The following is a 55,173-nucleotide window of genomic DNA, read 5'->3' as shown; positions in this document are numbered from 1 at the left end:
GTACGCCAAGACGCTGCTGGAGCAGCTGGCCTGGTGGGCCGGTGCACTGCGCTCGGCCCGCGAGGCCGCGCCCTACCCGGCATGACCTGGGACGACGCCGCACAGGCAACCCCGACGGCTTAGAATCGCGGCGTTTGTCCCGCCGCAGCCGAAGACCCGTACGGAGTTCTCGTTCATGCACGACCCACACGACCCCTACGTCCGCGTCCGCGGCGCCCGCGAGCACAACCTCAAGGGCGTGGACGTCGACATCCCGCGGGACGTGTTGACCGTGTTCACAGGGGTCTCCGGGTCGGGGAAGTCCTCGCTCGCCTTCGGCACCATCTACGCCGAGGCCCAGCGCCGCTACTTCGAGTCCGTCGCCCCGTACGCGCGCCGTCTGATCCACCAGGTCGGCGCGCCGAAGGTCGGCGAGATCACGGGACTGCCGCCCGCGGTCTCCCTGCAGCAGCGGCGCTCGGCTCCGACGTCCCGCTCGTCGGTCGGCACGGTCACCAACCTGTCGAACTCGCTGCGGATGCTGTTCTCCCGGGCCGGCGACCACCCGCCAGGCGCCGAGCGTCTCGACTCCGACGCCTTCTCCCCCAACACGGCAGCCGGCGCCTGCCCGGAGTGCCACGGCCTGGGCCGGGTCCACCGTACGACCGAGGAGTTGCTGGTCCCCGACCCGTCGCTGTCGATCCGCGAGGGCGCGATCGCCGCCTGGCCGGGCGCCTGGCAGGGCAAGAACCTCCGTGACATCCTCGACGCGCTCGGCCACGACGTGGACCGCCCGTGGCGTGAACTCGCCGCCGACCAGAGGGAATGGATCCTCTTCACCGACGAGCAGCCGGTCGTCACCGTGCACCCGGTACGGGACGCGGACCGCATCCAACGGCCCTACCAGGGCACGTACATGAGCGCCCGCCGCTACGTCATGAAGACCTTCTCCGACTCCAAGAGCGCCACGCTGCGGGCCAAGGCCGAACGCTTCCTGACCAGTGCGCCCTGCCCGGCGTGCGGCGGCAGCAGGCTGCGCCCTGAGGCGCTGGCGGTGACCTTCGCCGGCCGTACGATCGCGGAGCTGGCCGCGCTGCCGCTGACCGACCTCGCGGGCTGTCTGGTGGCGGGCGACGAGACCGCCCGCGTCCTCACCGAGGACCTCACCTCCCGTATCGCGCCGGTCCTCGAACTCGGCCTCGGCTACCTCAGCCTGGACCGCTCCACCCCCACCCTCTCGGCGGGCGAGCTGCAACGGCTGCGCCTGGCCACGCAGCTGCGCTCCGGGCTGTTCGGTGTCGTCTACGTCCTCGACGAGCCGTCCGCCGGCCTGCACCCGGCGGACACGGAGGCCCTGCTCACGGTCCTGGAGCGGCTGAAGTCGTCCGGCAACTCGGTGTTCGTGGTGGAGCACCATCTCGATGTCATGCGCGGCGCCAACTGGCTGGTGGACGTCGGCCCGCTCGCCGGCGAGCACGGCGGAGAGGTGCTGTACAGCGGGCCGGTGGCGGACCTGGCCTCGGTCCCGCAGTCCGCGACGGCCCGCTTCCTCTTCGACCGCTCCCCCTCCGCCGTACGCCAAGTGCGCACGGCCCGCGGCCAGTTGAAGGTCGGGCCCATCACCCGGCACAACCTGCGCGGGGTGACGGCCGAGTTCCCGCTCGGCGTGTTCACCGCCATCACGGGCGTGTCCGGGTCCGGCAAGTCGACGCTCATCGGTGAGATCACCGAGGACCTGACCGGCGTGCGACGTCTGGTCTCCGTCGACCAGAAGCCCATCGGCCGCACCCCGCGCTCCAACCTCGCCACCTACACGGGCCTCTTCGACGTCGTACGCAAGGTGTTCGCGGCCACCGAGGAGGCGCAGGCCCGCGGTTACGGCGTCGGCCGCTTCTCCTTCAACGTCGCCGGTGGGCGCTGCGAGACCTGCCAGGGCGAGGGGTTCGTCAGCGTCGAGCTGCTGTTCCTGCCGAGCACCTATGCGCCGTGTCCGGACTGCGGCGGGGACCGCTACAACCCCGAGACGCTGCAAGTGACCTACCGGGGCCGGAACATCGCGCAGGTGCTGGACCTGACGGTGGAGAGCGCGGCGGAGTTCTTCGCGGACACCCCGGCGGTGGCGCGCAGTCTCGCCACCCTGCTCGACGTGGGCCTCGGCTATCTGCGCCTGGGCCAGCCCGCGACCGAGCTCTCCGGCGGCGAGGCCCAGCGCATCAAGCTGGCCGGTGAGTTGCAGCGCGGCCGCCGCGGCCACACCCTCTACCTCCTCGACGAGCCGACCACCGGTCTGCACCCGGCGGACGTAGAGGTCCTGATGCGGCAGCTGCACGGTCTCGTCGACGCCGGTCACACGGTGATCGTCGTCGAGCACGACATGTCGGTCGTGGCCGGCGCGGACTGGGTGATCGACCTGGGGCCGGGCGGCGGGGACGCGGGCGGGCGGATCGTCGCGGCAGGGACGCCGACGGAGGTGGCTGGCGTCGCGGGGAGCGCTACGGCACCGTATCTGGGACGGGTGCTGCCACCGCGGCAGGCGTGAGCCCAGGCGCCGAAGCTGCCTCCGGCATCACAGGGATGCCAGCCAGGCGGCGGTGTCGTCGGGATGCGGGAAGCGGACGGTGTGGAGGGGCGCGAAGCGGGGATCGCTCGTGCGCCGTGCGATCTCGCTGCGGCGGCCCGCGTGCTGCGACCAGGCCCACCACACGGGGTGCTCTTTGCTGAGCCAGCCCGCCCAGGTTTCCCTGTTGCCGCCGAAGATGCGCTCGCGGGTGAGCGAGCGCCGGAGTGAGCGGCGCAGCACGCGCGGCAGCACGACCCGCTTGCCGTAGTCCAGCCACAGCACGGTGTCGGCCTGCTCCCAGAGCAGGTCACGGACCTCCGGATAGCCGATGGAGTCGATGATCCAGCGGGACTCGGCCAGAACCCGGGACACCGCCTCGCCCAGCTTGTCGTTGACTGCCCAGTCGGGTCCTGTGAAGTACAGCGCGTCCATCTCGTGATACGGCACGTCCAGCCGCTCGCTCACGGCCCGCGCCAGCGTGGACTTGCCCGCGCCTGTGACACCCACCACCAAGATCCGCTCCATACCGCGAAGCATATGGCGGCGCTCGACGCCGACCGCTCGGCGGACCGGACCTGTCTCTACGCGGTGGCGCTGAACTGGTACGAGCGCCTGCTCGGCACCGTGCCGGCCTTCTTCCCAACGACACGGAAGCCGTCTGGGAACTCGCGCAACACCTGTACGTCTACATCGAACACCGTCCCGGCCACCGGACGGCAACGAGTTCGCCTTCGGCGGCGCTCCAGCTGCGCGGTGAGCTCGTTGACCGGTCGGCTGAAGCAACTCTTCCTCGTGTGCGGCGGTCTTACTGGCCGTCGTACTCAGAGGCCCGGCCTCTGTCGACCCGTAGCGGTGAATCGACCGGAAAGGGCGCACTCCATGGTGCTGGATCCCAACTTCTGCCTTGATGTTCCACCGGGTTTCGACGACTCGGACGCTGAGAGCGGGGTGCATCCCATGGCGAGGAAGCTCTTCCCCGCCACAACTGCCGCGGAGGCCTTCAAGAAAGCCCACGAGTGGGTGCGGGATCAAAGCATCCACCTGGTGGACGTGTCGTGGGACTTCTTCCACGACGAGGAGGAGCCCTACTGCCTGAGCATCTATTTCACGTTCGACCTCGATCCCGAGGACAGCTGACAAAGACGCACCACTTGCCGGACGCGACCCGCGGTACCGCCATCCGCGCCGGCGCATCCACCGGGCCGGCCGGGGCGGTGACGCGCGTCAGTCGGTCGTGAGCAGGCCGGCGACCAGGTCGCGGGGCAGGCCGTGGGTGTCGTGGAGGTAGCGGTAGTCGTCCTCGCTCAGTGGGCCCTTGAACTCCGGGCGGGAAAGCACCCGTTGACCTCGTTCGAGGAGCTTGGTGAAGCGCAGTTCCTCCTCCAGGAGCAGCTCGCGGACCGTGCCGGGATCGTAGGACTGACGGAAGTGGTCCAGCGTGTGGCCGATGAGTTCCAGGGGGAGGTCGGTCAGGGTGCGTGAGCGGCCGTCGCGCCGGAGTGTGGTGAGCAGGCGGCGGATCAGGCGGCGTAGTACATAGCCGCGGCCGGTGTTGGACGGGCGTACGCCGTCGCCGATGACGACGATGCTCGAACGCAGGTGGTCGCAGACGAGGCGCATGGGCCGTTCGTCCAGGTCCCACAGCGGCGGAAGGAGTCGCATCCACGGTTCGAACACGTCGGTGTCGTAGACGGAACGCTGCCCCTGCAGGACGGTCACCAGCCGTTCCAGGCCCATGCCCGTGTCGATGCCCGGCCGCGGCAGGGGTTCGAGACTGCCGTCCTCGTGGCGGCGGTAGCGCATGTTCACGTGGTTCCAGATCTCCACCCAGCGGGGGTCGGTGGTGGGGGTGCCCTGGGGTGGGGTGCCGGGGCCGCCGGTCCAGAAGAAGATCTCCGAGTCGGGGCCGCAGGGGCCCACGGGCCCGTTGGACCACCAGTTCTCGTCCTCGGTCGGCTCCACGGGCAGCCCCAAATCCTGCCAGGTGCGCAGCGATTCGGTGTCGGGGCCGACCTGGCCGTCGCCGCCGAACACCGTGACGTGCAGCCGCTCCGGCGGGATGCCGAATCCGTCGCGCAGCAGCTCGTATCCCCAGCGCAGACTCTGTGAGTGGCCGTAGTCGCCGAGCGACCACGAGCCGAGCATCTCGAAGACCGTCAGATGGGTGGAGTCGCCGACCTCGTCGAGGTCGGTGGTGCGCAGGCAGCGCTGGACGTTGGTCAGGCGCCGCCCCTGGGGATGCGGGCGGCCCTGGAGGTAGGGCGTGAGGGGGTGCATGCCGGAGGTGGTGAACAGCACCGAGTCCGAGGGCGGCGGCAGGAGGGAGCTGCCGGTGATGGGCCGGTGCCCGCGCTGACGGTAGAAGTCGGTGAACGTCCGCACGGTCTCGTCGGTGCTCATCCGGGTGTTCATGTGCCTGCTCATGACGGTGTTCCTTCGGGTCGTGCGACCGGAACGAACCGCGGGAGCAACACCTGCGAGACCGCAGGCCGGCGAGGGCGGGTGAGCCACATCCCGGCGATCCGTTTCCGGCCGCCGGGGAAAGGTGGAGGGTCAGGCGTCGGCAGCCGGCGAGTTCGTCGCTCGCGCGGCCGCGGTGTGGCTGCAACAGGTCCTGACCTTCATGCATGCAACGCTAACAGGGGGCGCCGGGTCCGTCGCCGGGTTTTGCCTTCGGGGCAGGGCGTTAGGGTCGTATGTCATGCGACTGACAGTTCTCGGCGGCTGCGGCGCCTGGCCCACGGCCTTGCAGGCGTGCAGCGGCTATCTCGTCGAGCACGAGGGGTTCCGCCTGCTGGTCGATCCCGGCTACGCCACCCTGCCCCGCCTGCTGCACCACCACACCGTCGATGCGGTCGACGCCGTGCTGGTCAGCCATGGGCACCCCGACCACTGCGCCGACCTCAACCCCCTGCTCCGGGCCCGCGGGCTGAGCGAGGACCCTCCGCCGCCCCTGCCCGTGTACGCCCCGCACGGGGCCCTCGACGCGGTGCTGGCCCTCGACAAGCCGCGCATGCTCGCGTCGGCGTACCGACTGCACGAGTTCACCCCCGGCGACCGTTTCGCCGTGGGCCCGTTCACCGCCGACACCTGGCTGCTGCCGCACTTCGTGCCCAATGCCGGCATCCGGCTCAGCACCCCGGGCGGTGTGCTCGCCTACACCGGCGACACCGGTCCGAGCGCCGCCGTCGTGCGCCTCGCGGAGGGCGCCGACCTGTTCCTGTCGGAGGCCACCTACGTCCACGAGGTGCCAGCCGCCGATGCACCCTACCTGCTGACCGCACGCCTGGCCGGACAGTACGCCCGCCAGGCGGGCGCCGCCCGGCTGCTGCTCACCCACCTGTGGCCGGGCACGGATGCGAAGGCCGCACGGGAGGCGGCCGCGGAGCACTTCGAGCAGGCGGCCGACGTCGCCACCCCGGATCTCGTCATCGGGGTCACCGGGGCGTCCGACTGATCCGGGCGCCGCGGGACGGGCCGGGGCACCTACGCCACCAACGCGGCGTGGATCCAGTCGGCCTGAGCCGCTGCCCCCGGCTGCGCCGCGCGGGCCAGGGAGCGGCGGTCCGGGTGGCTGCCGGGCGCGAGGGCGTCCCGTACGTCGACCTCGGCCACCAGGCCTCGCGCCGACACCACCCGCCAGACCGACGCCAGCAGCGAGTCGTCGCCGATGAAGGCGGGCGCCGTGCTGGCCGTACCCCCGGCGATCCGGTAGCGCAGACGTACCGGCTGTACGGGGACGTCCGCGTCGAGGGCGGCCTGGAAGACGGCGCGGCGGAAGGTGCCCTGGGCGCGTCCGCACCAGGTGCTGCCCTCGGGGAAGACCCCGACGGCCTGTCCGTCGCGCAGCGCGTCCGCGATGCGGGCGACGGTTTCCGGCAGGGCGCGCAGCCGGTTGCGGTCGATGAACAGCGCGCCGCTCCGCGCCGTCAGCCGGCCGGCCACGGGCCAGTCCCTGATGTCGGACTTGGCGAGCATGCGGGCCGGGCGGACGGCGGCGAGCAGCGGGATGTCCAGCCAGGAGATGTGGTTGGCGACCAGGAGCAGTCCTCCGGTGGGCGCGGCGGTGCCGGTGACACGGACCTGGACCCCTGCGGCCCGCACGATCCACCGGCACCACCGCTTCACCAGCTCGGCGGGGATCCTCCCGCCGAGCGGCGACAGCACGACCCCGGCGAGCACCAGGGCCACGACTGCCGCCATCCGCAGCACGGCTCGCGGTACGGCCGTGGCGGACCCCCTCGCCTCTATGCACGCCCCGGGGGTGCAGGGCGCGCTGGGCTGCCAGACGCTCATCAGGCCGGCATGAGGGAGAGAAAGTGCCGCAGATAGCGCGAGTTGACCCGGCGCATCGACAGCAGGACATACAGGTCGGCGACCCCGAAGTCCGGGTCGTGGGCGGGCTGGCCGCACACCCAGGCGCCGAGGCGCAGGTAGCCGCGCAGCAGGGCCGGGAGTTCGGCGGAGGCGGCGGCCGGGGTCGCGGTGTCCGGGACCCAGGGCAGCAGCGGCCGTACCCGGTACTCCTCCGGGGCCAGGTACTTGCCCCGCGCCTTCTCCCAGGTGGCGGAGGCGAGCGCGCCGCCGTCGGCGAGGGGGACGGAGCAGCAGCCGGCCAGCCACTCGTGGCCGCGGTCCACCATGTAGCGGGCGATGCCTGCCCAGATGAGGCTGATGACGGCGCCGTCGCGGTGGTCGGGGTGGACGCAGGAGCGGCCGACCTCGACCAGGCCGGGGCGGATCCCGTCGAGCGCGGTCAGGTCGAACTCGCCCTCGGAGTACAGGCGTCCGGCGACCGCGGCGCGCTCCGGCGGCAGCAGCCGGTAGGTGCCGACGACCTGTCCGGTCGTCTCCTCCCGTACCAGCAGGTGGTCGCAGTACGCGTCGAAGGCGTCGATGTCGTGGCCGGGCTGCGGGGTGGCCAGCAGGGCCCCCATCTCGCCGGCGAAGACCTCGTAGCGCAGCCGCTGCGCGGCACGTACGTCGGCCTCGTCGCGGGCGAGGGACACGGTGTAGCGGGCGGGTGCGGCGGGCTTCGGGGGACGGTCCAGAGTGGTGACGCCGGTCATGGCTCTCTCCAGGTCGGCTGCCGGGGACGGCGGAGCGTGAGCAGACCGTTGGCGCGTGATCTGCCGCCCTTGTTCTTCCGATGCCGGCTGACCTTCGCGTGACAGGCGCAGAGAGAGCGGGTGTGGGCTTGTTGAACGGCTCGCCCCACGAAAGCGAGACGGGGCCGGGGAGCACCTCCCGACCCCGCCCGTCCGCACGATTTCGGCGAACGTTCACTGCAGCGCCCCGCAAGGGGAGCGGGGCTGCATCGACATGCGGCTCCGCCGTGGGGCGCGACAAGCCACGACGAACCCCGCAGCCCGAAAACAACAACTCCCCCAACGGCGCTACCGCGCCACCTTGCGAGTCGCCCGCAGCCACTCCTTGTTCATGCTCGTGATGGACACCAGCGGAATGCCCTTCGGGCAGGCGGTGGCGCACTCCCCGGTCAGCGTGCAGCCGCCGAAGCCCTCCTGGTCCATCTGCGCCACCATGTCCAGCACCCGCGTCTCACGCTCGGGCGCGCCCTGCGGCAGCACGTTCAGATGGTTGATCTTGGCGGAGGTGAACAGCATCGCCGCCCCGTTGGGGCAGGCCGCCACGCACGCCCCGCAGCCGATGCACTCGGCGTGCTCGAAGGCGAAGTCGGCGTCCGGCTTGGGTACGGGGGTGGCGTGGGCCTCGGGTGCGGAGCCGGTCGGGGCGGTGATGTAGCCGCCGGACTGGATGATCCGGTCGAACGCCGACCGGTCCACCACCAGGTCCTTGATCACCGGGAAGGCGGAGGCCCGCCAGGGCTCGATGTCGATCGTGTCGCCGTCCTGGAAGGACCGCATGTGCAACTGGCAGGTGGTGGTGCGCTCCGGGCCGTGCGCATCGCCGTTGATGACGAGCGAACACGCACCGCAGATGCCCTCGCGGCAGTCGTGGTCGAAGGCGACCGGGTCCTCGCCCTTGAGGATGAGCTCCTCGTTGAGGGTGTCGAGCATCTCCAGGAAGGACATGTCGGAGGAGATGCCGTCCACCTCGTATGTGGACATGGCGCCTTCGGCGTCGGCGTTCTGCTGCCGCCAGACGCGCAGGGTGAGCTTCATGCGTAGCTCCGCTGAGTGGGGTGGACGTACTCGAAGACCAGGTCTTCCTTGTGCAGGGTCGGGGCCTCGCCGGTGCCGGTGAACTCCCAGGCGGCCGCGTAGGCGAACTCGTCGTCCTTGCGGGCGGCTTCACCGTCCGGGGTCTGGGACTCCTCGCGGAAGTGGCCGCCGCAGGACTCCGCCCGGTGCAGTGCGTCCAGGCACATCAGCTCGGCGAGCTCGAGGTAGTCGACGATGCGGTTGGCCTTCTCCAGCGACTGGTTGAACTCCTCGCCGGTGCCGGGCACCTTGATGCGCCGCCAGAACTCCTCACGGATCTGCGGGATGCGCTCCAGCGCCTTGCGCAGACCGGAGTCCGTACGGGCCATGCCGCAGAACTCCCACATGAGTTCGCCGACTTCGCGGTGGAAGGAGTCGGGGGTGCGGTCGCCGTCCACGGACAGCAGGAGGTTGAGGCGGTCCTGGGTCTCCGCCAGCACCTCCTGGACCACCGGGTGCTGGACGGTGACCGGTTCGTGGTGCGGGTTGCGGGCGAGGTAGTCGTTGATGGTCGCCGGCAGCACGAAGTAGCCGTCGGCCAGGCCCTGCATCAGGGCGGAGGCGCCGAGGCGGTTCGCGCCGTGGTCGGAGAAGTTGGCCTCGCCGATCGCGAACAGGCCCGGGACGGTGGTCTGCAGGTCGTAGTCGACCCACAGTCCGCCCATCGTGTAGTGCACGGCGGGGTAGATCCGCATCGGGACGGTGTACGGGTCCTCGGCGGTGATCCGCGCGTACATGTCGAAGAGGTTGCCGTACTTCTCCTCGACCGCCTTGCGCCCCATCCGCTTGATGGCGTCGGCGAAGTCCAGATAGACGCCCTGCCCGCCGGGGCCCACTCCCCTGCCCTCGTCGCAGACGTTCTTCGCGGCGCGGGAGGCGATGTCGCGCGGGACCAGGTTGCCGAAGGAGGGGTAGATGCGCTCCAGGTAGTAGTCGCGCTCGTCCTCGGGGATCTCGTTCGGCGGCCGGTCGTCGCCCTTGGCCCTGGGCACCCAGATCCGGCCGTCGTTGCGCAGCGACTCGCTCATCAGGGTGAGCTTGGACTGGTGGTCGCCGGTGCGCGGGATGCAGGTCGGATGGATCTGGGTGAAGCAGGGGTTGGCGAAGTAGGCGCCGCGCCGGTGGGCCCGCCAGATGGCGGTGGCGTTGGAGTTCATGGCGTTCGTCGACAGATAGAAGACGTTGCCGTAGCCGCCGCTCGCCAGGACGACGGCGTCCGCGAAGTACGTGTCGATGCGGCCCGTGATCAGGTCCCGCGCCACGATGCCGCGCGCCTTCCCGTCGATGACGATCAGGTCGAGCATCTCGGTACGCGGGTGCATCTCGATGTTGCCCGCGGCGATCTGCCGGCTCAGCGCCTGGTACGCGCCGAGCAGCAGCTGCTGGCCCGTCTGTCCACGGGCGTAGAAGGTCCGCGAGACCTGTACGCCGCCGAAGGAGCGGGTGTCGAGCAGGCCGCCGTACTCACGGGCGAAGGGCACGCCCTGGGCCACGCACTGGTCGATGATCTCCACCGAGATCTGCGCGAGCCGGTGCACGTTCGACTCCCGGGCGCGGAAGTCGCCGCCCTTGACGGTGTCGTAGAACAGGCGGTGGATGGAGTCGCCGTCGTTGCGGTAGTTCTTGGCGGCGTTGATGCCGCCCTGCGCGGCGATGGAGTGGGCGCGGCGCGGGGAGTCCTGATAGCAGAACTGGACGACGTGGTAGCCCTGTTCGGCGAGGGTGGCGCCGGCGGAGCCGCCCGCGAGACCGGTGCCCACCACGATCACCGTGTGCTTGCGCCGGTTGGCCGGGTTGACCAGCTTGGCCTCGAAACGGCGCTTGTCCCAGCGCTCGTTGATCGGTCCGGCGGGCGCCTTGGAGTCGACGACCGGCTCACCCGTCGTGTAATCCACGTACTCAGCGGTCATGTTCAGCTCACCACTCCGGTCATGACGCCCACGGGTACGGCGATGAAACCGGCCGTGAGCAGCAGTGCGAGGACGTTGGCGACGGTCTTCAGCGCGCGGTCGCGGCTGCGGCTGCCGACGCCGAGGGTCTGGGCGGCGCTCCAGAAGCCGTGCCGGATGTGCAGGCCGAGGGCGAGCATCGCGACGATGTAGATGACGTTGCCGTACCAGGTGGAGAAGGTGTCCACGACGTTCTGGTACGGGTGGCCCTCCTGGAAGCCGCCCGAGTGCACGGTGCCGGTGGTCAGGTCCAGGATGTGCCACACGATGAACAGGCCGAGGATGATCCCGCCCCACCGCATGGTCCGCGTCGCATAGCTCGCTTTGGCCCTCTTGTGGACGTACTTGCTGGGCCGTGCCTTGATGTCGCGGCGGCTGAGCTGGTACGCGGAGACGGCGTGTGCGACGACGGCGACGATCAGCACGACGCGGACCAGCCACAGCGTCCACTCGTAGTGCATGAACGGCTCGCCCACGGTGCGCAGCCAGTGCGCGTAGTGGTTGAACTCGCCGGCGCCGAAGAAGATCTTCAGGTTGCCGATCACATGGGCGACCAGGTACAGCAGCATGATCATGCCGCTGACGGCCATCACCGTCTTCTTGCCGACGGAGCTGTCCCACACCGTGCGCGCCATCGACGGCCGTCGGTCCGTCCGCGTTGCCAGAGCCATGACTCAAGACGCTAGAGCCGAAGGTCCCGATCGGTCCAAGACATGGTCCGGCTTGATTCCATAGGAAGCGGCTATCGTACGAGGATGCAGTTCCAGCAGCTCCAGTACTTCGTGGCCGTCGCCGAGACGCGGCACTTCACCCGGGCCGCGGACCTGGTCCATGTCGCGCAGCCCTCCCTGTCCCAGCAGATCAAGGCACTGGAGCGGGAGCTCGGGGCGGATCTGTTCCTGCGGGCGCGCGGCAACATCACGCTCACCGACGCGGGCGAGGCGCTGCTGCCGCTGGCCCGCCGCATCCTCGCCGACGCGGACACGGCCCGGCACGAGGTGCAGGAACTGGTGCAGCTGCGCAGCGGCCGGGTGCGGCTGGGCGCGACCCCGAGCCTGTGCACGGGTCTGCTGCCCGACGTCCTGCGCGCCTTCCACGACCGCTATCCCGGCATCCGGCTGCTGATCGAGGAAGGCGGCTCCCACGATCTCGTACGGGAACTGGCCCGCGGCGCCCTGGACTTGGCGCTGGTCGTGCTGCCGCTGCCGTCCCCCTCCCCCGCGCTGACGACGGTGGAGCTGCTGCGCGAGGACCTGGTGGTGGTCTCGTCCCCGGAGTCGCCCCCACCCGCCGGACCGGGCCGGCGCACGGTCCGCATCGCCGACCTGGAGAGCGAACCCCTGGTGATGTTCCGGCACGGCTACGACCTGCGCGAACTGACCGTGGCCGCCTGCCGCGCCGAGGGCTTCGAGCCGGACTTCGCGGTGGAGGGCGGTGAGATGGACGCGGTGCTGGGCTTCGTCCGCGCGGGGCTCGGCGTGGCCGTCGTCCCCCGCATGGTCGCGACACGCTCCGGCCGGGGCCTACGGGTCACTCCCCTGGCGCGCCCCGGCCTGCACCGTACGATCGCGCTGGCCCACCGCAGCGATGTGGCTCCGCCGCGGGCGGCTCGGGAGTTGCAGCGGATGCTGTTGGAGCGGTGAGCGGGCGTATCGCAGGGCGATGTTGCTTTCGGAGAGGGAGTGGACGAGTGGTGCAGACGGCGTTCGACGAGTCCGAGCGGCGGGCCTGGGCGGGGCAGGCCGATGCCTATGCCGCGAGTTTCGCCAAGCTCTGCGCCTATCCGGTGCCCGGGCTCCTCGACGCTGCCGGGGTCGGGAAGGGTGTACGGGTCCTCGATGTGGGGACGGGCACGGGCACCGCCGCCGCAGCTGCATGTGAGCGGGGGGCGAAGGTGGCGGCGGTGGATGCCGAACCCGCCATGGTCGCCCGGGCCGCGCGGGCGGCTCCGGAAGCCGAGGTGCGGCTTGCTGCGCTGCCTGGCCTGCCGTTCGCCGACGACGAGTTCGATGCCGTGATCGGCAACTTCGTCCTCAACCACGTCGGACGGCCTCGGGAGGCCCTGACGGAGTTGCGACGGGTGACGCGGCCGGGCGGGCGGATAGCCGTCACCATCTGGGCGGTTCCCGCGGCGCCCGGGCAGGCCCTGCTCGGCAGGGCTGTCCAGGCCGCCGGAGTCACGCGCCCGGCTCATCTGCCGGCCCTCGCTCCCGAAGACGACTTCCTCCGTACCGAAGAGGGCTTCGCCGCGTTGCTCGGTGAGGCAGGTCTCGCGGACGTGGTCTGCGAGACCTTGACATGGGACCACCGGACGACACGTGAGGAGTGGTGGAGCGGACCCGCCGCGGGCGTGGCCACGATCGGCCGGCTCGTGACGAGCCAGACCGCGACGGTCGTAGCCGAGATCAGGAGCCACTTCGAGTCGTTGTCCGCGGAGTTCGCCGACCCGGGCGGTGCACTGGTGCTGCCTCACGCGGCCCTGATGGCGCGTGGCAAGGCTTGATGCCGCCGCCGAGTGCCCTCTGGGCCCGGTCCAGATCGCCGGCCGGCTGGGCATGTCCGCCTCGACCGTCCACGCGGTCCGGACCCGGTACCGGCCCCGGACGATGCCTCCACGGGCCAGACCAGCGCCCGCACTCCCCCGCGTGGCGTTCTTTGTGGTCGACCGGATCGAACGTCGACGTACGGCCACCGCGAAAACCGTGCTTCTCCGGGACGGTGCAGCGGATCCCCCGTCGGCGCAGGTGGGTGCGATTCGCACGGGAGCTGTAGGCCTTGTCGGTGCGGACCTTGTCCGGCCGGGTGCACGACGGGCAGGTCGGCGTCGGCCCGTCGCGCGGCATCCGCGTCAGCCCGTCGCGTCCACCAACGCCAGCTCGTGCAGCCGGTCCGGTGGGCCCGGGCGGGCGTAGTACCAGCCCTGGGCCGTGTCGCAGCCCAGTATCCGCAACTGCTCGGCCTGGGCGCCGGTTTCCACGCCCTCCACCGTGACCGCGAGGTCGAGGCTGTGTGCGAGCGACACGATCCCCTCGACGATCTTGAGGTCGACGGGGTCCGCCGGGAACTGCTGCATGCTCTGGGTGAAGGAGCGGTCCAGCTTGAGGATGCTGACCGGGAGGCGGCGCAGGTTCGCCAGGTTCGAGTACCCCGTGCCGAAGTCGTCGAGGGCGATGTCGACGCCCATCTCGGCGAGTCGGCGCAGCGGCTTGAGAAGGTCGTCGTCGGCGCCGATCAGCGCCGACTCGGTGACCTCCAGGCACAGCGCGTCCGGGTCGACGCCCGTGCGTTCCAGGATGTCGACGGTGTCCTGGACCAGGCCGGGGTGGCTGAGCTGGCACGGCGAGAGGTTGACGTTGATGCGCAGGGGGCCCGCGTCCTCGTAGCGTTCTCGCCATTCGCGGGCCTGGCGGACGGACTGTTCCAGGACCCAGCGGCCGAGCGGCACGATCAGGCCGGTGTGCTCGGCGAGCGGGATGAAGCGGTCCGGGCCGAGGATGCCGTGCTGCGGGTGCAGCCAGCGCACCAGGGCCTCGGCGCCGCGCACACTGCCGTCGCCGAGGTGGACCAGCGGCTGGTACTCGATGAAGAACTCGCCCCGGTCCAGGGCGGCCGGCAGCGCGGTGGTCAGGCTGTGCCGGGTGATGGCGCGGGCGTCGGCCTCCTCGTCGGCGAGCTCGAAGCGGTTGCCGCCCGCCGACTTGGCCCGGTACATGGTGATGTCGGCACTGCGCAGCACCTCCGCCGGGCTGCGCTCACCCGCCGGGCCCTCGACGATGCCGATGGAGCCGCGCACGGTCAGCTCGCGGCCGTCGATGCTGATCGGGGCGACGAGGGCGTTCATGATGCGGGCGGCGAGCTCGTCGACCTCGCGTTCGGTGTCGGTGCCGGTGGTCAGCGCCACGAACTCGTCGCCGCCGAGCCGGGCGACCATCTCGCCGGGTGCGGTCGCACATGCCTGCAGCCGGTCGGCGACCTCGACGAGCAGCCGGTCGCCGGCCGCGTGGCCGAGGCTGTCGTTGATGGTCTTGAAGCCGTCCAGGTCGAGGTAGCACAGGCCGTAGCGCTGGCCCCGGCCGGCGCCCAGCGCCTTCTCCAGGCGTTCGAAGAAGAAGGTGCGGTTGGGCAGGCCGGTCAGCGCGTCGTGCGTGGCCTCGTAGCGCAGCCGCAGGTTGAGCAGCCGCCGCTCGGTGGTGTCCTCCATGAGGGCGAGCTGGTACTGCGGGTTGCCGTCCGCGTCGCGCAGCAGGGACACCGTCAGGTTGGTCCACAGGACGGTTCCGTCAGGGCGGTAGAAGGCCTTTTCGACGTGGTAGTGCTCGCGCTCGCCGCGGACCAGCTCGTCGTAGAGTTTCCAGGTCTGTGGCGCGTCCTCGGGGTGGGTCCACTCCTGGACCCTGCGGCCGCGCGCCATGGCGTCCGTGATGCCGAACATGCGCAGCAGTGCGCCGTTGACCTGGAGGATGTGGCCGTCCAGGTCGGCGATGCCGATTCCTATGGCCGCGCCCTCGAACCACCGCGCGGAAGCGGGCCTCGGTGGCGTGCAGGGCCTGTGCGACGACGCCCTGCGCCTGGAGGGCGGCCGCGGAGATCGCCTCCTGCTCGGCCAGCGTCCGCTCGCGCAGCGCCGCGGCGAACCCCGCGGCCATGGCGTGCTGCAACCGTGAGGAACGTGCCCGCAGTTCTTCCCGGTCGCCGTCCTCGCCGCAGTAGAGCACCAGGTAGGCGTCCACGCAGTCCAGGGTGCGGGCCAGCGCGTCCGGGTCGGTGCAGTGCGCGGCGACCAGGGCGGCGCCGACCGCCCGGCCCGCCTCCGCGTCGAGGGTGCGGGTGTGCAGCGCCCGGCTCAGGCGACGGGCCAGCGGCAGGAGTTGCTCCTCGAACTCCGGCCTGGTCAGCGACGTCGAGGTCACCGGGAACACCGCCCGGCTCCAGATGGTCGCGAACCTGCGCAGTCTGTCCTGCTGCCCGTCCGGCTCCGCGGTCACGCCGTACGCCCCACGCCGGCGAACCCGGAGAAGGCATACGGATCCTCGTCCTCCGGCGCCTCCTGCGGCCGCCACAGCGGCGGCGCCACCAGTCCCGGTTCCACCATGTCGTACCCCTCGAAGAACCGCGCGATCTCCTCGCGCGAACGCATGATCAGCGGGTTGCGGATGTCCTTGTACACGTCCACCGCGCCCTCGGCCCGCTCCGCCGGCAGCGGAATGCCCTCGTACGAGGCGTGCGTGAGGACGAGCAGGCTGCCCGGCGCGAGCGCGTCGCGCAACTGGGCCACCGCCTCGTAAGGGTCGTCCGCGTCTTCCACGAAGTGCAGTATGGCAACGAGAAGCAGCGCCACTGGCCGGTTCAGGTCGATCAGGCGCTCCACTTCGGGGCTCGCGAGGATGTCCCGGGGCTTGCGGAGGTCGGCGGCGACGACTCCCGTGCCGTCGTTGCCCGCGAGTACCGCCTGGCTGTGCGCGACGGCCACCGGGTCGTGGTCGACGTAGACCACGCGCGCGCCGGGGTTCGCCGCCTGGGCCACCTCGTGGACGTTGCCGAAGGTGGGGATGCCGGATCCGATGTCCAGGAACTGGTCGATGCCCTCGCCGACCGCGAAGCGGACCGCGCGCCGCATGAACGCCCGGTTCGCCTGCATGATCTTCGGGAGTCCCGGCATGAACTGCATCGCCTTGCGGGCCGCCTCCCGGTCGACCTCGAAGTTGTGCGAACCGCCCAGGTAGTAGTCGTAGATCCGCGAGACACTGGGCACCGAGATGTCGATGCTCCGGGGGGCCCAGGCGGGACGCTCCATCTATCTCTCCAAGGCGTAGGCGATCCGGTGTTCGAGCTGAGGCTACTGATCGTCCGCCAACGGGGCGAGCCCAAACGGAAATTGACCGTCCGTTCCCGGTCACTGCCTGCGGCACTTGCCGCATTCGCCCGGAGCTGCGCCTTTCGGGGGCTGTCACATCAGCGGCTCCGCCGCGGCCCCCCCGACTCCCGGCGACAAACGCCAAAGGGTCCGCCCCCTCCGTGCGGTGCGGAGGGGGCGGACGGGGCCGAACGCGCTGTCCGGTGCAATCAACCCTGGGGAGGTGATGGCTACTTCTTCGGCGCGCCGACCGGCTTTCCGTCGGGCGACATGGCGTACCAGGTGCCGCCCACGCCCTGGCCGTTGGTGTCCCCGGGCTTGGTGTCGCCGGAGAAGGTGTACGCGGGCCAGCAGTCGACGGTCATCTGCTTGACGCCGTCGGGCCGGGTGAAGCCCATCAGGCCCTTCTTCTCGATGCCCTTGGTGTCGTCCTTGGAGACGATCCCGACCGCCGGCCACTTCTCCAGGCAGGAACCGGTGCAGTTCGAGATCGGCTTCGGCCAGGCCACGTCCTTCAGGAAGCGGTAGACCGTCATGCCGTTCTTGTCGACGACGATGTCACCGAGCTTGGGGTCCTTGCGCACGGACAGGCCGGGCAGGCTCGCCAGGGTGGCCTTCTTGCCGTCGGGGGCCAGCGCGAACCACTTGCCGCCCACACCCTGACCGGCGACGTCCCCGGCCTTGGTGTCCTTGGCATAGCGGTACGCCGGCCAGCCACCGATGGTCAGCTGCTTGGTGCCGTCGGCCCGGGTGACCTCGCCGAGCAAGGCCTTGTCGATGCCGGCGCCGGCGGCGGCGTCGTTCGCGGCGACCGGCGGCCAGGCCTTGGCGCAGTCGCCGTCACAGTTGGACTTGGGCGGCTCGGCGGTGTCCTCGTCGAAGCGGTACAGGGTCATCCCGTTGCCGTCCGTCAGCACCTTGCCGAGCTCGGCGTTCTGGGTGACGGCGAGCTTGCCCGCGGCCGAGGACTGGGCCCCGGAGTTCTGGCCGTCGGCGCCGTAGCCATTGCTGGGGCTGGCGCTCGCACCGGAACCGGCCGCGCCGACGCTGCCGTAACCGCCCGCCGGGGCGGTGGCACCCACGTTCTGGCTGCCCACCGACGAGGTTCCGCTTTCCTGACCGCACGCCGTCGTCAGCGCCAGTACAGCCGCAGCGCTTGCCACGAGTGAGGCGCTCCGCCAGGAGGTCTTCATCGTCAACTCCCCATTATCGCAAAGGTGTTGCAGCGCCCTGCTGCGTCGCCGCACGAGCATGGGTACGAATGGGACCCTCGGTTGTGTTCAACCGGCTCACAAATTTCTTTTTTGAACCTGGGGCGCCGGCGCGGTGGTTCGCACGGGCGTGCGGCTTTTTGTGCGCCGGGGTGCGCGGCGATCAAACCGCCGTGCGGGGATCATCCCCCGTTCGAGCCAATCGGGGCGCGATACGGCACGCCCCGGCGCACGAAGGCTCATGATCTTCGGCGTGTATGGACTCGAACCGACTCAACCTGCCTCCGCTGTACGGGCGTTGGTGCGTGGCGCTCCGCGGGACGGGGCTCGATCGGTCGCTGGTCGTCTGCGGCAGCGTCGTGGCTGTTCGCGCCCCGCGGCGGAGGCGCACATCGACACAGCCCCGCGCCGCTTTGGGGCGCGTCTGAGCTGTCTTGTTGCGCTGACCTGGATCCTGGTGGGGACGCCGGCGGGTGCGGCATCGGCCGATGCCTGTGCGTATGCCTCGGTCGGGCCGGACGGCATCCAGGCCGTGGCGGTCGCCGGAGACCTCGCCTGGCCGACTCCGCCGATCTGTCCCGTGCCCACGCCGACTCCGACGCCGACACCGACGCCCAGGCCCTCGCCGCCCGAACCGAAGCCGCCGCCTCCGGCGCCCGCCCCTCCACCGAAGCCGACACCCAAGCCGGAACCGAAGCCGGAACCGAAGCCGAAGCCGAAGCCGCCGTTGCCTTCCCTCCCGACTCCGAGGCCCGCGGCGCCACCCACGCGCGAAGCTCCCCCCGCCGCGCCACCCCCGGCGCCCGACCCGAAGCCGTCGGCCAAGCCCGCCCCCCGTCACTTCGTGGCTCCGGTGGCCTATCCGCGCTACCGGGCGCCGGCGCCCAAGCACGCGCCGCGCGGCGGCCCTTCACCCGTCACCTTTGTCCTGCTCATCACGGTTCCCGCCGTGATCGCCGTCGCCGCGCTGCGGCCGCGCTGATTCCAGGAGGAATCTCTTGTCGGAATGGCTTGTTCTCACCCTCGCGATGCTGGCCGCCTGCGCCGTGGTGATCATCGTCACCTTCGTACGGCACCGGGCCGCGCCCGAGGACGAGGACCCCAGCGAGACCCCGGACGTCATCGAGTACATGACGATGTGGATCGGCGTGGTGTACGCCATCGTCCTGGGCCTGGCCATCGCCGGGGTGTGGGAGGGGCGCAGCGCCGCCCAGGACCATGTGCAGTCGGAGGCGGTCGCGCTGCACGAGATCTCGGAGCGGGTGCGGGTCTATCCGACGGAGATCCGTGAGCGCATTCGTGACGATGTCAACGCCTATGTCGGACACGTCGTGCACACCGAGTGGAAGGTGATGGACGACGACGGGCACGTCACCCCGCGCGGCGACGAGCTCTTCGAGCGCATCCGCCAGGACGTCACCGACTACCAGCCGAAGTCCGACTTCGAGGCCCAGGCCTACCAGCCCCTCCTCGACCAGGTCACCGCGGCGGACCAGGCGCGCAGCGCCCGGGCCGACTCCATGGGGGCGACCATGCCGGGCGTGGTGTGGTTCGGGCTGCTCGCCGGGGCCGTGATCACCATCGGCATGGTCTTCGCGCTGCAGATCCGGCGCACCGTGCGCGAGCTGATCCTGGCGGGACTGTTCTCCGCCCTGATCGCGTTCCTGCTCTTCCTCATCTGGGACTTCGACGCGCCCTACACCCGGGGCATCACGGCGTCGGCGACACCCTTCCTCAACCTCTTCCCGCACCTCAGAGGCTGACGGGCGGGCCGTCACACGACGGGCCACCCGGGGACAGGGCGCCACGCCGCTGCCGTCCCCTGGGTGGCCCATATGTTTGCCCCATTCGCCCTACAGCGATCGCGCGATCGGACACCCGTTCCTAGCGTTTCGGTTATCGAGGTGCATTCAAGCCCCCCAGCGGAACGGGTCCGCAACTGCTCCTCGGGGACCGGAGGAACCACCATGCGCGCGATACGCATTGCTTCGGCCGCTCTGCTGGGCATCAGCACCCTCGCCCTCTCCGCACCCGCCGCCGTCGCACGGGACGACTGGCACGACATCACGCCGTTCGGCTTCAGCGTGCTGCCGTCCACCGCCGCGGCGGGCAGCGAGGTCAAGCTGCATGTGAACCGGGACGGCGACTGCAAGGGGCCTGCGAGGGTCACCTCGGTGGTGTTCGACACGGTCGTGATTCCGGTGGGACGGTCCTGGGCGACGGCGGTGGTGGACCGGGACGCGAAGCCGGGTGCGGTGTATCAGGTGACGTTCTCCTGCGACGGCGCGAGCGGATCCACGGATCTGACCATCGTGGGCGGCCGCCCGCACCACCCGACCCCGGTGCCGGTCGACCCGATTCCGATTCCGGCCCACCCCCATCGGGGTGTGCACGCCGGTGTGGGCGGCAGCATCGCCGGGTTCGACCTCAGGGAGATCGGCATGGGTCTCGCCCTCGTCACGGGCTCGATCGGCGCGGCGTACCACCTCTCGCGCCGCCGCAGCGGTGAGGAAGGTGTCTGACAAAGGGCCATCGCCCCGGCTCCTGTGGGGGAATCGGGGCGAGGGCCCTTCAACGTGCGGTCTCTACTACCACGGACTTGACGTGCGGTCCGCCTTCCGAGGCCGATGTGCGGTCTGCTCTCCGATGGGAGGAAGGTCAGATCCGCTTCTCGGACCTGCGGCGCAGCCAGAACGCTCCGCCGGCGAGGACGGCCGCGGCCACGAGCCCGCCGCCGATGGCCACGTCGGTCGGCGTCGCCCCGGTGGAGCTGCCGCCGCCGAACCCGCCCTGGACACCGCCGATGACGGTGAACGCGGCGGGGTTGGTCAGGGACTTGCCGCCACAGGTGACGGTGATGGGGTGCGTACCGTTTCTCGCGTCCCGGTTCACCGTCGCGGTGCCTCTCGCCGTGTTACTGCCAGCGACCGTCATCAGCGGCGTGCTCGGAAACGCGTCCGAGGTCGCGGTGGCTCCGCCCGGGCAGCCGTCGACGGTGATGGTCAACTGCCCGCCGCGGGCGATGACACTGGGCAGCGCGACGATGTTGCTGGGGTTGAAGTTCATGCCGTCCCGGGCGTCGGCCGCCGGTGTGGCGAGGCCGAGCACGGCGACCGCGGCGGCCGAGACCGCCAGGGCACGATGACTACTCATGTGATCCTCCGCGGAAGGCGCCCCGGGTCCCGTCCCCGGCAATGTCGGCGAGAAAGCGCCTCCCAGAAAGACAGTCAGATGCGCTGCACGCGCCCGCATTTCGGGGATGGTCCGTCCTGGTGAGAGGACACGCCGAGCAATAAGCAGATAATCACATATATCCGCAGGTCACGGACCGTCAGAAATTTCCTGCCCCCGGCAACTCGGATGGCGCACCCCTCTCGGGCGTGCCACCCGTTCGCATCCGCCCCGTCGCCGGTTTCGCACAGGCCATTTAGCTTTGCGTCATGCGCGATTGACGCGGCGACTGCCTCGTCGAGAGGGGAAACCAATGTCTGCGTCCGAACTGGCCGAACTGGCCGAAGAGGAGGAGCGACGGAAGAAGCGCGCCCCCTGGGGTGTCATAGCGCTTGTGCTGCTGACCGGCATCGCCCTCATTCGGAACGGTTCGGGGGAGTTCGACGTGGGTCCGCCGCAGCCCGCCACCGCGGCGGCGGCGGACACCCACGCCCCCGCCACCGTCGCCGCGGGCGCCGTCCAGCCGCTGCCGGCCTCCCCGCCCGACCGGGTCAGGATCCCCACGATCCGGGTCGACGCACCGGTGTTGCCGGTCGGTCTGGCCGCGGACGGCTGGGTCGGGGCACCTCCTCCCGAGGATCCGAACCTGGCCGGCTGGTTCACGGGTGCCGTCACCCCCGGCGAGAAGGGCACCGCGGTGGTGGTCGGCCACGTCGACAACAAACAGGGCCCCGCGGTGTTCTACAACCTCGGGGCGCTGAAGAAGGGAAATCGCGTCGAGATCGCCCGCAAGGACGGAAGGACGGCCGTGTTCGAGATCTACGGCATCGAGGTCTTCGCGAAGAACAACTTCCCCGGCGACCGCGTCTACGCCTCCAAGGGGGCCCCGGAATTGCGGGTCATCACCTGCGGCGGCGGTTTCTCCAAGAAGCACGGTTACGACGGGAACGTCGTCGTCTTCGCCCGCCTGGTCGAGGTCCGCTGAGCGTGCCCCGGCCGGGCGGGCGGATCCGGCTGGGGCCTGTCGTTCGGATCAGGTCGGCTGTAGCCGACGGCGCTTCCCGGCCGGCCCGAGCGGGCCATGGGGCCCCCACGCCCCCAAGGCAGCGGGAGAGGGCGTGCCAGGCCCCGGGGCGCCGGGCTGATCCAAACGCCAGAGCCTATGCGTGCCGCCGTCTCGGCACGGTGATGTGGTAGCCGGCATCCAGCAGGTCCGGCAGATAGTGGCGCAGGGCCCGGACGCTCTGCGAGCGGTCGCCCCCGGCGTCGTGCGAGAGCACCACGACACCGGGGGCCGCGCCCTCCTCGACCCGGTCGACGATCGTGCCGGTGCCGGGGGTGGTCCAGTCGAGGGTGTCGACCGTCCAGGCCAGGGGCTCCATGCCCATGTGGGCGCCGAGTTGGAAGGTCGCACGGTTCCAGGCGCCGTAGGGCGCGCGGAACCACAGGGGCCGCTCGCCGTAGGCGTTCTCGATGACGTCGCTGGTGCGTGCCATCTCGGAGCGGATCTCGGACCGGCTCAGACGGGTCAGCAGGGGGTGGCTCCAGGTGTGGTTGCCGACGATGTGTCCGTCGTCGGCCATACGGGTCAGCAGGTCCTGGTTGTCGACGGCCATCTCCCCGCACACGAAGAACATGGCGCGGACGTCGTACTCGGCCAGGGTGTCCAGGATGTCCGGGGTGTAGCGCGGGTCGGGCCCGTCGTCGAAGGTCAGCACCATGGTGCGACCGCGTCCGTACACGCGCAGGAACGGCTGGTGCCGCACCCGGGTCCTGCGCGGTGCCGGGCGCACCTGCTGGTATCCGGTCAGCGGCTGGAGGCGGTACTCGGACGGCTCGAGCGCATAGCTCTCCCGGGGCGCGGGATCGGGGCCGGGCGCGGGAGCGACGGGCCGAGCCGTCTCGCGCCCGCCCGATGCGAGCACCCCGGTGGCGCCGGCCGCGCCCAGAGCGGCGGCACCCGCGATCAACGCCCGGCGTCTCGTGAGCAACTGATCCTTCTTCATGACTCATCAGTCGCCCGAACCAGGACCGGCGGCCCCTCATGACACCGCACCGGCGGCAGGAAAGCACACGCCCGGCCCAAGCCGCCGTGCGTGTCCTGGACGGGTGCGGTAAGCGAAGCCCGCGCGGCCGAATTCGCTTTCCTCCTGCACCCGTCGCGGGTAGCGTCGGGTCCGTGCAGTGATCTCCCGCGGCGTCCCGGACGCCGCAGAGGCGAACCGGTCCGTCCTCGTGTCCGCGGCCGTCGGCTGTCGGCCGTGCCCGCTTCCGCTCGGAGAGATCACCGACATGCCTGCGCTTCCTCCTGCTTCCGGCGACACCCCCGAGGCCACCTTGGTGGCCTTCGTCGCCCGGGCCGCCGCCGATCCCGGAGTCCTCGGACTGGTCCTCAGCGGCTCCCAGGTGCACGACGGGATGCCGACCGTGCGCTCCGACCACGACCTGCACGTCGTGCTGAGCGACCGCGACGCCTCGCCGCTCAGCGAGCTCGACCGGTTCCGCTCGGCCCATCTGGACCTGGTGGTCCTCACACTCGCCGAGTTCCGCCGGCGCGGGCTGCCCGGCGACCCGGCCGCCTTCAGCCGGTACTCGTACGTCCACGCCCGGGTGCTCCTCGACCGGATGGACGGCGAGATCGCCGCCGTCCTCGACCGCAAGCGAACCCTGCACCCCGACGAGGCGCGCACCGCCGTGGCCGGCTTTCTCGACGCCTACGTCAACCAGACCTATCGCTCCCTGAAGAGCTACCGCGACGGCCGCGACGCGATGGGGCACCTGGATGCCGCCGAGAGCGTGCCGTACGCGCTGGAGGTGCTCTTCGCCCTGCACCGGCGGGTTCGGCCGTACAACAAGTACCTGCGGTGGGAGCTCGAGCGGCAGCCCCTCGGCGACGAACGGTGGAGCGCCGGGCGGCTGCTGCCGGTGCTGCGCCGCATCCTGGCCGACGGCGATCCGCACACCCAGCGGGCCTTGTTCGCCGACCTCGCACGGGCCGCGCGGGCCGCCGGGCACGGCGGGGTCCTCGACGCCTGGGGAGACGACCTGCGGCTGCTGCTCCCGCTGCGGGCCTGAGCGGTCAGCGGCGGCGCACCAGCGGGAAGGGCAGCGTCTCACGGATCGTCAGGCCGGTGAGGAACATGACCAGCCGGTCGACGCCGATGCCCAGGCCCCCGGTGGGCGGCATGGCGTATTCGAGGGCGTCGAGGAAGTCCTCGTCCAGTTCCATCGCCTCGGGGTCTCCGCCGGCGGCGAGCAGGGACTGGGCGGTGAGACGGCGACGCTGTTCGACCGGGTCGGTCAACTCCGAGTAGGCGGTGCCCAGTTCGGTGCCGAAGGCGACCAGGTCCCAGCGTTCGGCCAGCCGCGGGTCGCCGCGGTGCTGGCGGGTCAGCGGCGAGACGTCGGTCGGGAAGTCCTTGTAGAAGGTGGGCAGCCGGGTCTTCTCCTCCACGAGGCGCTCGTACATTTCGAGTACGACCTCGCCGCGGCCGTCGTCCGGCGTGTACGGCACGCCGGCGCGGTCGCACAGCCGGTGCAGCACGGGCAGCTCCGTGTCCGCGTCGACCTCCTCCCCCAGAGCCTCCCCGATCGCGCCGTAGACCGTCTTGACCGGCCATGCGCCCGAGATGTCGTACTCCTGGCCGTCCTTGCGGGCGATCGGCGCTCCGAAGGCGGCGGTGGCCGCGCCCTGGATCAGTTCGCGGGTGAGGTCGAGCATCACGTCGTAGTCGGCGAAGGCCTGGTAGGCCTCCAGCATCGTGAACTCGGGGTTGTGCTTGTAGGAGACGCCCTCGTTGCGGAAGGTGCGGCCCAGCTCGAAGACCTTCTCCAGGCCGCCGACGCACAGCCGCTTCAGGTACAGCTCGGGCGCGATGCGCAGGTAGAGATCGAGGTCGTAGGCGTTGATGTGGGTGGTGAAGGGGCGGGCGTTGGCGCCACCGTGGATCTGCTGCAGCATCGGGGTCTCGACCTCGAGGTAGCCGCGGCTCAACAGGCCCTGGCGCAGGGCCTGTACGGCGGTGGAGCGGGCGCGGATCACCTGGCGGGCGTCGGGGCTGGAGACCAGGTCGAGGTAGCGCATGCGGACCTTGGCCTCGGGGTCGGTGAGGCCGCGGTGCTTGTCGGGCAGCGGGCGCAGGCACTTGCCGATCAGCTGCCAGGAGGTGACGAAGACGGTCGGTTCGCCCTTGTCGCTCACGCCGGCCCGGCCGGTGGCGGTGATGTGGTCGCCGATGTCGGTGTCCGCGGTGAAGCGGTCGAGGGCGGGGCCGGAGTCCTCGCGGGTGAGGGCGAGTTGGTGGTCGCCGGACCAGTCGCGCAGGGTGACGAAGACGATGCCGCCGAAGTCGCGCACCAGCATGACGCGGCCGGCGACGGTGACCTGCTCGCCCTCGCGGACGTCGGCGAGGGCGTGGGTGCGCTGCGGGATGCCGACCGGGTAGGGGTCGATGCCCTCGGCGCCCAGCCGGTCGAGGGTGCGGTGCCGGATGCGGACCTGTTCGGGCAGGCCGGCATGGGGATCGCCGGGCCCGGCCTCGCCCCCTCCGTCGAGGCCGAGCGCCGACAGCGACGGCAGGCCCTCGGTGGTCGCGGGCCTGGACGCGCCCTTCGGGTGCCCCTTTCCCCAGAGTTTGCGCAAGGACGGTACCGAAACGAAACCTTCGGCTATGCCGGAGGCAAGCCCGATACGGGCGAGGGAGCCCGCGTCGCCGTAGCAGATGAAGCGCGGATACCACTCCGGCTGGTACTTGGCGTTGGAGCGGTACAGCGCCTCCAGCTGCCACCACCGGGAGAAGAACAGCAGCAGGCGGCGCCACAGGCGCAGCACCGGTCCGGCGCCGATACGGGCGCCCTCCTCGAAGGCCGAACGAAAGACCGCGAAGTTCAGCGAGATCCTGCGGATCCCCAGTTTCGGTGCCGTCTCGCACAGTTCGGCGACCATGAACTCCATGACGCCGTTGGGGGCGCTGCGGTCACGGCGCATCAGGTCGAGGGAGACGCCGTCGCGGCCCCAGGGCACGAAGGAGAGCAGCGCGAGGAGGCGGCCGTCCTCGCTGAGGGCTTCCACGAGGAGGCAGTCGCCGTCGGCCGGGTCGCCCAGGCGGTCCAGGGCCATGGAGAAGCCGCGCTCGGTCTCGGTGTCGCGCCAGGCGTCCGCCTTGTCGATCACCTCCTCCATCTCCTCGTCGGTGAGGGTGGCGTGGCGGCGGATGCGGCAGTGGGCGCCGGTGCGGCGCACGCGGTGCACGGCCTGCCGGGTGACGCGCATGTCGCGGCCGTCGAGGTCGAAGTCGGGCACGTGCAGGATCGCCTCGTCGCCGAGTTGGAGCGCGCCGAGGCCGGCGCGGGCGAAGGCCCTGGCGCCCTCCTCGGAGGCGCCCATCGCGGCGGGCGCCCAGGCGTGCCGGCGGGCCACGTCCAGCCAGGCGGCGATGGCGTGCGGCCAGGCCTCGCGGTCGCCGACGGGGTCGCCGCTGGCGAGGCAGACGCCGGCCTCGACGCGGTAGGTGACGGCGGCCTTGCCGCTGGGCGAGAAGACGACGGCCTTGTCGCGGCGGGTGGCGAAGTAGCCGAGGGAGTCCTGCTCGCCGTAGGCCTTCAGCAGGGCGCGGATACGGGGCTCCTCGTCGCCGTGCAGGGCGCCTTCCAGGCGCTGCGAACGGAACAGGGTGGCGGCGGCGTTGAGCAGGGCGAGCGCGCCGAACAGGCCGAGCAGGAAGAACAGGGCACGTGGCGGGCGGCCGTCGAAGGAACGGCTCGAGACCAGACCGCCGCAGACCCGGTTGGCGGCCCACAGCAGGTGCTGGCTCTCGGGCAGGGTGCCGGGGAAGAGGGCCACCAGGCCCCAGCCGACGAGGATGCCGACGGCGATCCCGGCGAGCAGCACCCCCAGGGCCCGGCGGAAGGCGGCGCGGCGGGAGGCGGCGTAGAAATCCTTGCGGGCGACGATCAGCACGGTCAGGGCGAGGCCGCAGACGACGAGGGACGGGACGGACTGGAGATACAGGCCCAGGGCCACGCCGAGGATGTCGTCCAGGGCCAGCAGGCCGAGGTAGACGACCACCAGCCACCAGGCGATCTTCTTGCGGGCGGCGATCGCGGCGGCGAGCAGGAAGAGGAAGACGGCGTAGGCGAGATTGGCGCTGACCGGGACGATGATCACGTCGAGGAAGCGGACCACCGGGCGCAGCAGGACGCGCAGCGGAGGGATGAGGGCCAGCAGGCCGCACAGCAGGCCGAGGGCGCCGAAGAAGGCCGCGAAGACCTCGGGCACCTTGCTCATCGGACCGCTGCCGGGCGGCCGTATCGGGCCCGGGGGGTCCCTGGGCGGGGAGGCCTCCGCTGTGGCACTCATGGTTCCGACTGTAGGAAGGGCTCGGCCGCCTCGCCCGTCGAGAGGCCCCGCACGGCGGCGGGACCTGCGGTTTCCGATAGCCTCACAGCCGTGACGGAACAGCACTCGCACCAGTTCGAGCGGGGCACGGACGGGCCCAAGGTCATCGTGGTCGGGGTGGACGGCTCGGACTCCTCGATGCGCGCCGCGGCATATGCCGGTGGCCTGGCCAGACGCCAGCACGCGCTGCTCGCCGTGGTCTATGTGCAGCCGGTGATGGCCGCGGGCGCGGCCATGGGTGCGCCGGTCGCCGAGACGACGGACGAGATCGCCGAGGACCTGAAGACCCAGATCCGGGACGCCACCGAGCGGCTCAAGGGGATATACGAGGTCCGCTGGGAGTTCCACACCTTCCGCGGCGACCCCTACAGCGGCCTGGTCAAGGCCGCGGACGAGCTGAAGGCGGACGCGGTGGTGGTGGGCGCCTCCGAGCAGGCCGGGCACCGGATCATCGGCTCGGTGGCCGTACGGCTGGTGAAGGCGGGGCGGTGGCCGGTGACGGTGGTGCCGTGAGGCTCACGGATTGCGGGTGAGGAGCGGTATGCCCGCGGACGGCGCCGTCGTCGGTGGTGAACACCCCGTACGGTGTGCCGGACCGGCGGGCGTGTGCAGCGGTCCCGGTTGCGTTCGTCGCCCTGCAGGAGCAGATCGCTGACGTACGGCAGGCCGCCCGGTGAGGACGCGGACCAGCTCGGCGACCAGGGGCCCCGGGGCGGCGGCGTCGGGAACGCGGGTGAGCACCGTGAACAGCAGGACGACGTCGGCACTTGCCGAGGCGTGCGGCAGGACGGGCGGGGCGGGCAGGACCTCCAGGCGCAGGTCCGGCCTCACGCTGCGGCCCGCCCCCGGTGCGTGAACGTCCTGGTGGCGCCGGGGCCGTTCCAGTAGGCGGCCGGTCCGCCGGGCTCGTTCAGGCGGGGTCGGTGTCGAGTTGGTGGTCGGCCCAGACGTAGCTTTCCGGCAGCAGTTCGGTGACGGGGACGGCGCGGAGGCGGTCGCCTTGGCCGACGATGACCTTCAGGGCGGGGAAGTAGTCGAGCAGCACCTGCCGGCATCGGCCGCACGGAGGCACGACCCCTCGGTCGCGATCGCCCACCGCGACGATCGTGTCCAGTTCGTAGACGCCCTGCGTGGCCGCCGCACCGATGACGACCAGTTCCGCGCAGGGGCCTCCGGTGAAGTGGTAGGCGTTCACGGCGGTGACGATCCGCCCGTCCCGGGCACGGGCGGCCGCGGCCATGGTGTGGTTGTCGCCCCGGCAGCGGGTGCGGGCGACCTGGGCTGCGGCCTCGATGAGTTCGTGATCGAGGTCTTGGGTTCGCGTAGGCATGTCGGCACGGTAGCCGGGGGTACGGCCGGTCGTGGAAGGGGCCTTGGACCTGGGTCCTGACGGGGCCGTGGGCGCGGCTGTTCGGCCGGGTCGCGGCCGAGCCGCCGGTGGCGCTCGTGGTGGACGAGTGCGATGTGGCGTTCGACGAGCGCTTCACGGGCTGTCCGTACGACGCTCCGGCGCGCCGCGAGGCGGTGTGGCTGCGGCCGGGACGGCGCAGGAGCTGTGTCACGCCGCCGCTCCGTGACCGTTCACGCGGTGTGCAGTGCCTCTTCGCGGAGCCGGTCGAGGACCTTCAGGCGGCCCTCCGCGTCCATCCGGCGGGTCGTGATGCGGTCGGCATAGCACCTGCGGAACATCGAGGTGAAGTGGGTGCCGTAGTGGATGTACTCGCCGGGATCCGCATCGGCCTGCGGCCGGGCCACCGCGTTGAAGTTCGGCTCGTGGAAATAGGCGAGGGTGAAGCGCTCGCGGGCGGCCAGGCGGACCTTGTGCGGGGTGGAGAGCAGGGCGCCGCCGGTCATGAACTGCATGATGTCGCCGGGGAAGACGGTGAAGACGCCCGGGGCCGGGGTGACGTAGGTCCAGGGTTCCTCGTGCTCGTAGCGGCCTGCCATGGACTCCTCGGGCAGCCAGTTGCGGCCGCGCTGCTCGCCGGGTACGGGCGGCCGGATGTAGAGGCCGCCGACGTCGTCCTGGGCGGCGATGACGAGGAGGCCGTAGTCGGTGTGGGCGCCGATGCCGCGCTCTGAGGTGGCGTCGGCGGGCGGGAAGCGCAGGACCCGCATATGGTGCCAGCCGTCCACGGTGAGGCGGGTGAAGGTGTCGGGGTCGTCCATGCCGAGGCCCAGCGCGGTCAGTTGCAGCAGGCGGTGGCCGATCTCGCCGAGCGCAGCCATGTACCCCTTCATCGCGCGGGCGTAGTCGGGGGACGGCCAGGGAACGGGGCCGTGGCAGGGCCACTGTTCGATGACGCGGGGGTCGTCGGCGGGGATGTCGGGGCAGACGGTGAAGATCTCCGAGCCGTCCCGCTCCCCCGCGGTCTCCTCCTCACCGGAGGCGACATAGCCGCTGTAGGTGAGGTCGGAGACATGCGCGGCCTTCTCCCGCAGCGGGCGGGCGCAGAAGGCGCGGGAGGCGGCCAAGGCCCGTTCGGTGGCGGCCTGCTGGGCCGGGGTGGCGTGGATCTGGAAGATGCCGTCCGTCTGCCAGGCCGCGATCATCGCCCGGCCGAGAGTCCGGTCGGCGTCCGTGCCGTCGACGACGGGCGGGGGCCGGAAGGTCCGAAGTTGCGTCAGGGGCTGTTTGTCGCTGCTCATTCGAGGTACTCCGCGAGCGAGGCGAGTGGTTGCGCGCCAAACTACTGCGGTGCACTCCTTCCTGAACAGCCGTTCAGTTCAGGTGGTACGGGCAGGTATCTGCGCGGCGTCTTCCCTCCCGGTTGCCGCTGGGCCGTCATGATCGGCCGTCAGGCGTTGCCGAACGTGAAGAGGTGAGGCGCATGGCCCGGCTCAGCATGGGTGAGGGGATTCTCCGCCGCAAACCGATCGAGCACATCGAGGAGACGGAAGTCAGCGAAGGCGCCCGTCTGGACCGGTCGTTGGGGCTGTGGCAGCTGACCGCGATCGGCGTAGGCGGCATCATCGGCGCGGGCATCTTCACACTCGCGGGTACGGTGGCCAACGGTACGGCGGGACCCGCAGTCCTCGTCTCCTTCCTCATAGCCGGCGTGGCGAGCGCCGCGGCCGCGCTGTCGTACGCGGAGTTCGCGGGGCTGATCCCGAAGGCCGGTTCGGCCTACACGTACGGCTATGCGGTGCTCGGCGAGTTCGCCGGCTGGTTCATCGGCTGGGACCTGCTGCTGGAGTACACGGCGATCGTGGCGGTGGTCGCGATCGGCATCTCGGGCTACTTCAGCTTCCTGGTCGAGGACATGGGCGCCGAGTTGCCGAAGTGGATGCTGGGCGCACCGAGCACCGGGAGCGGGCACAAGGTAGATCTGTTCGCGGGGGTGCTGTGCCTGCTGATCGCCTATCTGCTGAATTTGGGCATCAGGAACGCGGCCCGCTTCGAGACCGCCGTGGTGGTGCTCAAGGTCCTGGTCGTGCTGCTGGTGGTCGCCGTCGGCGTCTTCCACATCGACACCGGCAACTACCACCCCTTCTTCCCCTACGGGATCGGCGGGGCGTTCACCGGTGCTGCGACGGTGTTCTTCGCGGTGTTCGGCTACGACGCGATGTCGACGGCGGCCGAGGAGTCCAAGGACGCCCAGCGGCACATGCCGAAGGCGATCATCTACTCGCTCGTCATCTCGATGGTCCTGTACGTGGCCGCCTGCCTGGTGCTGACCGGTATGCAGAACTACCGGCACATCGACAAGGAGAGCGGCTTCTCCTCGGCGTTCAAGTCGGTGGGGCTGAGCGGCCTCGCCGATGTGATCGCGGTCGGCGCGATCATCGGCATCCTCACCGTGATGTTCACCTTCATGCTGGGCGTGACCCGGGTGTGGTTCTCCATGTCCCGGGACGGGCTGCTGCCCAAGTGGTTCGCCAAGACCCACCCGACGCGGCACGTGCCGACCCGCGTGACCTGGATCGTCGGGGTGGCCTCGGCGGTCATCGCCGGGTTCCTGCCGATCGCCGAGGCGGCCGAACTGACCAACATCGGCATCCTGTTGGCGTTCGTGGTGGTGTGCACGGCGGTGATCGTGCTGCGCTACCGGCATCCGGAACTGCCGCGCACCTTCCGGACGCCCTGGATGCCGTTCGTGCCGGCGCTGGGTGTCGTCGCCTCGATCTGGCTGATCACCTATCTGCAGTGGCAGACCTGGGTGCGGTTCGCGGTGTGGTTCGTGATCGGCACCGGGATCTACTTCGGCTACTCGTACCGGCGGTCGGAGCTGGCCGGCCGCTAGGTCAGCGAGGCGAGTGCGGCGGGCGGCACCGCGTCGGCGGCTGCCGAACCGTGCAGCAGGTCCGCGAGGTCATGGGGGCGGGTCTGCTCGCCGGTGGTGGCCGCCGCTGTGATCCGGTCCAGCCGGAAGCCCCGGCCGGCCCGCCGGGTGCGGCACCAGGCGATGAGGTACCAACGGCCTTCTGCGGTGAGCAGTCCGGCCGGTTCCACTTCGCGCTCGCTCTCGCGTCCGGCCGCGTCGACGTAGGACAGGCGCAGCACCTCGGCGTCGGTGAGGGCCCGTTCCACGGCGGCGCGGACCGCGGGATCGGTCCGCGCCGGCAGCGCGACGATCCGGGCGGCGAGTTCCCGGGCCGCCGCCGAGCCCGGACCGGTCATCGAGGCCACGATCTTCTGGTACGCCGTACGGGCCGCCCCGGCATAAGGAGCGGAGGCGTCGGCCGCGGCCAGCGCGGCGGCCAGTGCCGCTGCCTCGTCGGCGGTGAAGTGCAGAGGAGGCAGCGTGGTCGCCGGATCGATCGTCCAGCCCCCGCCGCGCCCGGGCGTGGTGCGCACCGGGACGCCGGAGTCCATCAGCGCCTGCAGATCACGCTGGACGGTGCGGGTGCTGACCTCGAACCGCGTGGCGAGTACGGCGACCGTCAGCGGCCGCGGTGCCGCCGCGCGCAACTCCTCCACCAGCGCATAGAGCCGGGCAGTGCGGTTCATGAGGCCGACGCTACCGTCCCGCCGCGGCGAGGAACTCCCGCTCACGTGCCTGTTCCCGCTCGGTGACGGTCAGCGGGAACAGGGTGAATCCGTGCATCGCACCAGCGACGACGCCGAGCTCCACGGGAGCACCCGCCGCCTGCCACCGCTGGGCCAGAAACAGCGAGTCGTCCAGCAGTGGGTCCTCGGTGCCGACGACGATCCGGGCGGGCGGCAGGCCTGTCAGGTCGGCGTAGAGCGGCGAGATCTCCGGGTCGCGGCGCTGCTCCGCCTCCAATCCCGGGGTGAACAGCTCATAACTGCGGCGCAGTGAGTCGGTGTTGCTCAGCAGCCGCTTCGAGCCGAACGACCGCTGGCTCGGCGTCATCGACAGGTCGTACGGGCCGAACAGCAGCTGGGCCGCCCGGAACGCGCCGGTGATGCGGTGCCGGTCGCGCAGGCGCAGCAGGGTGACGACGCTCAGATGGGCGCCGGCCGATTCGCCGCCGATCAGCAGCCGCCCGGTGCCGAACTCGGCTGCGGCACGGTCGACCAGCCACCGGGCGGCCGCTTCGCAGTCGTCGGGCCCGGCGGGGAACGGGTGCTCCGGCGCCAGGCGGTACTCCACGCTCACCACCGCCAGCCGTGCCTGCGTCGCAAGCCGCCACAGCCTCTCGTCCTGCCCGCCCGCGGAACCGAACGCCCAGCCGCCCCCGTGCAGATGCAGATATACGCCGTCGATCTCGTCCGGCACGAACACCCGTATCCCGACCCCGCCCGCAACGACGCGGTCCCGGCCCTGCGGCAGTCGCACCGGTGGCGTGTTGCCACCCAGCCGGTTGCGCCGCAACAGCGCGAGCACGCTCGCGTCGGGCGTCTGCCCGCGGTTCGGGCGGCTTGCGGCCGTTGCCTCGAACTGCTCGTTGAAGGCCAGGGTCTCGGCGAGGCAGTCCTCGTCTGTGAGAGTCATGACGCCGACCCTCGCAGCCGTGCGCGACAACGCCCTGTCACCCTTTTCCGGTGAGCTGCGTCACGGCGGCCAGAGTGTGGCGTCGGCCCGGGCAACACCGGTGCGACACGGAGGGATTGAGCACTGATGGGTTCAGCTGGACGACATGACGGGCACGGGGCGGTCGTGGCCGCCGTGCTCGGTGTGGTGGCCGTACTGCTGCTCGGCGGGTGCGGGACGCAGGTGGCCGGCCGGGAAGCGGCGCCGTCGGCGACCGGCCCGATCCCGTGGACCGTCTTCGAGCCCTCGGGAGTCACCGGGGCCCGCCTCGCCGACGGCGGCCGTACGCTGCTGCTCGACGCGCAGGTGCCCAGCGGTGCGCGCGCCTGTGTGCGGGACTTCAAGGCGGTGCTCACCCACCCCGTGCAGAAGGACCTCGTGCGGGTCCAGCTCACCTTCTCCTCTCCGTCGGGGGACCGGCGTTCCGGCTGCACCAAGGAGCGGTCGGCCACGGCGCGGGTCCGGCTGCCCGTTCCCCTGGGCGGCCGGGAGGTGGTCGTCGACCACGATGTGCAGTTCACCGCGGACGGCGCGAAGGCGCCCGCGTTGCGGCTGTGCGGGGAACTCGGCTGCACCCCACCGGCGACCGGCTGTACGGACGCCTCCTACGACCAGGCGTTGATGGCGGTCGACGCGCCCGTGCACTCCTACCGGGACACGCAGGAGTGCGACGGCAAGTGGCTGGTCATGGACTTCTCCTGGCGGACCGGACCGGCCTGCGACGACGCCTCGGCGCCCGGCTGCTCGTCCCGGCTCGGTGACCGCTGGTTCTACCGGGCCGGGAAGTCCGGGTGGGTGCCGATCGTCGAGGGGACGGAGGGAGGCTGCCGGGTCGTGCAGCGCGCGGCGCCGGCGTTCCCGACCTCGCTGTGCAGGGGCCTGGCTCCGCTCCCTGCCTTCCTGCACCCGAGTTATCCGCCCGGGTCCGCCTCCCCGAGCCCGCCCCCTCGGCGAGCCGCTCCTAGAGAGCGCGGAGGAACTCCAGCAGGATCTTGTTGAAGACCTCCGGTTTCTCCATGTTCAGGTAGTGGGCGGTGTCCTCGACGGTCCGGGCACGCCCGTCGGGGACGGTGCGCGCGAGACGTTCGGCCGCGTCCAGCAGCTCGGGGGGCTCCAGGGTGCCGTTGACGGTGAGCACCGGGACGTCGATCTTCGGCAGGCGGGACCAGGAGTCGCTCACGCGCACGAGCCAGTCCTTCTCGCCCGGCGTGTGCTTGGAGATCGAGTTGAAGGCCATCTCCCGCAACCGGCGCGCGATGCCCGGGTCGACGTCGTCGGCGCTGCGGTAGGGGCCGGGCACGACCCGTACGAACGCTTCGAGCCAGCCCTCGATGTCGCCGGCGCCCAGGGTGCGGGCGTACTCGGCCTGGATCTGCCGGGTCCAGTCGTCCGTGTACTGGAAGTCGCCGGTCGCCGCGCCGCAGGTGACCACCGCGCGCACGAGTTCGGGGTGCTCCAGCACGGTGTCGGTGGCGATCACGCCGCCCATCGACAGGCCGACGAGGACCGCGGGGCCCGTGTCGAGATGGCGGAGCAGGGCGGCGAGGTCGTCGGCCCAGCGGAACGGCTTGGTGGCGTTGGCGGAGGATCCGTGGCCGCGTACGTCCGGGGCGATCACCCGGTACCCGGCAGCGAGGGCCGGTATCTGGTCCTCCCAGACGCGGTGGTCGACGAATCCTGAGTGGAGGAGGACGACGAGATCACCGGAGCCGGTGTCGAGGTAGGCGAGGTCACCGTCCAAGGACGGGAAGAGGCGAACGTCCGAAGCACCATTCATGACAACCAAGGTGTCATCTTCGGGGAGATTTGACAACCGGGATGTCATGATGGCCAGGTGAACGAGAGCGACAAGCCCCTCACCCCCGACGAGCTGGGCCACCGTTTGACCGAGGTGTTCGACCTGGTGGGCCCGCTGTACCGGCGCGCCGTCCGCAAGGTCGAGCAGGGCGAGGCGGTCGAGGGGATCTCCGTCGGCGTACGCGCCGTACTGGACCTGCTGCGGCAGAGCGAGCCCATGACGGTCCCTCAGATGGGCCGGGTCCTGGCCCTGAGCCGGCAGTTCGTGCAGCGCATGGTCAACGACGCGGCGGCCCAGGGGTGGGTCGAGGCCATCCCCAACCCCGCCCACCAACGATCGTCCCTGATCCGGATCACGCACGAGGGCCGGGCGACCATCAACGCCGTCCTGGACCGGGAGCACCATCTCAACCGGCAGGTCGGCGGGGATCTGACGGATGCCGAACTGCGGGCGACCGTGCGGGTGTTGAGGGAGATGCTGAAGGCCTTGGACCACGTGGACGTCGACTGACTACTGCCCCATGGTCAGCCCGTCCTTCGCCGCACCCCTGCTGAGCACCACGGTGCGGATGGCGTCGCGCACGCCCTTCACCTCGGCGCCCTGGGCGATGGCCTGGTTGAGGTTCACCGCCCGCCCGGCGTCGACGTCGAACATCAGCGGGACGAACTCCGCCTTGGTGACCTCCCAGCGGCCGCCCGCCCGGGCGGGCCGGGTGAAGGTGAAGCGGCCCAGGGTGGACTCGTTGCCTCGCGGATCCTGGACGCCCGGCCTGTTGGACATCTCGCCGGCGATCTGATCGCCCAGGCCGTAGACGACCCAGGTGCCGTTGACCTTCTCGTACGCCTGCGGGACATGGGCGCGGGTGCCGAGGACGAGGTCGACGTCGGGGCGGCCGCCGGTGCGGGAGGCCGTGAGCTGTCGGGCCAGGGTGAGCTGCTGCCGGTCGGGCGCGTCCTGCCATTCGGTGCCCCAGTGCACGCAGACGACGACCACGTCGGCGCCTGCCCGCCGGGCCGCCCGGGCGTCCTCGATGATCCTGTTCCCGTTCAGGAGGCTGACGGCCCACGGCGCGCCCTGGGGCAGCGGGCTGCCGTCGGTGTCGAGGGTGTAGGCGAGGTGGGCGACCTTGGCGGGGCCCGCCCGCAGGATCGTGACGGTGTGCGCCTCGGCCTCGGTGCGGGCCGAACCGGCGTGCCGTACGCCCGCGCCGTCCAGGGCGTCGAGGGTGCGGCGGATGCCGTCGGTGCCGTCGTCGAGGCTGTGGCCGGAGGCGGTGGAGCAGGTGTCGTAGCCGGTGGCAGCGAGGCCCTGCGCGATCTCGGGCGGGGACGTGAACGGGGAGCGTCCTGTGTAGTGGCCGTTCGGGCCGTAGACGGTGTCCATGTGACACAGCGCCAGATCGGCGCGGGAGACGACGGGTCTGACGCCGGAGAACATCGGCCGGAAGTCGTATCCGGCGCCGCCGCCGTCGAAACGGGCGCGGTCGATGATCGAGCCGTGCGGAATGATGTCGCCGGAGGCCACCAGCGTGAAGGTACGGGCCGCCGGGGCCCCCGGGTCTGCGGCACGGGTGGACGCCTGCCGATGCTGGGCCTGGCAGGCCGCGCCCGCGGTCAGAACGGCCATCAGGGCCAGGGCAACCTGTCGTCTCCGTGCAATCATCAGCTCACCCCACTGTTGTCAGATTTACGCATAAATAGGTACGAACCTGAGTCCGCGGCCAAACAACCGCGCCACCCCGATTAACCCGTCCGGTGCCCGCGAACGGGCGCCCCCGGACCGCTCGCGGGGAGCGCGGGACCGTTCGTCGTACCGTTCGTCGACGCGATCGACCGTCCGCCGCAGATCCCGGTACGGACCCTGTCCCGAGGCGGCACCCTGCGGTGCCATACGGCCATGACGGCCGCAACCACCCTCACGAACGCGACGACCGCCGAGCACGAGCTCGCCGCGCTGCAGCGCGAGCACGGCCGCCCCCTCTTCGCGCTGCTGCTGCGGCTCTGCGACGGCGACCGGCAGCGCGCCGAGGACCTGGTGCAGGAGACCCTGGTGCGTGCCTGGCAGCATCCCGAGGCGCTGCGCGCCGACGACTTCGACTCCGTACGGCCCTGGTTGATGACCGTGGGACGGCGGCTCGCCATCGACGCGCGGCGGGCCCGGCAGGCGCGGCCGCCCGAGGTCGGGGACGCGGTCCTGGAGAACGCGCGGGTGATCGGCGACCACGCCGAGCGGGCCGCCGCCGCCCTCGATGTCCGCGAGGCTGTGAAGACACTCACTCCGGAGCACCGTGAAGTCCTGGTGCTCGTGTATTTCCAGGGGGCAAGTGTTGCGGAAGCCGCGCAGACCCTTGGAATTCCTCCCGGTACGGTGAAGTCCCGCGCGTACTACGCGCTGCGCGCCCTGCGCCGGGTGCTTCCCGGATATGCGGCCGACCTGCGGTGAAACCGACGGCCGAGTCAAACCTCCGTAAAGCGCCTTGCTGAGGACCCCGGTTGAGCAATCAGCTGTCCTCATCCGTGTTCCGGACTGGGGGCTCGGGGTCCCGCGACCGGGGCCCGGAGTCGGGCGACGCGCACGCACCGGAGGAAGGCAGGAAGGGATGCTGCACAGAGGTCAAGAGAGCACGGACGGCACCGGCGGCGGTGAGCTGGTCGTCCCGATGGCCTGGCTGTACGCCGAGTACATCGCCGACGAGCTGCTGCGGACGGGCGATCTGATGCCGCCGACGTCCTTCGAGTTCCGCGCCGGGCGCGACGCCCTGGCGCTGACCGTCTTCCTCTCGGACACGGACGGCGAACTCCCGGGGATCCGGGTGGTCTCCCAGCTGGAGACCTGGCTGTCGCTGACGGCGTACGACCAGCCGTGGCAGGACTGGGTGCGCGAGCGGATGGCGAAGCTGGTCGCCCAGGCGGCCGAATCCGGCGGCCCCGCTCCCGACGTGGAACTGGCCCGGGCGGCCTGGCGCTGGCTGGAGGAGACCGAGCTGCTCGCGCCCGACCTGAACGCGGTGCCGGGCGGCGCGGCGGTGGTCGGCGAGGACGAGGGTCCGAAGGTGTGGACGAAGGCGTGGCAACTGGGCCTGCCGCTCGGCCACCTCGCCATCCACCTTTTTTAGCCTCGTTTTGATTTGGACCAATCCGCGGGCCGGGCGGCTCCGAATCCCAAGGTTGCGATTCTCCACATGCCCTGAGTGATTCGACTGTCTGGTGCGTACCTGTGGGAGCAAGGAGTAACCCCACCCGCACCCAACGGCACGAGGATTCGGCATGAGGTCCCAGGAGAGGCATCGCGACGTCGCCGCGTACGCGCTCGGCGTGCTGGACGAGGCGGACGCCTTCCGCTTCGAGGACCACCTCATGGAGTGCGCGCGCTGCGCCGCTCACGTGACCGAATTCGGGCCCATCACCCGGCAGATGATGCTGTACCGCCGGGCGACGCCACGGTTCGTGAGCCCCATGACCAGGCCCGGCCCGCAGCTGCTCGACCGGCTGCTCGGCACGGTGGCCGCCCGGCACCGGGCCGGCCGGCGGCGCTTCCTGTACGCCGTGGCCGCGTCCCTGGCGATCGGGGTGGCCGGGCCGGGAATCGCGATGACGATGGCCGGCGACGGCAGCACCGACTCGGTGCGGATCGCGGCCACCGACGCGAAGTCGGGTGTATGGGCCCAGGTGACCACCGAGGACGCCTACTCGGGCAGCCAGATCAAACTCGAGGTGAAGGACGGCGCGGGCCCGCGCCCCTGTCGTCTGATCGCCATCGGCCGCGACGGCTCCGAGCAGATTCTGACCAGCTGGACCGTTCCCAGCCACGACGCCCGCCCGATCACCATGCAGGGCAGCTCCTCCATGCACACCGGCGAGATCGCCCGCTACGAGCTGCGCACCGCTGACGGGGAGCATCTCGTCACACTCCAGTCCCAGTAGCGCCACCGCAGCAATGCCTCACCGCCCGGTGTGACACCCCCGTCCGGCGCTGCGCTGTAGCCAGTGGCGATGTCGGAATTCGGGATGGGTGTGCACGTGCTGCTGGCGGACCGCTATCAGCTGGAGGAACTGCTGGGCAGCGGCGCGATGGGCGAGGTGTGGCGCGCGGCCGACCGGGTCCTGGGCCGTCCGGTGGCGATCAAGCTGCTGAAGGCGGCGGACACCACCGACATCGAGCGGTTCCGCCTGGAGGCGCAGACCACGGCCCGCCTGAACCATCCGCATGTGGTGGGCGTGTACGACTTCGGCTCCGATCACGGCCGGCTCCATCTGGTGATGGAACTCGTGGACGGCTGGACCCTCGCGCGGGAGACGTCCCAGCGCGGCAGCCTGGCAGCGCGGGAAGCGGCCGCCATCGCCGCGCAGGTGGCGCAGGGGCTGGCCGCCGCACACCGCCAGGGAGTGATCCACCGGGACATCAAGCCCGCCAACGTCATGCTGACCGCCGACCGCACCGTGAAGATCACCGATTTCGGCATCGCCCGCTTCACCGACGAAAACGCCGGCACCGCGACCGCCACCGGAAAGATCCTCGGCACCGCCGACTACCTGGCTCCCGAGCGGGCCCTCGGGCGGTCCGCGCAGCCCGCCTCCGACGTGTACTCGCTCGGCTGTGTGCTGTACGAGCTGCTCACCGGCCGCCCGCCGTTCAGCGGCACGACCTCGCTCGCCGTGGTGCAGCAGCACGTCGACACCGCCCCGCCGCCGCCCCACCGGTTGAGCGCCGCCATACCCCTGCCGCTGTCCGACTATGTGCTGCGCCTGCTGGCCAAGGATCCCGCGCGGCGGCCCAGCGCGGAGGAGGCGGCCGAGTGGCTGGGCGCACAGGAGTGGGAAGCAGACCCGGCCGCATCGGCAGAACCGACGGAGCCGCTGGACCCCGTGGCCCCGGACGGGGCTCGCATCCCCTCGGACGACACGTCCCCACCGCCGCCGCAGGCCGGCGCCCCCGCAGCGCATTCCCGTCCCCACAACCGCCGAAGGCAGGTGTCCAAGGCCCTGCTGGGCGGCGCGGCGGTCGGCCTGTTCGCCGCGGCCACGGCCCTCGGGGCCGCGCTGAACTCCGACGACGACAGCCCTGCCCCGACCGTCTCGCCGAGGCCGGCGCCGACTCGGACGCCTTCCTCGCACACGACGGCCGTCACCTCACCGCCCACGCGCGAGACCGCCACCACCCCCGGCCTGCCGCCGTCCGCTGTCCTGTCCACCGCGCCGGCTCCGCCGAAGAACCACAAGGACGGGCCGCACGGCGGGAAGGACAAGCACGGCAAGGACAAGACGAAGGGCCGCAAGGGGCCGGCCGGCTGATCCGCGCTGCTACTTCAGCAGCCGCGACAGCCTCCGGTCCGCGAGCGGTTTGCCGCCGGTCTGGCAGGTCGGGCAGTACTGGAGCGAGGAGTCGCTGAAGGAGACCTCGCGGATGGTGTCGCCGCACACCGGGCAGGGCTCTCCGGTGCGGCCGTGGACGCGCAGGCCGCTCTTCTTCTCCGCCTTCAGACGGCCGGCCGCCACGCCCCGCGAGCGCTCGACCGCCTCGGTGAGCGTGCTGCGCAGGGCCTCGTAGAGGCGGGCGGTTTCCTCGGGGGTGAGGGTCGCGGCCAGTTTGAAGGGGGACATCTTCGCCGCGTGCAGGATCTCGTCGCTGTAGGCGTTGCCGACGCCGGCGATCAGGCTCTGGTCGCGCAGGGCGCCCTTGAGCCGGCGGCGCTCGGGTCTGAGGAGTTCCGCGAGGCGGCTTTCGTCGAAGTCGTCGGCGAGCGGGTCGGGGCCCAAACGGGCGACGCCGGGGATCTCCTGCGGGTCGTGGACGACGTACACGGCGAGGCGCTTCTGGGTGCCCGCCTCGGTGAGGTCGAAGCCCTCGCCGGTCTCCAGGGCCACGCGCAGTGCGAGGGGGCCCTTGCCGGGACGGGGCGGGCCGTCCGGGAGCCGGTCCTTCCAGTGCAGCCAGCCCGCGCGGGCCAGATGGGTGACGAAGTGCGGGCCGCCGTCCGTCTCCAGGTCGAGGAACTTGCCGTGCCGGTGCACGGCAGTGACCTCACGGCCCTCGACGGCGCTGAGAGGAGGGTCGTACGTCTTCAGTACGCTGATCGCGACGGGCAGCACCCGCACCATCTCGTGACCGACCAGGTGCTCGGTGAGGAAGTCCTTGAGTGCTTCGACCTCGGGGAGTTCCGGCATACGTCCAGAGTGCCACCCGGCACCGACAGTGGCGGGCGGGAAGGTCGTGGCGGGTTCAGTCGCCTTCGGTCCAGTCGCCTTCGGGGACCACGAACTCGCACCACACGCACTTGCCGCCGCCGCGCGCCTCCACGCCCCACACGTCGGTGAGCAGCTCGACCAGGAGCAGGCCGCGCCCGGACACCCCCGACTCCCCCGCCTCGCGGCGGCGCGGCAGGGCGCTGGAGGAGTCCTCGACCTCGACGCGCAGCCGCCGCTCGCTGCCGCCGAGGACCCGGAGGGTGACGATCGCGGATCCTTCGGTGTGCATCAGCGCGTTGGTGATCATTTCGTCGGCGACCAGCTCGATCTCGTCGGCGCGCTCCTTGGCGCCCCAGGCGCGCACCGTGGCCCGGATCATGTGCCGGGCCTCGGTGAGGGCCTCGGGGTCGCCGGGGGCCACGTGCTGCTGGAGCCGGCCGCCGGAGTGCTGGGCCTCCAGGCCGCGGCGGCGCAGCAGGAGCAGGGCCACGTCGTCGTCGCCGCCGCGTTCCTCGGCCACGGAGATGAGACAGTCCGCGAGATCCCGTACGTCGTCCGGGCCGCTGGTGATGAGGGCGGTGAGGGTGCGCATGCCGTCGTCGAGGTCGGCGCCGGGCTGTTCGACCAGGCCGTCGGTGCACAGCAGGAGGGTGTGGCCGGGGTCGAGTTCGAGGGTGCCCACCGGGTATTCGAGGCGCCCGAACTCGGCGGACAGTCCGAGCGGCAGGCCACCCGGCACGGAGATGCGACGGCAGTTGCCGTCGGCGTCGCGGATCAGCGGGTCGATATGGCCGGCCCGGACCACCTGGACCACTCCGGTGGCCAGGTCGGCCTCCGCGTACAGGCAGGTCGCGAAGCGGTCGGTGTCGAGTTCGTGGAGGAAGACGGAGGCGCGGGCCATCACGGTGGCGGGCGTGTGGCCCTCGGCTGCGTAGGCGCGCAGCACGATGCGCAGCTGGCCCATGACGGCGGCCGCGTGCGTGTCATGGCCCTGCACATCGCCGATGACGGCGCCGACCCGGCCGCCGGGCAGTGGGATCAGGTCGTACCAGTCGCCGCCGATGTCGCGGCCCAGGGAGCCCGCGGTGGAACCGGAGCGGTAGCGGACGGCGACGTCGGCGCCGCGGACGCTGGGGATGGTCCGCGGCAGCATCGCCTGCTGGAGGCCGGTGGCGAGGTCCTTCTCCTGCTCGTAGAACATGGCGCGCTGCATGCTCTGCGCGATGCTGCTGCCGAGGGCGAGCAGGACGTTGCGCTCCTCGGGCGAGAAGCCGCGCCGGTCGCTGTAGAGCAGGCCCATGGCGCCGATCGGCCGGGCCTGGACGATCAGCGGGAGATAGGCGGCCGCCGTGATGTCCAGGTCGGTCAGGTGCGGCCACAGCAGCGGGTAGCTCTCGGCGAACTCCTGCGGGGACTCGATGAAGCGGGGCGTGAGGGTCCGTACGACCTCGCTCATCGGGTACGGCTCGTCGATGCGGGTGACGTCGGTGCCGGGCACGAAGCTGCCCGCGGGACCCTCCGCTATCAGCCGGATGCGGCCGGCCTCGACCAGGCCCATCACCAGGCTGGTGGCGCCGAGGTGGGTGAGACCGTGGGTGTCCTTGAGGACGTCGATGACGTCCTGGACGGTGCGGGCGTGGGCGAGGGCGGCCGTGGTGAGCTGGACGACGTTGGTCTGCTCGCGCCGCGCCGCGTCCTCGGCGGCCTCCTCGCTGCGGTCCCGGCTCTCGCTCAGCTCCTGGGTCGCGTCCCGGACGATGCCGATGATCCGGCGGGGGCGGCCCGTCTCGTCGCGCCGTATGTATCCCTGGGTGTGGGTCCAGCGCAGCGTGCCGTCGCGGCAGCGGATACGGAAGTAGGCGCCGTAGTTCTCGCTGCCGTCCTTCAGTGCCTGGGCGACCAGCCCGTCGAGCCGGTAGGCCTCGGCCCTGGGGACCCGGATGGCGAGCGTCTCCGGGTGTTCGTCGTATTCGTCGGGGCGCACGTCGAAGACCTCGTGGGCCTGGGCGTCCATGTGGAACAGACCGGTGTCCAGGTCCCAGTCGAAGCTGCCCATGCGGTTGAGCGCCAGGATCGGATCCGGGTGGGCGGGCCAGTCGTCCGGGAGAGACAGGGCGCTCACGCCCCGATCAACCATGGGCCCACCTTGCCAGGGTTCCCCCGATTCTTCGACCGGGAAGCAGCGACGAATTCCCGGCTCTCCCGTAGCCATCGACGCTCGGTCGTCGAAACCGTTCCTGCCGCCTCACGTCAGGCAACTCGTCACTACCGTCTGCGTCACTCACTTGGGTTACGCAAGCGGAAGATGGACATACGGAGAGTCACATAGGGTACGGCGCGACAATGGAGTGAGGAGCGCACGGCCGTGGAGTGGTTCATCGCACCCGAGTACTGGTGGAGCCGGCTGGTCTTCCAGCGGGCTCTGGCCGGGCTGTACCTCGTGGCGTTCCTGACGGCGGCCCTGCAGTTCCGTGCGCTGATGGGCGAGCGGGGCATGCTGCCGGTCCCCCGCTTCGTCGGCCGGGTGCGCTTCAGGCAGGCCCCCAGCCTGTTCCAACTCCACTACTCGGACCGCTTCTTCGCCGCCTGCGCCTGGACGGGCTGCGCGGTCTCGGCGGCACTGATCACCGGAGTGGACTCCCGGCTCCCGCTCTGGGCGGGGATGCTGCTGTGGCTGATCCCCTGGGTGCTGTACCTCTCGATCGTCAACGTCGGCCAGACCTGGTACGCCTTCGGCTGGGAGTCGCTGCTGCTGGAAGTCGGCTTCCTCGCGGTCTTCCTCGGAAACGACGAGGTGGCCCCGCCGATCGTGGTCCTCTTCCTGCTGCGCTGGATCCTGTTCCGGGTGGAGTTCGGCGCGGGCCTGATCAAGATGCGCGGCGACGCGTGCTGGCGGAAGCTGACCTGCCTCTACTACCACCACGAGACCCAGCCGATGCCGGGCCCACTGAGCTGGTTCTTCCACCACCTCCCCCGGCCCCTGCACCGCATCGAGGTGGCCGCCAACCACGTCACCCAACTCGTCGTCCCCGTGCTGCTGTTCACCCCTCAGCCGATCGCCACGGCCGCCGCCTCGCTGATGATCGTCACCCAGTTGTGGCTGGTCCTGTCGGGCAACTTCGCCTGGCTGAACTGGATCACCGTCGTCCTCGCCGTCTCCGCCCTCAAGCTCCCGGCCGGTCCGCCGTCCGCCGTGCCAGGCGCCCCGCTCTGGTACGAGGTCGTGGTCCTCGCGGTCGCCGCGCTGCTCCTCGGGCTCAGCTACCACCCGGTCACCAACATGATCTCCCGCCGCCAGATCATGAACCGCTCCTTCGACCCCCTTCACCTGGTCAACACCTACGGCGCGTTCGGCAGCGTCAGCCGCATCCGCTACGAGGTGGTCGTCGAAGGCACGGACGATGCCGTACCGCACGAGGACTCGGACTGGCGGGAGTACGAGTTCAAGGGCAAGCCGGGCGATCCACGGCGCTGGCCGCGCCAGTTCGCGCCCTACCATCTGCGCCTGGACTGGCTGATGTGGTTCGCCGCGCTCTCGCCCTCGTACGCCGGCCCATGGTTCGGCGCCCTCGTGGAACGCCTCCTGGAGAACGACCGCGACACCCTCCGCCTGCTGCGCCGCTCCCCGTTCCCCCCGGACGCCCCGCCCCGCTACATCCGGGCCCGTCTCTTCCGCTACGAGTACACGAGCTGGCGGGAGCTGCGGGAGACGGGGGCGTGCTGGGAGCGGACGTATGTGCGGGAGTATCTGCCGCCCACGCGGTTGGCGGGGGTGGCTCAGCGGAGCTGAGCGGGGGCTACGCCGTCCCCACTTTCGGGCCGGCGGCCGCCGGCTTGTCCCGGCACCTCGTGCGCGGAGGGCACTTCCCTGCTGGGTGTGACGACGGCATCGGGCCGCCTGGCGTACCTGCCCGATCCGGTGGTCGTCGACCGCGCTCTCGCCGATCGTCTGCAGGCACCGGGCGGCCTCAGAGCCGCTACCGGTTCACCGGGCCGTGCGGGGAAGAAGGGTGCAGCGGTATCCGCGCCGACTGCCGCTGGTTCGCGCAGCGTGGCGTGGCCGCGTGCCGGGTCTGTCCCACGGTCGTCGCCGATGCCGGCGGCAGCGCCACCTACCGTTCTGCCCGTCCTGGTCAGAGTCCGTAGACGCGGTTGGCCGTTCCCTCGAAGATTTCGATGCGGTCCTTCTCGGCAAGTTGGGCGGTCAGCTCTTCTGCGGCGGAGAGTACTTCGCCGTACGTGGCCCCTTCCGTGCACACCGGCCAGTCCGAGCCGAACATCAGGCGGGTGGGCCCGAAGGCCTCCAGGGCCGTGTCGGTGTACGGGCGGAGGTCGTCGACGGTCCATGAGCCGGGGGCCGCCTCGGTGACCAGGCCGGAGAGTTTGGCGGTCGTGTTGGGCAGGGCGGCGAGGGCGCGCAGGTCGGCCGCCCAGGGTTTCAGGACTCCGGAGGCGATGGGCGGCTTTCCCAAGTGGTCCAGGACGAAGGTGAGTTGGGGGAGGTCGGCGGCCGCCCTGGTGCAGGCCGGCAGTTGGTGCGGGAGGACCACGAGGTCGTAGACCAGACCCGCTTCGGCCAGGGCCGCGAGGCCTCTGCGTACGTCCGGGCGCAGCAGCCACTCGGGGTCGGGTTCGCCCTGGACCTGGTGGCGGATGCCCTTGAGGTAGTGGCCGCCGAGGAGTTCACACAGGCGGGCAAGTTCGTCGGTGATGTCCGGGCGGGTGAGGTCGGTCCAGCCGACCACACCCGCGATCAGGTCATGCGCGGCGGCCAGGGCCAGGAACTCCGGGGTCTCCTCCGGCACCGTGATCGTCTGGACGAGGACCGTGCGGTCGACTCCGGCCGCCCGCGCCACCGGAGCAAGGTCGTCGAGGGTGAAGTCGCGGCGGAGCGGGCTGGCTTCGGGGATCCAGTCCTGGTCCCGGACGGCGAGGTCCCACACGTGCTGGTGGGCGTCCACCGTCATGGCAGCTCCCAGACCACGGGCAGGCCCGCGGCCGCGCCCGCGTCGGAGTAGTCGTGCACGACGTCCAGCAGCTGCGCCATACGGGCCTGCCAGGCGATGTTGACCGGGAGTTTCTCCAGCTCGGCGAGGAGGCGGGCGTAGTCCTCGCACTCCAGTACATGGAAGAGGTCGGTGCCGCTGCGCCAGATGGTCCAGGAGGCGGCTCCGGCCGCCCGGATCGCGTCCGTCAGTTCCTTCGGGACCTCGCGGTGGGCGGCCTCGTACTCGGCGATGCGGTCCGCGCGGACCTTGGTGTGCAGGGCGACTCTCATGACGCTTCCTCCGCGGGCACGGGGGCTTCGGCCGGCAGGAGCCCTTCCGCGCGCAGCTGCTGCCAGAAGGCGGCGGGAGGGGGCGCCGCGAACTGCTCGGCGCAGTCGCGGACCTCCGCCGCCGAGCGAGCACCCACGAGGACGCTCGCGACCGCCGGATGGGCGGCGCAGAAGGCGAGGGCGGCGGCCCGCAGCGTGGTGCCGTGCCGGTCGGCGACCGCCTTCAGGTGCAGAGCGCGGTCCAGCAGCTCCGCCGGCGCGGCCGCGTAGTTGTACGTCGCTCCCGGCTTGGGGTCGGCGAGCAGACCGGAGTTGAAGGCACCGCCGATGACCACCGACGTGCCGCGTTCCTGCGCCGCGGGCAGGAGTTCGGTGAGCGCCGGCTGCTCCAGGAGCGTGTACCGACCGGCGCACAGCACGACGTCGACGTCGGTGTCGCGCACGAATCGGGTGAGCATCTCGGCCTGGTTCATGCCCGCGCCGATGGCGCCCACGACGCCTTCCGAGCGCAGCTTCTCCAGCGCCGGGTAGCCCTCGTGGAAGGCCTGTTCGGCGTGGTCGTCCGGGTCGTGGAGGTAGACGACGTCGACGCGGTCGAGGCCGAGCCGTTCCAGGCTGGCCTCGATGCTGCGGCGTACGCCGTCGGCGCTGAAGTCCCACACACGGCGGTGGGTGGCGGGCACTGCGAAGCCGTTGGCGAGGTCGTCGCCGCCCTCGCCGGAAGGCTCCAGACGGCGGCCGGCCTTGGTGGAGATCGTGTAGGCGGTACGGGGGTGCTCGCGCAGGGCGGCGCCGAGGCGGCGCTCGGACAGGCCGAGGCCGTAGTGCGGGGCGGTGTCGAAGTAGCGGATGCCCTGCTGCCAGGCCGCGGCCACCGCCTCGCGGGCCTGTTCCTCGCTGACCTCGGTGTAGAGGTTGCCGATGACGGCACCGCCGAAGGCCAGGGCGCTGACCTCGACGGCGCTGCTGCCGAGCCGGTTCACTGGCCCACCGGCCTCAGACGCAGGCCCTGCATGCCGCCGTCCACGGCGAGCGAGGTGCCGGTGGTGGCGCCGGACAGCGGGCTCGCCAGGTAGGCGATGGCGCCCGCGACTTCGGCCGCGGAGACAAGGCGGCCGGTGGGCTGGCGGGCCTCCAGCGCGGCGCGCTCGGCGACGGGGTCGTCGGCCGCGTCCAGCAGGCGGCCGACCCACGGGGTGTCCGCCGTGCCGGGGTTGACGCAGTTGACGCGGATGCCCTCGCGGACGTGGTCGGCGGCCATGGCGAGCGTCAGCGAGTACACCGCGCCCTTGCTCGCGCAGTACAGCGCGCGCTGCGGCAGGCCCGCGGTGGCGCCGATGGAACAGGTGTTGACGATCGCCGCGTGCTGCGAGCGGCGCAGATGGGGCAGGGCGGCGCGGGCGACGCGGACCATGCCGACCACGTTGATGTCGAGGACGCGGTGCCATTCGGCGTCGTCGTTGTCCTCGACGGTGCCCAGCGCGCCCACACCCGCATTGTTGATCACGATGTCGAGGCCGCCGAGCTCGGCGACCGCGGCGGCCACCGCCTCGCGTACGGACGCGTCGTCGCTGACGTCGGCGCGGAAGCCGAGCAGCGGCTTGTCGACCGAGGACGGGTCGAGGTCGAGTACGGCGACCTGGGCCCCGCGCGCGGCGAGGAGCTCGGCGGTCGCCCGCCCGATGCCGGAAGCCCCGCCCGTGACCAGGGCCTTCAGACCCTCGAAGTCGCTCATGCCGCCCGTCCTTCTTTCTTCTCGTCGAGGTCTGCGGCCCAGAAGGTACCGCCGGGAAAGGTGTACCGCGCGATGGACTCCGGGCGCATGGCGGCCGAGAAACCGGGCGCTGCGGGTGCCGTGTAGTGACCCTTGTGGATCACCACCGGATCGAGGAAGTGGTCGTGCAGATGGTCGACGTACTCGATGACCCGGTCCTCGGTGGTGCCGGAGACCGCCACGTAGTCGAACATCGACAGGTGCTGGACGAGTTCGCACAGGCCGACGCCGCCCGCGTGCGGGCACACCGGCACCCCGAACTTGGCCGCGAGCAGCAGGATCGCCAGGTTCTCGTTGACGCCGCCGACGCGGGCCGCGTCGATCTGGAGGACGTCGAGGGCGCCGGCCTGCAGCAGCTGTTTGAAGACGATGCGGTTCTGGACGTGCTCGCCGGTCGCCACCTTGACGGGCGCCACCGCGGTGCGGATGGCGGCGTGGCCGAGGACGTCGTCGGGGCTGGTGGGCTCCTCGATCCAGTACGGGTCGAACTCGGCCAGGGCCCGGGTCCAGCGGATCGCCTCCTCGACGCCCCAGCGCTGGTTGGCGTCGATGGCCATGCGGACGTCGGGGCCGATCACCGAGCGGGCGACCCGGCAGCGCCGTACGTCGTCGTCGAGGTCCGCCCCCACCTTGAGCTTGATCTGGGTGAATCCGTCGGCGACCGCCTGGGCGGCGAGCCGGGTGAGCTTCTCGTCGCTGTAGCCGAGCCAGCCGGCGGAGGTGGTGTAGCCGGGGTAGCCGCGCTCCAGCAGCCGGGCCGTGCGCTGTTCGGAGCCCGCGCGGCCCCGGCGCAGGATCTCCAGCGCCTCCTCGGGCGTGAGCGCGTCCGTGAGGTAACGGAAGTCGATCTGGGCGACCAGCCACTCGGGCTCGGCCTCGGCGAGCAGCCGCCACAGCGGCTTGTCGGCGCGCTTGGCCGCCAGGTCCCACACGGCGTTGACGACCGCGCCGATCGCCATGTGCATCACGCCCTTCTCGGGTCCCAGCCAGCGCAGCTGGCTGTCGCCGATCAGGTCGCGGTAGACGGCTCCCGGGTCGGCACACACCTCGTCGACGGACCGTCCCACCACGTGGTGGCGCAGCGCGTGGATCGCGGCGACCTGGACATCGTTGCCACGCCCGATGGTGAAGGTGAAGCCGTGCCCCTCCGGCTCGTCCTCGCGGTCGGTGCGCAGCACCACGTACGCGGCCGAGTAGTCGGGGTCCGGGTTCATCGCGTCGGAGCCGTCGAGCTCGCGCGAGGTCGGGAACCGGATGTCGTAGGTGTCGACCGCGGTGATGCGGCAGGAGGGGCCGGGCGTCGGGGACACGGGGGGCCTTTCGGTCGGGGGCAGGGGCGGGGGGTCAGTCCTGGGCGCGGCCGGTGGTGAGGCGGGCGAGGATGAGCGCGAGCAGGATGATTCCGCCGTAGATGGCGTCGATCCAGAACGACGGCACCTGGGCCATGGTCAGCATGGTCTTGACGACGCCCAGCAGGAGTACGCCGGTCAGGGCGCCGAACATGGTGCCCTTGCCGCCGTCGAGGCTGATCCCGCCGATCACGGCGGCGGCGAACACCGTGAAGATCATGTTCTGGCCCTGGTTGGCGCCGATGGCACCCACGTAGCCGGTGTACATCAGACCGCCGATCGAGGCGAGGACACCCGCGACGGCATAGACGCCGAGCCGGACGCGGTCGACAGGGATGCCGGCGGCGCGGGCCGCCTCAAGGTTGCCGCCGATCGCGTACAACGAACGGCCCACCCGGTGGTACTTGAGCACCAGCCCGGCGATCGCGAAGGCCGCGGCGGCCACCCACACGGAGATCGGGATGCGCAGGAACGTGGTGGTGGCCAGCGAGAAGAACGCGTCGGGCATGCCGAACAGCGTCTTGCCCTTGGTGGCACCGACCAGCAGCCCACGCAGGATGATCAGCATGGCGAGGGTGACGATGAACGCGTTGAGCTTCACCTTCACCACGAGGATGCCGTTGAAGGCACCGATGGCCGCGCCGACCAGAGGGATCGCCAGGAGGGCGAGCCCGGCCGGGAGTTCCGTGCCCCAGCCGGCCTCGGCGGCCGGCAGCACCAGCAGCGCCGCGACCGCCGGCGCGATGCCGACCACCGACTCCAGCGACAGGTCGAACTTGCCGGTGATGAGGACCAGCGACTCGGCCAGCACCACCATCGCCAGCGAGGCCGACGAGGCCAGGATGGAGATCAGGGTGGCCTCGGTGAAGAAGGAGTCGTTCAGGAGGGCACCGAGCAGAAGCAGCAGCAACAGCGCAGGGACCAGGGCGAGTTCGCGGGCGCGGCGCAGCAGGACCGCCCTCGCCGCCCGGGCGTCGGGCATGCTCACCGGCTTCACCGGCGGGGCCTTGGTGTCAGCCATGGTCCACTCCTTCGATGGAGGCGATCAGCTCATGGTCGCGCCAGCCCGCCGGATGTTCGGCGACGACGCGGCCGTGGAAGAGGACGAGGACGCGGTCGCAGCGCCGCAGGTCGTCGAGTTCGTCGGAGACGACCAGGACCGCGGTGCCGTCCTCGCGGGCGCTGTCCACGCGGGCCAGCAGTGACTCCTTGGACTTCACGTCGACGCCCGCCGTGGGGTTGATCAGGACGAGCAGCCGGGGGTCGGAGGCGAGGGCGCGAGCCATGACGACCTTCTGCGCATTGCCGCCGGACAGGTCGGAGACGGGCTGCTCGGGGCCCTCGGTGTGGATGTCGAGGCGGTCGATCAGCTCGGCGGCGAAGCCGCGCCTGCGGTCGGTGCCGATGAACCCCAGGCGGCCGAGCCGGTCCAGGACGCTCATGGTGGCGTTGTCGCCGATGGTCATGCCGGCGACCAGGCCCTGGTCGTGCCGGTCGCGCGGGACACAGCCGACACCGGCCTTCAGGGCGGCCCGCACCGAGCCGAACTGCAGCCGCTCGCCGTCCAGTCGGGCGGTACCGCCGGTGGGTGTGCGCAGGCCCGCGATGGCCTCCGCCAGCTCGATCTTTCCGCTGGCGCTGGATCCGGCGAGCCCGACGACCTCGCCGCGGCGGACGGTCAGGTCGATGTCCTCGTACGACTCGGAGGTGAGCCCGCGGGCGTCGAGGAGCACGGGCGCGCTGTCGTCGACGAGCCTTTCCTGTACGGCCTGTTCGGCCATCGTCTCGAGGGACTCCCCCGCCATGGCCTCGATCAGCGCCGCCCTGGGCAGGTCGGCGACGGGTGCGGTGGTGATCCAGCGGGCGTCGCGCAGGACGGTGACGGTCTGGCAGACCTCGTACACCTCCTGGAGGTGGTGCGAGATGAACAGGAAGGTGACACCGGAGTCCTGGAGCGCGCGCATGCGGCTGAAGAGCCGCTCGATCTCGCGCTTGTCGAGCTGGGCGGTGGGCTCGTCCAGGATGATGAAGCGGGCGCCGAAGCTGAGCGCCCGGGCGATCTCCACCATCTGGCGGTCCTCGACCTTGAGGTCGGCCGTGCGGGCGTCCGGGTCGACGTGCACGTCCCAGGTGTCGAGGAGGGCGGCCGCCTCGGCCTTCAGCCTTCGCCAGCTGATGAAGCCGCGGTGCAAGGGCTGCCGGTTGATGAAGAGGTTCTCGGCGACCGTCAACTCGGGGACGACCGTGGGGTGTTGGTAGACGCAGGCCACCCTGCGGCGCCAGGCGTCGCGGTCGGCGGGCGGGGGCGCGGGCTCGCCGTCGAAGCGGACCGTGCCCTCGTCGGGCGCCTCCAGGCCGGTGAGGATCCGGACCAGGGTCGACTTGCCGGCGCCGTTGCGGCCGACGAGGGCGTGGGACTCGCCGGACAGCACGGTGAGCCGGCCGTCCGCGAGGGCGGTGGTGGGGCCGTACCGCTTGACGATGTCCCGCGCCTCGGCGAGCGGGGTGCTGGGGCTGCTCATTTGACCGTGTTGCCCCAGAGCTTGGGGTCGTCGACGTTGTCCTTGGTCACCAGCGGCGCGGGCAGCTGGTCCTCGAGGATGCCGCTGGGCAGCTTGACGATGGTCGAGTCGTGGTCGGTCGGGCCGGGCTTGAAGGTCTTCCCCTCCATCGCCGCCTTGATGTAGTACATGCCGTACTTGGCGTAGGCGTCGGCGGGCTGGGAGACGGTCGCGTCGATCTCGCCCTTGCGGATGGCGTCGAACTCCTGCGGGATGCCGTCGTTGGAGACGATGGTGATGTGGCCCGCGGTGCCGGCCTTCTTCAGCAGTCCCTTGGCTTTCAGGGTCTGCAGGGTCGGCGCCAGGTAGACGCCGCCGGCCTGCATGTAGATGCCCTTGATGTCGGGGTTGGCGTTCAGGAGGGTGTCGAGTTTGGAAGCGGCGGCGTCGGACTCCCACTTGGCGGGGATCTCAAGCACCTTGAGCTTGGGGTACTTCTTCTTCACGCAGTCGCGGAAGGCCTGGGAACGGTCCCGGCCGTTGACCGAGGCCAGGTCGCCCATGATCTGCACGACCTTGCCGCTGGTGATGTGCCCGCCGAGGTAGTCGCAGGCCTTGGTGCCGTAGGCGACGTTGTCGGCGCGGACGACCATGGCCACCTTGCCCTTGTCGGGCGCGACGTCGACCGCGACGACCGGCACGCCCTTGCGGTCGGCCTGGTCGAGGCCCGCCTCGATGGCGGCGCTGTCGAGCGGGGCGACGACCAGGCCCTTCACGCCCTGGTTGAGCTGGTTGGTGATGTCGGTGATCTGCTGGGACGGGTCACTGTTGGAGTTGACCGTCTTGAGCGCGTCGACGCCTTCGGACTTCGCCATCTTCGGCACGTAGTCGTTGTACGACTGCCAGAACGGCGAGGTCAGCAGGGGCAGGATCACCCCGACCTTGCCGGTGCCGCCGCCTCCGGCGCTGCCGGAGTCCCCGGTGTCCTTGGTGCTGCCGCACGCGGCGAGTGCGAGCGAGGCGCTCGCGGCCACGGCCATCACACCGACCATTCGAAACCTGTTCCGCTTCCCCACTGTCCTGCCGGGCATCTGGCGGCTCCTCGTTGAGCGTGTTCGAGCAGATGCCCGCATATTTATCAGACCACTTCCCCGAAACAACACCCTGCGACACCAGATTTTCGCGAGTTCTGACGGTATTGGTCGGACCACCCTCATGGTTAGACTGCGGCGCACCGGGTGACAGGAGGATTGGCGTGGACGAGACCGCCCCGCAGAAGGGCACGGTGACGCAGCGCGCCATCGAGCGGATCAAGGCGATGATCGGCGAGGGCCGTCTGGAGCCCGGCCAGCGGTTGCCCACCGAACGCGATCTCGCCGCCCAGCTGGGCATCTCCCGCAGCTCGATGCGCGAGGCCATCCGCGCGCTGACGGTGCTCGGCGTGCTGGAGGCCCGGCACGGCTCCGGCATCTACGTCACCCAACTGGAGGCCGGCGACCTGCTGGAGACGTTCGGGGTGGTCGCCGACCTGTCCCGGGGGCCGCGCCTGGTGGAGCTCCTGGAGGTGCGCCGCATCCTGGAGTCGACGGCCACCGCGCTGGCGGCCGCCCGCATCACGCCCGACCAGCTGGCCGAGGTGGAGAAGCACCTGACGGCGATGAACGCCACCGACGACCCGGAGGTGATCCTCGCCCACGACCTCGCCTTCCACCGCGAGATCGCGGCCGCCGCGGGCAACGACACCATGGCGGCCATCCTGGAGGGCCTGTCCTCCCGCACCTTCCGCGCCCGTGTCTGGCGCGGCTACCAGGAGGAAGGCGCCTTCGCCAGGACCCGCCGTGAGCACGCGGCGATCCACCGCGCCCTGGTGGCCCACGATCCGGAGGCGGCACGGGCGGCGGCGGCCGCGCATGTGGGCGAGGTGGAGGAGTGGCTGCGGGCGCAGCTCGGAGGCCAGGCGCGCGCGTCGGCCTCGCCGCCCTGACGGCGCCCTGCCGTGCGGACCGCCCTCGGCTCCGGTCGTCGCCTACGGTGTAGTCATGCGATGTGCCATCTCCATCCCGCAGTTCTATCGAGACGGCCAGTTCGATCCGGGAGCGTTCCGCGAGTACTTCGCGAGGGCCGAGGACCTCGGATACCACAGTGCATGGGCGCAGGACTCGACGTTGGGGGCCGGGTCGGTGCTGTCGCCCATGGAGGCCATGACGTACGCCGCCGCGTGCACGACCCGGCTACGGCTGGGCACCACCGTGTTCGTCAGCACGCTGCACCAGCCCGTGCACTTCGCCAAGGCGCTGGCGACCATCGACCAGATGAGCGGCGGCCGACTGGAGGTGGGGGTCGGCTCCGGCGGTCCCCACCGGCCGTTCGCCGCGTTCGGCATGGACAAGGCCCGGTACCTGGCCCGGTTCACCGAGGGCATCGCCCTCACCAAGGCCCTGTGGACGCAGCCGAGCGTCACCTTCGACGGCGAGTTCTGGCAGCTGGAGGACGCGGTGCTGGAGCCTAAGCCGCTTCAGAAACCGCATCCTCCGCTGTGGTTCGGCGGATCGAGCGAGTCGGCGCTTCGGCGTGCGGTGCGGCTGGGGAACGGGTTCTTCGGTGCGGGGTCGTCGACCACGGCCGCGTTCAGGGAGCAGGTCGCGTACGTCACCGAGGCGGCGGCCGAGGCGGGCAGGACGGACTTCCCGATCGCGAAACGCGTCTACATCGACATCGACGCGGACGCAGGGCTGGCGCGTGAGCGGGTCAACGCCGGTCTGGCCCGCATCTACGGCCGTCGCATTCCCGGCATCGAGGCCGCCGCGATCGCCGGCACCCCGGACGACTGCGTGGCCGCCGTCCGAGAGGTGATCGACGCGGGCGCGGAACTCGTCCTGTTCACACCGATCGGCGACCCCAGCGCCCTCGCGGAGCGCATTGCCACCGAGGTGATCCCGGCACTGCCGGTCTGACCTCGTACAAGCAGTGGCTGCGCTCGCGGGCTGAGACCCGGTGCGCGCAAGGTGCCGCGTTCAGTTGCTCGCCGCGGGCAGCGAGGCACTGG

General features: G+C 71.1%; 51 protein-coding genes and 1 pseudogene (2 of these 52 cut by a window edge). 21 read left to right on the top strand and 31 right to left on the bottom strand.

Annotated elements, in window-relative coordinates:
• Both ACIBW9_RS18920 and ACIBW9_RS18915 read left to right on the top strand, forming a co-directional pair.
• A protein-coding gene (locus ACIBW9_RS18920) for an NADPH-dependent FMN reductase (RefSeq protein ID WP_398956514.1) crosses the window boundary here: on the top strand, nt 1-85 show its 3' portion. Its footprint begins 521 nt before the window's first position; the window shows 85 of its 606 coding nt (coding positions 522-606); its start codon lies beyond the left edge, outside the window; the stop codon is at nt 83-85.
• 90 nt (nt 86-175) lie between these two features.
• The gene (locus tag ACIBW9_RS18915) at nt 176-2,518 is read left to right on the top strand and encodes an ATP-binding cassette domain-containing protein (protein ID WP_398956341.1); all 2,343 of its coding nucleotides are present in this window, start codon (nt 176-178) and stop codon (nt 2,516-2,518) included.
• Between the two features lie 27 nt (nt 2,519-2,545).
• Here ACIBW9_RS18915 and ACIBW9_RS18910 read toward each other — a convergent pair whose 3' ends face one another.
• The gene (locus ACIBW9_RS18910; RefSeq protein ID WP_398956338.1) at nt 2,546-3,064 is read right to left on the bottom strand and encodes an adenylate kinase; all 519 of its coding nucleotides are present in this window, start codon (nt 3,062-3,064) and stop codon (nt 2,546-2,548) included.
• Between the two features lie 12 nt (nt 3,065-3,076).
• Between ACIBW9_RS18910 and ACIBW9_RS18905 the strand changes: the two genes are divergently transcribed.
• On the top strand, nt 3,077-3,676 hold the full coding sequence (locus ACIBW9_RS18905; protein ID WP_398956336.1) for a hypothetical protein: 600 nt from the start codon (nt 3,077-3,079) through the stop codon (nt 3,674-3,676).
• Nucleotides 3,677-3,763: 87 nt separating this feature from the next.
• On the opposite strand, the gene ACIBW9_RS18900 is transcribed toward ACIBW9_RS18905, so the two are convergent.
• A complete protein-coding gene (locus ACIBW9_RS18900; RefSeq protein WP_398956512.1) occupies nt 3,764-4,939 on the bottom strand; it encodes an alanine--tRNA ligase-related protein in 1,176 nt (391 codons plus the stop codon).
• Between the two features lie 301 nt (nt 4,940-5,240).
• On the opposite strand from ACIBW9_RS18900, the gene ACIBW9_RS18895 reads away from it, so the two are divergent.
• Nucleotides 5,241-5,996 (top strand): MBL fold metallo-hydrolase, encoded by a 756-nt coding sequence (locus tag ACIBW9_RS18895; RefSeq protein WP_398956335.1) that lies wholly within the window; start codon nt 5,241-5,243, stop codon nt 5,994-5,996.
• A gap of 29 nt (nt 5,997-6,025) precedes the next feature.
• Here ACIBW9_RS18895 and ACIBW9_RS18890 read toward each other — a convergent pair whose 3' ends face one another.
• From ACIBW9_RS18890 to ACIBW9_RS18870, 5 genes are all read right to left on the bottom strand, one after another.
• Entirely contained in the window at nt 6,026-6,835 is an 810-nt protein-coding gene (locus tag ACIBW9_RS18890; RefSeq protein ID WP_398956333.1) for a lysophospholipid acyltransferase family protein, read from the bottom strand.
• Nucleotides 6,835-7,608: a GNAT family N-acetyltransferase gene (locus ACIBW9_RS18885; RefSeq protein WP_398956331.1), complete on the bottom strand. Its 774-nt coding sequence runs from the start codon at nt 7,606-7,608 to the stop codon at nt 6,835-6,837. The genes ACIBW9_RS18890 and ACIBW9_RS18885 overlap by 1 nt, the downstream gene beginning before the upstream one ends.
• Nucleotides 7,609-7,935: 327 nt before the next feature.
• Nucleotides 7,936-8,682, bottom strand: a complete 747-nt coding sequence (locus tag ACIBW9_RS18880) for a succinate dehydrogenase/fumarate reductase iron-sulfur subunit (RefSeq protein ID WP_398956329.1) — start codon at nt 8,680-8,682, stop codon at nt 7,936-7,938.
• Entirely contained in the window at nt 8,679-10,631 is a 1,953-nt protein-coding gene (locus tag ACIBW9_RS18875) for a fumarate reductase/succinate dehydrogenase flavoprotein subunit (RefSeq protein ID WP_398956327.1), read from the bottom strand. The genes ACIBW9_RS18880 and ACIBW9_RS18875 overlap by 4 nt, the downstream gene beginning before the upstream one ends.
• Nucleotides 10,632-10,633: 2 nt before the next feature.
• Entirely contained in the window at nt 10,634-11,305 is a 672-nt protein-coding gene (locus ACIBW9_RS18870; RefSeq protein ID WP_398956510.1) for a succinate dehydrogenase, read from the bottom strand.
• A 120-nt stretch (nt 11,306-11,425) separates the two neighbouring features.
• On the opposite strand from ACIBW9_RS18870, the gene ACIBW9_RS18865 reads away from it, so the two are divergent.
• Together ACIBW9_RS18865 and ACIBW9_RS18860 are read left to right on the top strand one after the other, a co-directional pair.
• Entirely contained in the window at nt 11,426-12,313 is an 888-nt protein-coding gene (locus tag ACIBW9_RS18865; RefSeq protein ID WP_398956326.1) for a LysR family transcriptional regulator, read from the top strand.
• A gap of 47 nt (nt 12,314-12,360) precedes the next feature.
• A complete protein-coding gene (locus tag ACIBW9_RS18860) occupies nt 12,361-13,173 on the top strand; it encodes a methyltransferase domain-containing protein (protein WP_398956324.1) in 813 nt (270 codons plus the stop codon).
• 345 nt (nt 13,174-13,518) lie between these two features.
• On the opposite strand, the pseudogene ACIBW9_RS18855 reads toward ACIBW9_RS18860, so the two are convergent.
• The 3 genes and pseudogenes from ACIBW9_RS18855 to ACIBW9_RS18845 all read right to left on the bottom strand — a co-directional run bounded on the left by ACIBW9_RS18855 (nt 13,519) and on the right by ACIBW9_RS18845 (nt 17,717).
• Nucleotides 13,519-15,655 (bottom strand): annotated as a pseudogene (locus ACIBW9_RS18855) (putative bifunctional diguanylate cyclase/phosphodiesterase).
• A complete protein-coding gene (locus ACIBW9_RS18850; RefSeq protein WP_398956323.1) occupies nt 15,652-16,464 on the bottom strand; it encodes an SAM-dependent methyltransferase in 813 nt (270 codons plus the stop codon). The pseudogene ACIBW9_RS18855 and the gene ACIBW9_RS18850 overlap by 4 nt, the downstream one beginning before the upstream one ends.
• A gap of 290 nt (nt 16,465-16,754) precedes the next feature.
• A complete protein-coding gene (locus ACIBW9_RS18845; protein ID WP_398956322.1) occupies nt 16,755-17,717 on the bottom strand; it encodes an SCO0930 family lipoprotein in 963 nt (320 codons plus the stop codon).
• Between the two features lie 1,016 nt (nt 17,718-18,733).
• On the opposite strand from ACIBW9_RS18845, the gene ACIBW9_RS18840 reads away from it, so the two are divergent.
• Nucleotides 18,734-19,498, top strand: coding sequence for a DUF4239 domain-containing protein (locus tag ACIBW9_RS18840; protein ID WP_398956320.1), 765 nt, complete (start codon nt 18,734-18,736; stop codon nt 19,496-19,498).
• A 204-nt stretch (nt 19,499-19,702) separates the two neighbouring features.
• On the top strand, nt 19,703-20,257 hold the full coding sequence (locus tag ACIBW9_RS18835; protein WP_398956318.1) for a hypothetical protein: 555 nt from the start codon (nt 19,703-19,705) through the stop codon (nt 20,255-20,257).
• Between the two features lie 136 nt (nt 20,258-20,393).
• On the opposite strand, the gene ACIBW9_RS18830 is transcribed toward ACIBW9_RS18835, so the two are convergent.
• Complete coding sequence (locus tag ACIBW9_RS18830) at nt 20,394-20,888, bottom strand: hypothetical protein (protein ID WP_398956316.1); 495 nt, start codon at nt 20,886-20,888, stop codon at nt 20,394-20,396.
• 331 nt (nt 20,889-21,219) lie between these two features.
• Between ACIBW9_RS18830 and ACIBW9_RS18825 the strand changes: the two genes are divergently transcribed.
• Entirely contained in the window at nt 21,220-21,891 is a 672-nt protein-coding gene (locus tag ACIBW9_RS18825) for a class F sortase (protein ID WP_398956314.1), read from the top strand.
• Between the two features lie 175 nt (nt 21,892-22,066).
• Here the strand turns inward: ACIBW9_RS18825 and ACIBW9_RS18820 are convergent, their stop codons facing one another.
• Nucleotides 22,067-22,912: a polysaccharide deacetylase family protein gene (locus tag ACIBW9_RS18820; protein ID WP_398956312.1), complete on the bottom strand. Its 846-nt coding sequence runs from the start codon at nt 22,910-22,912 to the stop codon at nt 22,067-22,069.
• 286 nt (nt 22,913-23,198) lie between these two features.
• Between ACIBW9_RS18820 and ACIBW9_RS18815 the strand changes: the two genes are divergently transcribed.
• Complete coding sequence (locus tag ACIBW9_RS18815; RefSeq protein WP_398956310.1) at nt 23,199-23,981, top strand: hypothetical protein; 783 nt, start codon at nt 23,199-23,201, stop codon at nt 23,979-23,981.
• A gap of 4 nt (nt 23,982-23,985) precedes the next feature.
• Here ACIBW9_RS18815 and lysX read toward each other — a convergent pair whose 3' ends face one another.
• Entirely contained in the window at nt 23,986-27,264 is a 3,279-nt protein-coding gene (gene lysX, locus ACIBW9_RS18810; protein ID WP_398956308.1) for a bifunctional lysylphosphatidylglycerol synthetase/lysine--tRNA ligase LysX, read from the bottom strand.
• 90 nt (nt 27,265-27,354) lie between these two features.
• On the opposite strand from lysX, the gene ACIBW9_RS18805 reads away from it, so the two are divergent.
• On the top strand, nt 27,355-27,816 hold the full coding sequence (locus ACIBW9_RS18805; protein WP_398956306.1) for a universal stress protein: 462 nt from the start codon (nt 27,355-27,357) through the stop codon (nt 27,814-27,816).
• Between the two features lie 3 nt (nt 27,817-27,819).
• Here the strand turns inward: ACIBW9_RS18805 and ACIBW9_RS18800 are convergent, their stop codons facing one another.
• The 3 genes from ACIBW9_RS18800 to ACIBW9_RS18790 form a co-directional block, all read right to left on the bottom strand.
• Nucleotides 27,820-28,134 carry a hypothetical protein gene (locus ACIBW9_RS18800; protein WP_398956303.1) on the bottom strand — a complete coding sequence of 105 codons (315 nt, stop codon included), beginning with the start codon at nt 28,132-28,134 and terminating at the stop codon, nt 27,820-27,822.
• Nucleotides 28,135-28,213: 79 nt separating this feature from the next.
• A complete protein-coding gene (locus ACIBW9_RS18795; protein ID WP_398956301.1) occupies nt 28,214-28,633 on the bottom strand; it encodes a cytidine deaminase in 420 nt (139 codons plus the stop codon).
• A gap of 251 nt (nt 28,634-28,884) precedes the next feature.
• Nucleotides 28,885-29,952: a 2-oxoglutarate and iron-dependent oxygenase domain-containing protein gene (locus tag ACIBW9_RS18790; protein WP_398956299.1), complete on the bottom strand. Its 1,068-nt coding sequence runs from the start codon at nt 29,950-29,952 to the stop codon at nt 28,885-28,887.
• 182 nt (nt 29,953-30,134) lie between these two features.
• Between ACIBW9_RS18790 and ACIBW9_RS18785 the strand changes: the two genes are divergently transcribed.
• Entirely contained in the window at nt 30,135-31,547 is a 1,413-nt protein-coding gene (locus ACIBW9_RS18785; RefSeq protein WP_398956297.1) for an amino acid permease, read from the top strand.
• On the opposite strand, the gene ACIBW9_RS18780 is transcribed toward ACIBW9_RS18785, so the two are convergent.
• Both ACIBW9_RS18780 and ACIBW9_RS18775 read right to left on the bottom strand, forming a co-directional pair.
• Nucleotides 31,544-32,254 (bottom strand): helix-turn-helix transcriptional regulator, encoded by a 711-nt coding sequence (locus tag ACIBW9_RS18780; protein WP_398956295.1) that lies wholly within the window; start codon nt 32,252-32,254, stop codon nt 31,544-31,546. The genes ACIBW9_RS18785 and ACIBW9_RS18780 overlap by 4 nt on opposite strands.
• Before the next feature lie 10 nt (nt 32,255-32,264).
• On the bottom strand, nt 32,265-33,203 hold the full coding sequence (locus tag ACIBW9_RS18775; protein ID WP_398956293.1) for an alpha/beta hydrolase: 939 nt from the start codon (nt 33,201-33,203) through the stop codon (nt 32,265-32,267).
• Between the two features lie 126 nt (nt 33,204-33,329).
• Here ACIBW9_RS18775 and ACIBW9_RS18770 point away from each other — a divergent pair, with 126 nt between their 5' ends.
• A complete protein-coding gene (locus ACIBW9_RS18770) occupies nt 33,330-34,241 on the top strand; it encodes a hypothetical protein (protein WP_398956290.1) in 912 nt (303 codons plus the stop codon).
• On the opposite strand, the gene ACIBW9_RS18765 is transcribed toward ACIBW9_RS18770, so the two are convergent.
• The gene (locus tag ACIBW9_RS18765; RefSeq protein ID WP_398956288.1) at nt 34,204-35,019 is read right to left on the bottom strand and encodes an alpha/beta fold hydrolase; all 816 of its coding nucleotides are present in this window, start codon (nt 35,017-35,019) and stop codon (nt 34,204-34,206) included. The two genes, ACIBW9_RS18770 and ACIBW9_RS18765, sit on opposite strands and share 38 nt — an antisense overlap.
• 57 nt (nt 35,020-35,076) lie before the next feature.
• On the opposite strand from ACIBW9_RS18765, the gene ACIBW9_RS18760 reads away from it, so the two are divergent.
• Nucleotides 35,077-35,550 carry a MarR family winged helix-turn-helix transcriptional regulator gene (locus ACIBW9_RS18760; protein WP_398956285.1) on the top strand — a complete coding sequence of 158 codons (474 nt, stop codon included), beginning with the start codon at nt 35,077-35,079 and terminating at the stop codon, nt 35,548-35,550.
• Here ACIBW9_RS18760 and ACIBW9_RS18755 read toward each other — a convergent pair whose 3' ends face one another.
• The gene (locus tag ACIBW9_RS18755; RefSeq protein ID WP_398956283.1) at nt 35,551-36,702 is read right to left on the bottom strand and encodes a CapA family protein; all 1,152 of its coding nucleotides are present in this window, start codon (nt 36,700-36,702) and stop codon (nt 35,551-35,553) included.
• 234 nt (nt 36,703-36,936) lie between these two features.
• On the opposite strand from ACIBW9_RS18755, the gene ACIBW9_RS18750 reads away from it, so the two are divergent.
• The 4 genes from ACIBW9_RS18750 (at nt 36,937) to ACIBW9_RS18735 (ending at nt 40,331) form a co-directional block, all read left to right on the top strand.
• Nucleotides 36,937-37,482 carry a sigma-70 family RNA polymerase sigma factor gene (locus ACIBW9_RS18750; protein ID WP_398956281.1) on the top strand — a complete coding sequence of 182 codons (546 nt, stop codon included), beginning with the start codon at nt 36,937-36,939 and terminating at the stop codon, nt 37,480-37,482.
• Between the two features lie 157 nt (nt 37,483-37,639).
• Nucleotides 37,640-38,155, top strand: coding sequence for a hypothetical protein (locus ACIBW9_RS18745; RefSeq protein ID WP_123969135.1), 516 nt, complete (start codon nt 37,640-37,642; stop codon nt 38,153-38,155).
• Nucleotides 38,156-38,306: 151 nt separating this feature from the next.
• On the top strand, nt 38,307-38,963 hold the full coding sequence (locus ACIBW9_RS18740; protein WP_398956279.1) for a zf-HC2 domain-containing protein: 657 nt from the start codon (nt 38,307-38,309) through the stop codon (nt 38,961-38,963).
• 69 nt (nt 38,964-39,032) lie between these two features.
• Complete coding sequence (locus tag ACIBW9_RS18735; RefSeq protein WP_398956277.1) at nt 39,033-40,331, top strand: protein kinase; 1,299 nt, start codon at nt 39,033-39,035, stop codon at nt 40,329-40,331.
• 9 nt (nt 40,332-40,340) lie between these two features.
• Here the strand turns inward: ACIBW9_RS18735 and ACIBW9_RS18730 are convergent, their stop codons facing one another.
• Together ACIBW9_RS18730 and ACIBW9_RS18725 are read right to left on the bottom strand one after the other, a co-directional pair.
• Nucleotides 40,341-41,204, bottom strand: a complete 864-nt coding sequence (locus ACIBW9_RS18730; protein ID WP_398956275.1) for an Fpg/Nei family DNA glycosylase — start codon at nt 41,202-41,204, stop codon at nt 40,341-40,343.
• Between the two features lie 55 nt (nt 41,205-41,259).
• Nucleotides 41,260-43,362, bottom strand: coding sequence for a SpoIIE family protein phosphatase (locus tag ACIBW9_RS18725; protein WP_398956272.1), 2,103 nt, complete (start codon nt 43,360-43,362; stop codon nt 41,260-41,262).
• Between the two features lie 228 nt (nt 43,363-43,590).
• Here ACIBW9_RS18725 and ACIBW9_RS18720 point away from each other — a divergent pair, with 228 nt between their 5' ends.
• Nucleotides 43,591-45,015, top strand: a complete 1,425-nt coding sequence (locus ACIBW9_RS18720) for a lipase maturation factor family protein (protein ID WP_398956270.1) — start codon at nt 43,591-43,593, stop codon at nt 45,013-45,015.
• 343 nt (nt 45,016-45,358) lie between these two features.
• On the opposite strand, the gene ACIBW9_RS18715 is transcribed toward ACIBW9_RS18720, so the two are convergent.
• From ACIBW9_RS18715 to ACIBW9_RS18680, 8 genes are read right to left on the bottom strand one after another with little or no spacing between them, the layout of a single operon-like run.
• Nucleotides 45,359-46,192, bottom strand: coding sequence for an amidohydrolase family protein (locus tag ACIBW9_RS18715; protein ID WP_398956268.1), 834 nt, complete (start codon nt 46,190-46,192; stop codon nt 45,359-45,361).
• The gene (locus tag ACIBW9_RS18710; protein ID WP_398956266.1) at nt 46,189-46,503 is read right to left on the bottom strand and encodes an L-rhamnose mutarotase; all 315 of its coding nucleotides are present in this window, start codon (nt 46,501-46,503) and stop codon (nt 46,189-46,191) included. Before ACIBW9_RS18710 ends, ACIBW9_RS18715 begins: the two co-directional genes overlap by 4 nt.
• Nucleotides 46,500-47,486, bottom strand: coding sequence for an aldo/keto reductase (locus ACIBW9_RS18705; protein ID WP_398956264.1), 987 nt, complete (start codon nt 47,484-47,486; stop codon nt 46,500-46,502). The genes ACIBW9_RS18710 and ACIBW9_RS18705 overlap by 4 nt, the downstream gene beginning before the upstream one ends.
• Nucleotides 47,483-48,238, bottom strand: coding sequence for an SDR family NAD(P)-dependent oxidoreductase (locus tag ACIBW9_RS18700; protein WP_398956262.1), 756 nt, complete (start codon nt 48,236-48,238; stop codon nt 47,483-47,485). Before ACIBW9_RS18700 ends, ACIBW9_RS18705 begins: the two co-directional genes overlap by 4 nt.
• Nucleotides 48,235-49,587, bottom strand: coding sequence for an L-fuconate dehydratase (locus ACIBW9_RS18695; protein ID WP_398956260.1), 1,353 nt, complete (start codon nt 49,585-49,587; stop codon nt 48,235-48,237). The genes ACIBW9_RS18700 and ACIBW9_RS18695 overlap by 4 nt, the downstream gene beginning before the upstream one ends.
• Nucleotides 49,588-49,621: 34 nt before the next feature.
• A complete protein-coding gene (locus ACIBW9_RS18690; protein ID WP_398956258.1) occupies nt 49,622-50,647 on the bottom strand; it encodes an ABC transporter permease in 1,026 nt (341 codons plus the stop codon).
• Complete coding sequence (locus ACIBW9_RS18685) at nt 50,640-52,148, bottom strand: sugar ABC transporter ATP-binding protein (protein WP_398956256.1); 1,509 nt, start codon at nt 52,146-52,148, stop codon at nt 50,640-50,642. Before ACIBW9_RS18685 ends, ACIBW9_RS18690 begins: the two co-directional genes overlap by 8 nt.
• Nucleotides 52,145-53,218 (bottom strand): sugar ABC transporter substrate-binding protein, encoded by a 1,074-nt coding sequence (locus ACIBW9_RS18680; protein ID WP_398956254.1) that lies wholly within the window; start codon nt 53,216-53,218, stop codon nt 52,145-52,147. Before ACIBW9_RS18680 ends, ACIBW9_RS18685 begins: the two co-directional genes overlap by 4 nt.
• A gap of 164 nt (nt 53,219-53,382) precedes the next feature.
• Here ACIBW9_RS18680 and ACIBW9_RS18675 point away from each other — a divergent pair, with 164 nt between their 5' ends.
• Nucleotides 53,383-54,111: a FadR/GntR family transcriptional regulator gene (locus ACIBW9_RS18675; RefSeq protein ID WP_398956251.1), complete on the top strand. Its 729-nt coding sequence runs from the start codon at nt 53,383-53,385 to the stop codon at nt 54,109-54,111.
• Nucleotides 54,112-54,166: 55 nt separating this feature from the next.
• The gene (locus ACIBW9_RS18670) at nt 54,167-55,081 is read left to right on the top strand and encodes an LLM class flavin-dependent oxidoreductase (protein WP_398956249.1); all 915 of its coding nucleotides are present in this window, start codon (nt 54,167-54,169) and stop codon (nt 55,079-55,081) included.
• 60 nt (nt 55,082-55,141) lie between these two features.
• Here ACIBW9_RS18670 and ACIBW9_RS18665 read toward each other — a convergent pair whose 3' ends face one another.
• On the bottom strand, nt 55,142-55,173 hold the 3' end of the coding sequence (locus tag ACIBW9_RS18665) for a DUF4231 domain-containing protein (RefSeq protein ID WP_398956247.1). Its footprint extends 436 nt past the window's final position; 32 of the gene's 468 nt are visible here — the last part of the coding sequence; its start codon lies off the right edge, out of view; its stop codon occupies nt 55,142-55,144.

It is taken from the genome of Streptomyces sp. NPDC049541 (assembly GCF_044465725.1).
Taxonomy (GTDB): domain Bacteria; phylum Actinomycetota; class Actinomycetes; order Streptomycetales; family Streptomycetaceae; genus Streptomyces.
The sequence above is the reverse complement of the archived record's forward strand: the minus strand, read 5'-3'. Positions and strand labels throughout refer to the sequence as shown.

Excerpts from the sequence above, each read along its gene's own strand:
- ACIBW9_RS18915 (WP_398956341.1), top strand. The coding sequence starts at position 176 with ATGCACGACCCACACGACCCCTACGTCCGCGTCCGCGGCGCCCGCGAG.
- ACIBW9_RS18910 (WP_398956338.1), bottom strand. The coding sequence starts at position 3,064 with ATGGAGCGGATCTTGGTGGTGGGTGTCACAGGCGCGGGCAAGTCCACG.
- ACIBW9_RS18905 (WP_398956336.1), top strand. The coding sequence starts at position 3,077 with ATGGCGGCGCTCGACGCCGACCGCTCGGCGGACCGGACCTGTCTCTAC.
- ACIBW9_RS18900 (WP_398956512.1), bottom strand. The coding sequence starts at position 4,939 with ATGAGCACCGACGAGACCGTGCGGACGTTCACCGACTTCTACCGTCAG.
- ACIBW9_RS18895 (WP_398956335.1), top strand. The coding sequence starts at position 5,241 with ATGCGACTGACAGTTCTCGGCGGCTGCGGCGCCTGGCCCACGGCCTTG.
- ACIBW9_RS18890 (WP_398956333.1), bottom strand. The coding sequence starts at position 6,835 with ATGAGCGTCTGGCAGCCCAGCGCGCCCTGCACCCCCGGGGCGTGCATA.
- ACIBW9_RS18885 (WP_398956331.1), bottom strand. The coding sequence starts at position 7,608 with ATGACCGGCGTCACCACTCTGGACCGTCCCCCGAAGCCCGCCGCACCC.
- ACIBW9_RS18880 (WP_398956329.1), bottom strand. The coding sequence starts at position 8,682 with ATGAAGCTCACCCTGCGCGTCTGGCGGCAGCAGAACGCCGACGCCGAA.
- ACIBW9_RS18875 (WP_398956327.1), bottom strand. The coding sequence starts at position 10,631 with ATGACCGCTGAGTACGTGGATTACACGACGGGTGAGCCGGTCGTCGAC.
- ACIBW9_RS18870 (WP_398956510.1), bottom strand. The coding sequence starts at position 11,305 with ATGGCGCGCACGGTGTGGGACAGCTCCGTCGGCAAGAAGACGGTGATG.
- ACIBW9_RS18865 (WP_398956326.1), top strand. The coding sequence starts at position 11,426 with ATGCAGTTCCAGCAGCTCCAGTACTTCGTGGCCGTCGCCGAGACGCGG.
- ACIBW9_RS18850 (WP_398956323.1), bottom strand. The coding sequence starts at position 16,464 with ATGGAGCGTCCCGCCTGGGCCCCCCGGAGCATCGACATCTCGGTGCCC.
- ACIBW9_RS18845 (WP_398956322.1), bottom strand. The coding sequence starts at position 17,717 with ATGAAGACCTCCTGGCGGAGCGCCTCACTCGTGGCAAGCGCTGCGGCT.
- ACIBW9_RS18835 (WP_398956318.1), top strand. The coding sequence starts at position 19,703 with ATGCGCGCGATACGCATTGCTTCGGCCGCTCTGCTGGGCATCAGCACC.
- ACIBW9_RS18830 (WP_398956316.1), bottom strand. The coding sequence starts at position 20,888 with ATGAGTAGTCATCGTGCCCTGGCGGTCTCGGCCGCCGCGGTCGCCGTG.
- ACIBW9_RS18825 (WP_398956314.1), top strand. The coding sequence starts at position 21,220 with ATGTCTGCGTCCGAACTGGCCGAACTGGCCGAAGAGGAGGAGCGACGG.
- ACIBW9_RS18820 (WP_398956312.1), bottom strand. The coding sequence starts at position 22,912 with ATGAAGAAGGATCAGTTGCTCACGAGACGCCGGGCGTTGATCGCGGGT.
- ACIBW9_RS18815 (WP_398956310.1), top strand. The coding sequence starts at position 23,199 with ATGCCTGCGCTTCCTCCTGCTTCCGGCGACACCCCCGAGGCCACCTTG.
- lysX (WP_398956308.1), bottom strand. The coding sequence starts at position 27,264 with ATGAGTGCCACAGCGGAGGCCTCCCCGCCCAGGGACCCCCCGGGCCCG.
- ACIBW9_RS18795 (WP_398956301.1), bottom strand. The coding sequence starts at position 28,633 with ATGCCTACGCGAACCCAAGACCTCGATCACGAACTCATCGAGGCCGCA.
- ACIBW9_RS18790 (WP_398956299.1), bottom strand. The coding sequence starts at position 29,952 with ATGAGCAGCGACAAACAGCCCCTGACGCAACTTCGGACCTTCCGGCCC.
- ACIBW9_RS18785 (WP_398956297.1), top strand. The coding sequence starts at position 30,135 with ATGGCCCGGCTCAGCATGGGTGAGGGGATTCTCCGCCGCAAACCGATC.
- ACIBW9_RS18780 (WP_398956295.1), bottom strand. The coding sequence starts at position 32,254 with ATGAACCGCACTGCCCGGCTCTATGCGCTGGTGGAGGAGTTGCGCGCG.
- ACIBW9_RS18775 (WP_398956293.1), bottom strand. The coding sequence starts at position 33,203 with ATGACTCTCACAGACGAGGACTGCCTCGCCGAGACCCTGGCCTTCAAC.
- ACIBW9_RS18770 (WP_398956290.1), top strand. The coding sequence starts at position 33,330 with ATGGGTTCAGCTGGACGACATGACGGGCACGGGGCGGTCGTGGCCGCC.
- ACIBW9_RS18765 (WP_398956288.1), bottom strand. The coding sequence starts at position 35,019 with ATGAATGGTGCTTCGGACGTTCGCCTCTTCCCGTCCTTGGACGGTGAC.
- ACIBW9_RS18755 (WP_398956283.1), bottom strand. The coding sequence starts at position 36,702 with ATGATTGCACGGAGACGACAGGTTGCCCTGGCCCTGATGGCCGTTCTG.
- ACIBW9_RS18750 (WP_398956281.1), top strand. The coding sequence starts at position 36,937 with ATGACGGCCGCAACCACCCTCACGAACGCGACGACCGCCGAGCACGAG.
- ACIBW9_RS18745 (WP_123969135.1), top strand. The coding sequence starts at position 37,640 with ATGCTGCACAGAGGTCAAGAGAGCACGGACGGCACCGGCGGCGGTGAG.
- ACIBW9_RS18740 (WP_398956279.1), top strand. The coding sequence starts at position 38,307 with ATGAGGTCCCAGGAGAGGCATCGCGACGTCGCCGCGTACGCGCTCGGC.
- ACIBW9_RS18735 (WP_398956277.1), top strand. The coding sequence starts at position 39,033 with ATGTCGGAATTCGGGATGGGTGTGCACGTGCTGCTGGCGGACCGCTAT.
- ACIBW9_RS18730 (WP_398956275.1), bottom strand. The coding sequence starts at position 41,204 with ATGCCGGAACTCCCCGAGGTCGAAGCACTCAAGGACTTCCTCACCGAG.
- ACIBW9_RS18725 (WP_398956272.1), bottom strand. The coding sequence starts at position 43,362 with ATGGTTGATCGGGGCGTGAGCGCCCTGTCTCTCCCGGACGACTGGCCC.
- ACIBW9_RS18715 (WP_398956268.1), bottom strand. The coding sequence starts at position 46,192 with ATGACGGTGGACGCCCACCAGCACGTGTGGGACCTCGCCGTCCGGGAC.
- ACIBW9_RS18710 (WP_398956266.1), bottom strand. The coding sequence starts at position 46,503 with ATGAGAGTCGCCCTGCACACCAAGGTCCGCGCGGACCGCATCGCCGAG.
- ACIBW9_RS18700 (WP_398956262.1), bottom strand. The coding sequence starts at position 48,238 with ATGAGCGACTTCGAGGGTCTGAAGGCCCTGGTCACGGGCGGGGCTTCC.
- ACIBW9_RS18690 (WP_398956258.1), bottom strand. The coding sequence starts at position 50,647 with ATGGCTGACACCAAGGCCCCGCCGGTGAAGCCGGTGAGCATGCCCGAC.
- ACIBW9_RS18685 (WP_398956256.1), bottom strand. The coding sequence starts at position 52,148 with ATGAGCAGCCCCAGCACCCCGCTCGCCGAGGCGCGGGACATCGTCAAG.
- ACIBW9_RS18680 (WP_398956254.1), bottom strand. The coding sequence starts at position 53,218 with ATGCCCGGCAGGACAGTGGGGAAGCGGAACAGGTTTCGAATGGTCGGT.
- ACIBW9_RS18670 (WP_398956249.1), top strand. The coding sequence starts at position 54,167 with ATGCGATGTGCCATCTCCATCCCGCAGTTCTATCGAGACGGCCAGTTC.